This window comes from Rhizobium sp. N122 (assembly GCF_002211295.1).
In the GTDB taxonomy this organism is placed as follows: Bacteria; Pseudomonadota; Alphaproteobacteria; order Rhizobiales; family Rhizobiaceae; genus Rhizobium.
Genome location: NZ_LOKU01000008.1, coordinates 1 through 55,783, shown reverse-complemented (window position 1 = coordinate 55,783; position 55,783 = coordinate 1). Strand labels below are relative to the sequence as shown.

Annotated in this window: 54 protein-coding genes; 19 read left to right on the top strand and 35 right to left on the bottom strand. The window is 61.1% G+C overall.

Annotation, left to right across the window (positions count from 1 at the left end; all coding sequences use genetic code 11):
* Positions 1 to 36: 36 nt before the first annotated feature.
* Positions 37 to 813, top strand: a complete 777-nt coding sequence (locus ATY75_RS07600) for an SDR family oxidoreductase (RefSeq protein WP_088937061.1) — start codon at positions 37 to 39, stop codon at positions 811 to 813.
* A 20-nt stretch (positions 814 to 833) separates the two neighbouring features.
* On the opposite strand, the gene ATY75_RS07595 is transcribed toward ATY75_RS07600, so the two are convergent.
* From ATY75_RS07595 to ilvA, 4 genes are all read right to left on the bottom strand, one after another.
* Complete coding sequence (locus ATY75_RS07595; protein ID WP_088937060.1) at positions 834 to 2,042, bottom strand: MFS transporter; 1,209 nt, start codon at positions 2,040 to 2,042, stop codon at positions 834 to 836.
* 179 nt (positions 2,043 to 2,221) lie between these two features.
* A complete protein-coding gene (locus ATY75_RS07590) occupies positions 2,222 to 3,493 on the bottom strand; it encodes a GGDEF domain-containing protein (RefSeq protein WP_088937059.1) in 1,272 nt (423 codons plus the stop codon).
* Between the two features lie 255 nt (positions 3,494 to 3,748).
* Positions 3,749 to 4,075: an HlyU family transcriptional regulator gene (locus tag ATY75_RS07585; protein ID WP_064838180.1), complete on the bottom strand. Its 327-nt coding sequence runs from the start codon at positions 4,073 to 4,075 to the stop codon at positions 3,749 to 3,751.
* 37 nt (positions 4,076 to 4,112) lie between these two features.
* The gene (ilvA, locus tag ATY75_RS07580) at positions 4,113 to 5,363 is read right to left on the bottom strand and encodes a threonine ammonia-lyase (RefSeq protein WP_088937058.1); all 1,251 of its coding nucleotides are present in this window, start codon (positions 5,361 to 5,363) and stop codon (positions 4,113 to 4,115) included.
* A gap of 218 nt (positions 5,364 to 5,581) precedes the next feature.
* Between ilvA and ATY75_RS07575 the strand changes: the two genes are divergently transcribed.
* A complete protein-coding gene (locus ATY75_RS07575) occupies positions 5,582 to 5,938 on the top strand; it encodes a VanZ family protein (RefSeq protein WP_088937057.1) in 357 nt (118 codons plus the stop codon).
* Here the strand turns inward: ATY75_RS07575 and ATY75_RS35435 are convergent.
* From ATY75_RS35435 to ATY75_RS07565, 3 genes are all read right to left on the bottom strand, one after another.
* The gene (locus tag ATY75_RS35435; protein WP_257784959.1) at positions 5,935 to 6,066 is read right to left on the bottom strand and encodes a hypothetical protein; all 132 of its coding nucleotides are present in this window, start codon (positions 6,064 to 6,066) and stop codon (positions 5,935 to 5,937) included. The two genes, ATY75_RS07575 and ATY75_RS35435, sit on opposite strands and share 4 nt — an antisense overlap.
* Positions 6,067 to 6,459: 393 nt before the next feature.
* Positions 6,460 to 6,678 (bottom strand): hypothetical protein, encoded by a 219-nt coding sequence (locus tag ATY75_RS07570; RefSeq protein ID WP_049734210.1) that lies wholly within the window; start codon positions 6,676 to 6,678, stop codon positions 6,460 to 6,462.
* 26 nt (positions 6,679 to 6,704) lie between these two features.
* The gene (locus ATY75_RS07565) at positions 6,705 to 8,636 is read right to left on the bottom strand and encodes a hypothetical protein (protein WP_088937056.1); all 1,932 of its coding nucleotides are present in this window, start codon (positions 8,634 to 8,636) and stop codon (positions 6,705 to 6,707) included.
* An 890-nt stretch (positions 8,637 to 9,526) separates the two neighbouring features.
* Between ATY75_RS07565 and ATY75_RS07560 the strand changes: the two genes are divergently transcribed.
* The 5 genes from ATY75_RS07560 to ATY75_RS07540 all read left to right on the top strand — a co-directional run bounded on the left by ATY75_RS07560 (position 9,527) and on the right by ATY75_RS07540 (position 17,140).
* Positions 9,527 to 10,303: a competence/damage-inducible protein A gene (locus ATY75_RS07560; RefSeq protein WP_088937055.1), complete on the top strand. Its 777-nt coding sequence runs from the start codon at positions 9,527 to 9,529 to the stop codon at positions 10,301 to 10,303.
* A gap of 107 nt (positions 10,304 to 10,410) precedes the next feature.
* The gene (locus ATY75_RS07555; protein WP_088937054.1) at positions 10,411 to 11,253 is read left to right on the top strand and encodes a universal stress protein; all 843 of its coding nucleotides are present in this window, start codon (positions 10,411 to 10,413) and stop codon (positions 11,251 to 11,253) included.
* A gap of 204 nt (positions 11,254 to 11,457) precedes the next feature.
* Entirely contained in the window at positions 11,458 to 11,952 is a 495-nt protein-coding gene (gene gpt, locus ATY75_RS07550; RefSeq protein ID WP_049734206.1) for a xanthine phosphoribosyltransferase, read from the top strand.
* A gap of 194 nt (positions 11,953 to 12,146) precedes the next feature.
* Positions 12,147 to 12,734, top strand: a complete 588-nt coding sequence (locus tag ATY75_RS07545; protein WP_088937053.1) for a hypothetical protein — start codon at positions 12,147 to 12,149, stop codon at positions 12,732 to 12,734.
* A gap of 590 nt (positions 12,735 to 13,324) precedes the next feature.
* On the top strand, positions 13,325 to 17,140 hold the full coding sequence (locus ATY75_RS07540) for a vitamin B12-dependent ribonucleotide reductase (protein WP_088937052.1): 3,816 nt from the start codon (positions 13,325 to 13,327) through the stop codon (positions 17,138 to 17,140).
* Positions 17,141 to 17,833: 693 nt separating this feature from the next.
* On the opposite strand, the gene ATY75_RS07535 is transcribed toward ATY75_RS07540, so the two are convergent.
* From ATY75_RS07535 to ATY75_RS07520, 4 genes are all read right to left on the bottom strand, one after another.
* A complete protein-coding gene (locus ATY75_RS07535; protein WP_088937051.1) occupies positions 17,834 to 18,193 on the bottom strand; it encodes a hypothetical protein in 360 nt (119 codons plus the stop codon).
* A gap of 30 nt (positions 18,194 to 18,223) precedes the next feature.
* Positions 18,224 to 18,763: a hypothetical protein gene (locus ATY75_RS07530; RefSeq protein ID WP_245317543.1), complete on the bottom strand. Its 540-nt coding sequence runs from the start codon at positions 18,761 to 18,763 to the stop codon at positions 18,224 to 18,226.
* A 92-nt stretch (positions 18,764 to 18,855) separates the two neighbouring features.
* Positions 18,856 to 19,791 (bottom strand): pirin family protein, encoded by a 936-nt coding sequence (locus ATY75_RS07525; protein WP_088937049.1) that lies wholly within the window; start codon positions 19,789 to 19,791, stop codon positions 18,856 to 18,858.
* Positions 19,792 to 19,879: 88 nt separating this feature from the next.
* Positions 19,880 to 20,539: a hydrolase gene (locus tag ATY75_RS07520; protein WP_088937048.1), complete on the bottom strand. Its 660-nt coding sequence runs from the start codon at positions 20,537 to 20,539 to the stop codon at positions 19,880 to 19,882.
* Positions 20,540 to 20,674: 135 nt separating this feature from the next.
* Here ATY75_RS07520 and ATY75_RS07515 point away from each other — a divergent pair, with 135 nt between their 5' ends.
* Complete coding sequence (locus ATY75_RS07515; RefSeq protein WP_088937047.1) at positions 20,675 to 21,547, top strand: LysR family transcriptional regulator; 873 nt, start codon at positions 20,675 to 20,677, stop codon at positions 21,545 to 21,547.
* Positions 21,548 to 21,710: 163 nt separating this feature from the next.
* A complete protein-coding gene (locus ATY75_RS07510) occupies positions 21,711 to 22,451 on the top strand; it encodes a 3-oxoacyl-ACP reductase family protein (protein ID WP_088937046.1) in 741 nt (246 codons plus the stop codon).
* A 610-nt stretch (positions 22,452 to 23,061) separates the two neighbouring features.
* Here the strand turns inward: ATY75_RS07510 and ATY75_RS07505 are convergent.
* Positions 23,062 to 24,330, bottom strand: coding sequence for a patatin-like phospholipase family protein (locus ATY75_RS07505; RefSeq protein ID WP_088937045.1), 1,269 nt, complete (start codon positions 24,328 to 24,330; stop codon positions 23,062 to 23,064).
* 212 nt (positions 24,331 to 24,542) lie between these two features.
* Here ATY75_RS07505 and ATY75_RS07500 point away from each other — a divergent pair, with 212 nt between their 5' ends.
* Entirely contained in the window at positions 24,543 to 25,451 is a 909-nt protein-coding gene (locus tag ATY75_RS07500; protein ID WP_088937044.1) for a hypothetical protein, read from the top strand.
* Between the two features lie 115 nt (positions 25,452 to 25,566).
* Here the strand turns inward: ATY75_RS07500 and ATY75_RS07495 are convergent, their stop codons facing one another.
* Positions 25,567 to 26,895, bottom strand: coding sequence for a hypothetical protein (locus tag ATY75_RS07495; protein ID WP_088937043.1), 1,329 nt, complete (start codon positions 26,893 to 26,895; stop codon positions 25,567 to 25,569).
* A gap of 338 nt (positions 26,896 to 27,233) precedes the next feature.
* Here ATY75_RS07495 and ATY75_RS07490 point away from each other — a divergent pair, with 338 nt between their 5' ends.
* A complete protein-coding gene (locus tag ATY75_RS07490) occupies positions 27,234 to 27,704 on the top strand; it encodes an MEKHLA domain-containing protein (protein WP_088937042.1) in 471 nt (156 codons plus the stop codon).
* Positions 27,705 to 27,759: 55 nt separating this feature from the next.
* Here the strand turns inward: ATY75_RS07490 and maiA are convergent, their stop codons facing one another.
* From maiA to hppD, 4 genes are read right to left on the bottom strand one after another with little or no spacing between them, the layout of a single operon-like run.
* Complete coding sequence (maiA, locus tag ATY75_RS07485; RefSeq protein ID WP_088937041.1) at positions 27,760 to 28,392, bottom strand: maleylacetoacetate isomerase; 633 nt, start codon at positions 28,390 to 28,392, stop codon at positions 27,760 to 27,762.
* Positions 28,389 to 29,414, bottom strand: a complete 1,026-nt coding sequence (locus ATY75_RS07480; RefSeq protein WP_088937040.1) for a fumarylacetoacetate hydrolase family protein — start codon at positions 29,412 to 29,414, stop codon at positions 28,389 to 28,391. The genes maiA and ATY75_RS07480 overlap by 4 nt, the downstream gene beginning before the upstream one ends.
* Before the next feature lie 19 nt (positions 29,415 to 29,433).
* On the bottom strand, positions 29,434 to 30,795 hold the full coding sequence (hmgA, locus tag ATY75_RS07475) for a homogentisate 1,2-dioxygenase (RefSeq protein ID WP_064838160.1): 1,362 nt from the start codon (positions 30,793 to 30,795) through the stop codon (positions 29,434 to 29,436).
* Between the two features lie 59 nt (positions 30,796 to 30,854).
* Positions 30,855 to 31,964 carry a 4-hydroxyphenylpyruvate dioxygenase gene (gene hppD / locus ATY75_RS07470; protein WP_088937039.1) on the bottom strand — a complete coding sequence of 370 codons (1,110 nt, stop codon included), beginning with the start codon at positions 31,962 to 31,964 and terminating at the stop codon, positions 30,855 to 30,857.
* Between the two features lie 129 nt (positions 31,965 to 32,093).
* Between hppD and ATY75_RS07465 the strand changes: the two genes are divergently transcribed.
* Positions 32,094 to 32,594, top strand: coding sequence for an Lrp/AsnC family transcriptional regulator (locus ATY75_RS07465; RefSeq protein WP_049733185.1), 501 nt, complete (start codon positions 32,094 to 32,096; stop codon positions 32,592 to 32,594).
* A 42-nt stretch (positions 32,595 to 32,636) separates the two neighbouring features.
* Here ATY75_RS07465 and ATY75_RS07460 read toward each other — a convergent pair whose 3' ends face one another.
* Entirely contained in the window at positions 32,637 to 33,098 is a 462-nt protein-coding gene (locus ATY75_RS07460) for an Lrp/AsnC family transcriptional regulator (RefSeq protein WP_064838158.1), read from the bottom strand.
* Positions 33,016 to 33,195 carry a hypothetical protein gene (locus tag ATY75_RS34535; protein ID WP_190241330.1) on the bottom strand — a complete coding sequence of 60 codons (180 nt, stop codon included), beginning with the start codon at positions 33,193 to 33,195 and terminating at the stop codon, positions 33,016 to 33,018. Before ATY75_RS34535 ends, ATY75_RS07460 begins: the two co-directional genes overlap by 83 nt.
* Before the next feature lie 28 nt (positions 33,196 to 33,223).
* Here ATY75_RS34535 and ATY75_RS07455 point away from each other — a divergent pair, with 28 nt between their 5' ends.
* Complete coding sequence (locus ATY75_RS07455; protein WP_088937038.1) at positions 33,224 to 34,015, top strand: phenylalanine 4-monooxygenase; 792 nt, start codon at positions 33,224 to 33,226, stop codon at positions 34,013 to 34,015.
* Between the two features lie 42 nt (positions 34,016 to 34,057).
* Here ATY75_RS07455 and ATY75_RS07450 read toward each other — a convergent pair whose 3' ends face one another.
* The 7 genes from ATY75_RS07450 to ATY75_RS07425 all read right to left on the bottom strand — a co-directional run bounded on the left by ATY75_RS07450 (position 34,058) and on the right by ATY75_RS07425 (position 38,664).
* Positions 34,058 to 35,050 (bottom strand): L,D-transpeptidase, encoded by a 993-nt coding sequence (locus tag ATY75_RS07450; protein WP_088937037.1) that lies wholly within the window; start codon positions 35,048 to 35,050, stop codon positions 34,058 to 34,060.
* A gap of 85 nt (positions 35,051 to 35,135) precedes the next feature.
* On the bottom strand, positions 35,136 to 36,020 hold the full coding sequence (locus tag ATY75_RS07445; protein WP_088937036.1) for a hypothetical protein: 885 nt from the start codon (positions 36,018 to 36,020) through the stop codon (positions 35,136 to 35,138).
* A 100-nt stretch (positions 36,021 to 36,120) separates the two neighbouring features.
* Positions 36,121 to 36,435 (bottom strand): hypothetical protein, encoded by a 315-nt coding sequence (locus ATY75_RS07440; protein ID WP_088937035.1) that lies wholly within the window; start codon positions 36,433 to 36,435, stop codon positions 36,121 to 36,123.
* A gap of 92 nt (positions 36,436 to 36,527) precedes the next feature.
* Positions 36,528 to 37,109: a BA14K family protein gene (locus ATY75_RS07435; protein WP_088937034.1), complete on the bottom strand. Its 582-nt coding sequence runs from the start codon at positions 37,107 to 37,109 to the stop codon at positions 36,528 to 36,530.
* On the bottom strand, positions 37,106 to 37,273 hold the full coding sequence (locus ATY75_RS34530; RefSeq protein WP_190241326.1) for a hypothetical protein: 168 nt from the start codon (positions 37,271 to 37,273) through the stop codon (positions 37,106 to 37,108). Before ATY75_RS34530 ends, ATY75_RS07435 begins: the two co-directional genes overlap by 4 nt.
* A gap of 46 nt (positions 37,274 to 37,319) precedes the next feature.
* Positions 37,320 to 38,156 (bottom strand): DUF1236 domain-containing protein, encoded by an 837-nt coding sequence (locus ATY75_RS07430; RefSeq protein ID WP_088937033.1) that lies wholly within the window; start codon positions 38,154 to 38,156, stop codon positions 37,320 to 37,322.
* Positions 38,157 to 38,265: 109 nt separating this feature from the next.
* Positions 38,266 to 38,664, bottom strand: coding sequence for a DUF1236 domain-containing protein (locus ATY75_RS07425; RefSeq protein WP_049733177.1), 399 nt, complete (start codon positions 38,662 to 38,664; stop codon positions 38,266 to 38,268).
* Between the two features lie 200 nt (positions 38,665 to 38,864).
* Here ATY75_RS07425 and ATY75_RS07420 point away from each other — a divergent pair, with 200 nt between their 5' ends.
* Entirely contained in the window at positions 38,865 to 39,161 is a 297-nt protein-coding gene (locus tag ATY75_RS07420) for a hypothetical protein (RefSeq protein WP_088937032.1), read from the top strand.
* Here ATY75_RS07420 and ATY75_RS07415 read toward each other — a convergent pair.
* From ATY75_RS07415 to ATY75_RS07405, 3 genes are all read right to left on the bottom strand, one after another.
* A complete protein-coding gene (locus ATY75_RS07415; RefSeq protein ID WP_088937031.1) occupies positions 39,150 to 41,915 on the bottom strand; it encodes an EAL domain-containing protein in 2,766 nt (921 codons plus the stop codon). The genes ATY75_RS07420 and ATY75_RS07415 overlap by 12 nt on opposite strands.
* A complete protein-coding gene (locus tag ATY75_RS07410; protein WP_088937030.1) occupies positions 41,912 to 42,892 on the bottom strand; it encodes a FecR domain-containing protein in 981 nt (326 codons plus the stop codon). The genes ATY75_RS07415 and ATY75_RS07410 overlap by 4 nt, the downstream gene beginning before the upstream one ends.
* Before the next feature lie 117 nt (positions 42,893 to 43,009).
* Positions 43,010 to 43,861 (bottom strand): methyltransferase domain-containing protein, encoded by an 852-nt coding sequence (locus ATY75_RS07405; protein WP_088937029.1) that lies wholly within the window; start codon positions 43,859 to 43,861, stop codon positions 43,010 to 43,012.
* 162 nt (positions 43,862 to 44,023) lie between these two features.
* Between ATY75_RS07405 and ATY75_RS34525 the strand changes: the two genes are divergently transcribed.
* The 3 genes from ATY75_RS34525 to ATY75_RS07395 all read left to right on the top strand — a co-directional run bounded on the left by ATY75_RS34525 (position 44,024) and on the right by ATY75_RS07395 (position 46,278).
* A complete protein-coding gene (locus ATY75_RS34525) occupies positions 44,024 to 44,200 on the top strand; it encodes a hypothetical protein (protein ID WP_190241325.1) in 177 nt (58 codons plus the stop codon).
* 63 nt (positions 44,201 to 44,263) lie between these two features.
* Positions 44,264 to 45,652: a sensor histidine kinase gene (locus tag ATY75_RS07400; RefSeq protein WP_088937028.1), complete on the top strand. Its 1,389-nt coding sequence runs from the start codon at positions 44,264 to 44,266 to the stop codon at positions 45,650 to 45,652.
* A 2-nt stretch (positions 45,653 to 45,654) separates the two neighbouring features.
* The gene (locus ATY75_RS07395) at positions 45,655 to 46,278 is read left to right on the top strand and encodes a response regulator transcription factor (RefSeq protein WP_088937027.1); all 624 of its coding nucleotides are present in this window, start codon (positions 45,655 to 45,657) and stop codon (positions 46,276 to 46,278) included.
* 26 nt (positions 46,279 to 46,304) lie between these two features.
* Here ATY75_RS07395 and ATY75_RS07390 read toward each other — a convergent pair whose 3' ends face one another.
* Positions 46,305 to 46,832 (bottom strand): hypothetical protein, encoded by a 528-nt coding sequence (locus tag ATY75_RS07390; RefSeq protein WP_064838144.1) that lies wholly within the window; start codon positions 46,830 to 46,832, stop codon positions 46,305 to 46,307.
* A gap of 310 nt (positions 46,833 to 47,142) precedes the next feature.
* Here ATY75_RS07390 and ATY75_RS07385 point away from each other — a divergent pair, with 310 nt between their 5' ends.
* The gene (locus ATY75_RS07385; RefSeq protein WP_064838143.1) at positions 47,143 to 47,640 is read left to right on the top strand and encodes a hypothetical protein; all 498 of its coding nucleotides are present in this window, start codon (positions 47,143 to 47,145) and stop codon (positions 47,638 to 47,640) included.
* A 9-nt stretch (positions 47,641 to 47,649) separates the two neighbouring features.
* Positions 47,650 to 48,441, top strand: coding sequence for an exodeoxyribonuclease III (gene xth, locus ATY75_RS07380; protein WP_088937026.1), 792 nt, complete (start codon positions 47,650 to 47,652; stop codon positions 48,439 to 48,441).
* Between the two features lie 30 nt (positions 48,442 to 48,471).
* On the opposite strand, the gene ATY75_RS07375 is transcribed toward xth, so the two are convergent.
* The 5 genes from ATY75_RS07375 to ATY75_RS07355 all read right to left on the bottom strand — a co-directional run.
* Positions 48,472 to 50,556 carry an FAD-binding protein gene (locus ATY75_RS07375; protein ID WP_088937025.1) on the bottom strand — a complete coding sequence of 695 codons (2,085 nt, stop codon included), beginning with the start codon at positions 50,554 to 50,556 and terminating at the stop codon, positions 48,472 to 48,474.
* A gap of 5 nt (positions 50,557 to 50,561) precedes the next feature.
* Positions 50,562 to 51,731 (bottom strand): Gfo/Idh/MocA family oxidoreductase, encoded by a 1,170-nt coding sequence (locus tag ATY75_RS07370; protein ID WP_088937024.1) that lies wholly within the window; start codon positions 51,729 to 51,731, stop codon positions 50,562 to 50,564.
* Positions 51,732 to 51,742: 11 nt separating this feature from the next.
* The gene (locus ATY75_RS07365) at positions 51,743 to 53,398 is read right to left on the bottom strand and encodes a GMC family oxidoreductase N-terminal domain-containing protein (RefSeq protein ID WP_088937023.1); all 1,656 of its coding nucleotides are present in this window, start codon (positions 53,396 to 53,398) and stop codon (positions 51,743 to 51,745) included.
* A gap of 1 nt (position 53,399) precedes the next feature.
* Positions 53,400 to 54,947, bottom strand: a complete 1,548-nt coding sequence (locus ATY75_RS07360) for a GMC family oxidoreductase (protein WP_088937022.1) — start codon at positions 54,945 to 54,947, stop codon at positions 53,400 to 53,402.
* Between the two features lie 15 nt (positions 54,948 to 54,962).
* Positions 54,963 to 55,783: ATP-binding cassette domain-containing protein (locus tag ATY75_RS07355; protein WP_143535272.1), on the bottom strand; the 821-nt coding region annotated here is incomplete at its 5' end.

Here is a 55,783-nt window from a genome sequence, read left to right as displayed (position 1 = left end):
TCCAGATCGTTGCCAATTCCAAGAGGAGCATGAATCATGCGTCTACAAAACAAGGTCGCGCTGATCACCGGCGGCAACAGCGGCATCGGTCTTGCGACCGCCAAGGTCTTTATCGACGAAGGTGCGAAGGTGGTGATCACCGGCCGCAATCCGGAAACGCTCGCGGCCGCCGAGAAGGCGCTTGGTGCCGGCGTCGTTGCGCTGAAGGTCGATGTCACCGATGCCGCCGCCACCGAGAAGGCCTTTGCGGAAGCCGCCGCAAAGGTCGGCAAGTTCGACATCGTCTTTGCCAATGCCGGCATCGGCGGTGCGACACCGCTCGGAGAGACGTCGCCCGAGCAATTCAATCAGATCATCAGCACCAATCTCACGGCGGTTTTCTTCACCGTGCAGGCTGCCCTGCCGCATCTCAACGATAGCGCTTCGGTGATCCTCAACGGTTCGGTGCACGCCGTGCTCGGCGCTCCCGGCTGGTCGGCCTATGCGGCCACCAAGGCGGCGGTCCGGGCGCTGACGCGCAATATGGCCTCCGAACTGGCGCCGCGCGGCATTCGGGTCAATCAGGTGACTCCCGGCGGCACGAAGACGCCGATCTGGTCACCGATGGCCCAGACGGAAGACGCGATGTCGGCGCTCGAGGCCCGCATCGGCGGCATGAGCCCGCTCGGCCGCATGAGCGAAGCCGAGGAAATTGCCAAGGCCGCGCTTTATCTGGCCTCGGATGACTCCTCCAATGTCACCGGCATCGAGATCACCGTTGACGGCGGCATGACGAGCGCCCCATCCGGCGCCAAGATCTTCCGCGCCGCGTAAACCAGCAAGGCCGGGCAAAGTCATCTTGCCCGGCCTCGGTCAGGGTTCCTGACGCGCTGGACAATACGAAACAGGACGATCGCCAAATTGGCGACGCCAAGCAGCAGCAAGACATGCAGCATGGCCTGGATGCCGGAGGAAACGATCAGGTTGCCGGCGATCAGTGGAAAGCCGAAGACGCCGATGAAATAGGACAGCGAGAACAAAAGAAGCGATTGCGGCATGAGGCCTGTGGGCGCCTCATTTGCGGCAAGGCCGTTGATGACCGAATAGGTCAGCCCATAGCCCAGCCCCAGTATTGCCGCGGCGCCGAGATAGGCCAGCTGATTTGACGTCACCACCAGGAACAGCAGGATGGAAACGAGCGTCAGGCTGGTCAGCACCAGAAGCGAATAGAACGGATCTTTCTTGACCACATAGGCCGCCACGAACAGCCGGCTCAGGATGGCAGCGGACATGAAGCCGATGAAGAACAGCGAATAATCGAAGCCATGCGCCTTGGCGTAGCTGGTCTGAAAGCTGGAAAGCCCGCCGAAAATCGCGCCGCCGATGCCGACCATGGCGATGGAATAGATCGCCCGCGAACCGATCACCTGACGTGCTGCGGCAAAGGAGATCTTGTTGACATGCGGCAGGATCTTGCCGGCATTGGTCAGCCTGACGTGCAGCAGGAAATAAAGGGCGCCGCCGGCGAGACTGGACAGGAACGCAAAGGCGAAGGCCGTCTCGATCGGCAGGGACCAGCCGGTGACAATGCGGCCGATGATCGGTCCGGCGCCGATGCCAGACATCATCGATCCTGAAAGCAGGGCAAAGAACCTGATCCGGTGCTCGGGCTCGGTGATCGCTGCGACCAGGATGGGGCCGAGCGCGTAGAACGTGCCCCAGCCGATGCCGAGGACGAAACCGACGGTCATCAGGCTGAGCCCGGCTGCCGGGACCGTGGCAAAGCCCAGCCCCGATGCCGCGAGAAACAGGCCGGAAATCGCCACTGCGCGCGCAGAGCCGATGGCATCGGCAATGTGGCCGGAGAGGATGACCAGAATAACGGTGCTGATGGTTGCCGCCGAGATGATCAGGCCGGCAAGCGCCTCGTTGCCGCCGCGCTGGCCGACCAGCACCGGGATCAGAAAGGTCACGCCATAGGCGATCGAAAGAAGAAATCCTCCGATACACAAGACGGCGAACTCGCCGCCATCGACCTTCGTTCGTGCAACTGCATCACTCATGTCTCCACGCCCTCGCAGGAAATCTGATCCGTTGCGGCAATGGAGATCACGTTTGCGCTATGCTAACAAGTCGTTTTTATTGTTACTATAACCTATTGAAAATGCATTCTGTTGGTGGTGTCTGTTTGTGTACATGCAACATCACAAACACCGGCAGCCGACCCATTGCTTTGATCGGGTCAACCGAGTTTCACCACGCCGGAGCGGCCAACGACGCAGTTGCGGCCGCTCTTCTTGGCAGCATAGAGCCTGCCGTCGGCGGCCGTCAGCACCGCAGTGAAATCAGCGCCGTCCTCGTCGGCTGTGGCAACACCGATGCTGACCGTGACCGGCCTGTCGTCCGGCGTCTTGACGCTGGTGGCGATCGTCCAGCGCAGGCGCTCTGCCAGCAGCAGACCTTCCTCGTGGGCGGTACCCGGACAAACGGCAACGAATTCCTCGCCGCCGAAGCGGAAGACGCGGTCGCTGGAACGCAAGGTCGTGCCCAACCGGGCGGCGATCGCCTTCAGCACCTCATCGCCCTGGAGATGGCCATAGCCGTCATTGACATCCTTGAAGTGATCGGCGTCGATAATCAGGATGGTGGCAAACACCCCCTGCCTCAGCGCCTCGTTCAGCATCAGCGGTGCTTCAAGTTCCATGCGCGTGCGATCGTAAACGCCGGTGAGCATATCGCGGCCGGTGCGCTCCAGCAGATCGTTGTAGCGCTCGCGGAAGGTCAGGTCGCCGAAGACGTCGCTGATGGAGCGCGCCGACATGGCCGCGCCGCCGCGGCGAATGCGATATTCGTAGATCGCAAACATTGCCGCATAGAGGCAGACGGCAAGCATTTTCGCTTTCCAACCTGCCCAGAATGCGGCGATCGGCACATCCAGGAAATAATTCAGCGCCGCAAAGAAGCCGATCTGGTCGAAGGTCAGCAGCACGAAGCCGGAAATCAGGAAGCGCAGGACGACACGCCGGCGGAAGAAATCGCCCAGTTTTTCGTAAAGCAGAATGATGCCGAGCGAATCGACATAAAGCAGCGCCGTGCCCCAGACCATCAGCCAGCCCATTTCCTGAAGGAAAGCCACATCCGGCGTGTGGCTGGGCGACATCTGCAGCGGCAGGTGCAGTTGCAGCACCCACGCAATGCCGACGGTCAGCAGGTTGCCGAGGAACAGGCCGTAAATCGGCTGGCGAACCGTCGCGGCATCCTCCTGCAGGTAAAGCATCAGGATCATCATCAGCTTGCCGGAGAAGAAGACCGACGAGCCGGGCGACACATCGCCGAACGGCAGCGTGATATAGAAGACCGCCGCCAGATAGGTCTCCATGAAATGCATGACGCCGAGCGCCGTCAGGAAAACCCCGAGACCAAGCCGATGACGGAAATGCAGAAGGGTGACCATCAGCGCGAAATAAGCGATGGCTTCGACGGCAAAGAGCGCGAGGTTGAGCGTCTCCATCAGAGCACCCCGGCTTCAGGCCGGTGCCCTGAACCGAACGCGGGCGCAATGGCCGCGACGGCGGATCCTTTGGTCGATCGTCCGAAAAAGTCAAACACGAGGGCGGCCCTGCACATGCTGCAGGCAATAGCTTTGACTGCAATCCTTTAAGATTGCGTGAGCGATATCCCGATCACCGGCGGCGGCGTCGCGTCACAGGATTGAAAAACAAGAATAATTGTGATCCGGCATCCGATGCAGATGCGGCCAATCCCGGCCTCAGACCTGACGAAGCTTCTCGCCGTCACCGAAGAGTGACGAACCATGCTGATCGATGATCTGCTGCGCCTTGCGCACCGTGCATTCGAGCGCATCGTCGGAGGACGAGAACAGATCGGCGCGGATGAAATTGCGCACCAGCACCTCGTCGCCGACCTTCTTTTCGATGCGGCCGGCAAGCCGATACTGGCTGCCTTCCCTACGCGGCTCCGCATAGATTGTGCAGTCGTTGTAAAGCTGCGGCTCGCCGGAAGGGCCTGCCGCCTCCGAGGCGGCTTTGCCGCCGCCGGAGAACATCGAAAAGAGATTTGAAAGGAACGAAGCCATGCTCCGCCTTTAGCACGGCGATATCGCTGTCGCCAAGTCAAATGATCAGGTTGGCGAGGATCTCGTTTTCGGTGATATCCTCGTAACCCATGCCGGCCGCTTCGAAATTTCCGATCAGCCTAGCGAAGTTCTCCGGCGCCTTGGTTTCGATGCCGATCAGGATCGAGCCGAAATTGCGCGCCGATTTCTTCAGATATTCGAAGCGGGCAATATCATCGTCGGGCCCGAGCAGATTGAGGAAATCCCTAAGCGCCCCCGGGCGCTGGGCAAGCCGCAGGATGAAATACTTCTTCAGCCCTGCGTAACGCATGGCTCGTTCCTTTACGTCAGGCAGGCGCTCGAAATCGAAATTGCCGCCGGAGACGACGGCGACAACGGTCTTGCCGCGGATCGCCTCGGCGTCCATCGCGGCGATCGCCGTCAGCGACAGGGCGCCGGCCGGCTCCAGCACGACGCCCTCGACATTCAGCATTTCCTGGATGGTGACGCAGATGGCGTTCTCCGGCATCAACTGCACTTGGCTTGCCGGAAAATCGCGAAGGGCGGCGAAATTCAGGTCGCCGATGCGGGCGACGGCGGCGCCGTCGACGAAGTTGTCGACCTTGGCGAGCGTCGTTACCTCACCTGCCTCGATGCTGCGTCTGAGGCTCGGCGCGCCGGCGGGCTCGGTAAAGACGAAGGCCGATTTCGCCACGGTGCCGTCGAGATAGCCGGTAATGCCGGCGGCAAGGCCGCCGCCGCCGACCGGCAGGACGACCATATCGGGCACCGTTCCCTCAGGCAGTTGCTGCATGATCTCGGCGGCGACGGTCGCCTGCCCTTCGATGATGTCGGCATGGTCGAAGGGCGGCACCATGACGCCACCGACCGCTTCGACATGGTCGCGCGCAGCCTGGTAGCACTGGTCGAAGAAATCGCCGAACAGCCGGATGGTGATGAATTCGGCACCGAACATGCGGGTCTTGTCGATTTTCTGCTGCGGTGTCGTCACCGGCATGAAGACGACGCCCGGCACGCCGAAATGGCGGCAGACATAGGCAAAGCCCTGGGCATGATTGCCGGCCGAGGCGCAGACGAAGGTCTTGCCGGAAGCGCCCTGCCCGATCGCCTTGCGGAAGAAATTGAAGGCGCCGCGAATCTTGTAGGAACGCACCGGCGACAGATCCTCGCGCTTCAGCCAGATATCGGCACCGTAGCGAGCGGAAAGATGGTCATTGAGCTGCAGCGGCGTCGCCGGGAAAAGGCTGCGCATTGCCGCTTCGGCGCTTTCGACTTCAAGTCTCGTCACGAGCGTGGTCCATTCCTAAAGATTAGCCGCCGCCGCTATGGCACAGGCCGGCCGGCAAAAGAAAGCCCGCTCCGGCCATTTCCGGTTCGCTGACCGAGCCGCTCGCATCCTGATCCCTGGTCCAGCCTCAGGAAGCCTTTCTTAAGCCAATCACGAACTCGGCGGCAGATGAACTGATTTTAACTGTCAATGCAAAGGCCTGCCAATTATATGGAACGATGATGATCTTCAAATTCGCAAAACCTGTGGCCTGGCTGCTGCTCGCCTTCATTCTCTTCGTCACGGTTTCGCCGATCGGGCTGAGGCCGGAGACCGTCACGACTGTCGATACCGACCGCGCAGCCGCCTATATTCTTGTCGGCCTCGCCTTTGCGCTCGCCTATCCGAAACAGTGGAAATTGGTGGCCGTGCTGCTGATCGCTGGCGCCGTCGCCATCGAATATCTGCAGTACTTCTCGCCGACGCGCCATCCGCGCCTGCATGACGCCGGCATCAAGGCAATGGGCGCCGCCCTCGGGCTGCTGGCCGGCTGGGTGATCAACAGGTGGCGCGAGACGGTGATTGTCTCAGGTTAGAAACCGCGAAACTCCATGGCCCAGAAGAACAGCGGTATCGCAGCCGTCGCGGTTCCCAGAACAAGCGCGACACTGGTCTTGAAGATCCGGATGCGCCGAACCTTAGCTCCAGTCCAATCGTAAACCATCGCCTTACTCCCACAAGACAACACTTACTAAACCGCCGCGGCGCAATCCTTGCACCGATATTGCCCTTGTCAAGCGATGACGCGCTTATATCCCCGATATACGTGCATATTCAAACGGTATTATGAAGCTGTGTGGGCAAGAGGACACGAACCCGCTAACCCAGCCGATAGTATCGCTGAGACCGCTACACCTTGTCGGTACGGGAATAACGACGATTAATCGTAGAGCACCGCATTTATGCTCGACGGGGAGCAGGTCTATTTCCCGCTCGCCGTCTCGCACTTCTGCAAAGATTCTTAAGATCTGAATCCAAATAAATCACAGATAATCAAGAGTGCTACAGCTTCCGTCACGCGCCTGAAAGACGCAACGGCGCTATAACGTCATCACGTCTAGCCGTCATAATGACCGGAGAATGCCGCTTCCGCGGACTTGACGGTGACAGCCACATTCACGCCTTTTGTCACCGTCGCGCCGGTGGCGCGAAGATCGGTGACCACTTTCAAGCCGCCCGCCTTGGGGACCGGGAGCGGCAGTACGGTGCCGGCGTCCAGATCGGCGACCCAGAGCCCGTCTTGACCTTCAACACTAATAACAACAACTGTAGCCATGTTTTGCCCCTTCTAACGATTGATGTTTAAAATCCAGCTTTCTTCAGGCCTTCACGATAAAGATCTTTATGCCACTGCTCTTTACTTGGAACTGCAGACAACCATTTGTCCACATCGAAGTCCGGATTGCCTTCACGAAACCTTCGTACGAATATCCGCGCCTTGTCCTGATGACCCAACATGGCCCAACTTGCAGCGGACAACCTATCCGCTAAATTAGGATCGGCCATCTGCCCGATATAGTCCAGCGACGCTTCAAATTCGCCGAGGGCATAATTTGCTCCTGCAGCAGTCCAGAAATAGGTATCGGGACCGAGCGGGTTCAGCTCGATTGCCCGCTCGATCTTTCGCAAGGCCATGGCGGGCAGCGAACAATGAACCAAAGTGTCGGCATAATCGGCGATTACGTCGGCGTAGTGCGGCGCAAGGCTTTCCGCCACTTCCATGGCTTCGGCGCTTTCATCGAACGCGCCCTGCAGCAGCTTGGCGACACCGAGCTCGCGATAGCCATCGGCGAAGTCCGAACGCGTCCCGGTGGCTTGTTTTGCGAAGGTCTCCGCCAATTGTAAAAGATCGATATCCCCCCGCGCCGTCAGCAACCATTCCTTGGAGTAGGTCCGCGCCATCGAGCTCAGCGCCGGGGTGAAATCGGGGCTTACGCTGAGCGCGGCTTTCATTTCCTTGCGAACGCGCCGCAGGTTGGGAAGCGTCAGCCGCGCCAAGTGCCGCCTGCCGACAAGATATCTGTGGTAGGCGACGGGATTCAGGTCTTCGCGCAATGCCTCATGGCGCTCGATTTCGCTGGACACGGACAGAGCGATCTGCCGGGCAACCACTCTCCTGTCTCTGGCAAGATCCATCCGATCGAGGCTGAACCGTTCGGCCCAGACAATCTGATTCTGATCGAAAAAGATCAGCTGGGCGAACAGCGTCACTTCATCGCCGATATTGCTGATCCGGGTGTCGAGGATATAATTGACGCGATGCCGCTCAAAGAAGACCTTCTGCGTCTCCACCTGATGGCCGATCTGAACCGCCGAATACGGGGCTATGACCTCCAGGCTGTTGAAGACGCAAAATCCGATCGTGATATCCTCCACCAAAGAGGCGGCCAGAAAACCGGCTTGCGGCCGAACGGATTGATTCTTCGGAGGAAGCAGCACCAGGCGGGGAACGGCAATCCGCATGTCCTCGGGCTCCAGGGGAAGAGCAGCCTCGAGTTTCGCCGTTGACGACACGGATGGCGGACGCGGGGATCTCGCGTCACCCTCACTGGATTCCCTGCGCGCAGCGATACCTCTCGCCGTCGAATTGCGCCGCTGTTCAAAATAGCTGCGAAGGGATTCAACCTCCCCTTCCGCCTTAAAGATCCGTATGAGCAGCTGCAGCGTTTCCGGATCCTTCGGCTCGGTCCGAAAGAGGATAACCGCAGCCTTCCTCAGGAGCTCGGATTCCTTTGGCGACGGGGTAAGCTGGGACGCCGCTCTCACACTATTGGCAAGAAGCTCGTTATGGAAATTTTCACGTTCGGCGAGCCAGCGCTGAAACTGACGGCTATGGTTGTGAACCGGCTCCAGAAAAGGCTGATTCATCAGCGCCACCAACTGTCCGAGCCGGGAGAACGGCTCCACCTCGTCCTCCTCGCCGGCGAGCAGAATGTCGGAAGACAAAGCCGCCCGGTCGAGGATGAGCATGTTGCCCTGAGACGAAAGGATGTTTACGCCGAGATCGTCCTGACGGGACTTAACTCTGGAAATCACCTTCCGCAAAGTCGACAGTGCAACATCCCTGTCGGCTTCGCCCCATAGGAAGCGGGCCACGGTCGTTCGATCTGCCGAAGCTTGGTCGGTTGTAAATAAATAGGCGAGAAGCAGCAGGCCTTTCTCAGGAAACGCAACAGCATTTCCCTCCCCGTCAATGAGTTGCAGCCTCCCGAAGGTCTTCAGAACAAAAGCCATTTCGCCCTTTAAGTCACCACATGTCCCAATGTTCACGATAGAAAGTGCAATGCACGTATTGCAACAGTAAAAATCGCAAACGCTACCCCTGCCAGCACTTTGTCCCAATGTCCGGCGAAATTCAACAAGCTTGTGTCGCAAGGGTTGTGTTCAGTTTTCTACGCCGGCTGGCATGAAATTTTGCAATCGACTGTCGCGACTTTGCAGGGCGACAACGGAAATTTGAAACTTCCTGGCGCGCAGTTGCTTGCCGAAGTTTGGGATCGGCGCGCCGGACGGCCCCGCTCTACTCCAAGATTCAGCTGGACATTCGAAGCGACGAAGCGATTGAGGGCTTCTGGACTTTGAAACCGAATTGCACCTGGACACCGAATATCGGTTGAGAATGCCGCCTCTCTTTGTTAGCAGAAAGAACCACGCGGACGTGGTGGAATCGGTAGACACAAGGGACTTAAACAAAATTGAGTGCACTGGCGGAAACGCCTGATGTAGAACTGCTCAAAGTCGGGGAAACCTGTCAGATGGCAATCCCGAGCCAAGCCCCGCAAGGGGAAGGTGTAGAGACTAGACGGGCAGCACCTAAGGCAGACGCTAGGGTGAAGGTATAGTCCAGACCACAAACGCCGGAAGGCGGCGGCGAAAGCCGTAGCGGTAAGAAAATCCCTCGGCCTAGGCTATGCGGGTTCGACCCCCGCCGTCCGCACCATATGCCGATTCAGATCAGGCCACCGATGAGAAGATGGGCGTCACCGCAGGCCTGTGGGGTTTCGTTGCGAGGGAAAACCGTCGAACCGGTACAGCTCCCATCCGAATTCGTCTTTCACCAGCAATGTTTGCAAAGCGGCCGAAGGGCGCTACCTATTGACCAGCCTCACATCACGGAACATCCCATGAGCCACGCCACCGTCGTCACCGCCGCCATGCTCGCCATCGGCGACGAACTTCTTTCCGGCCGCACCAAGGACAAGAATATCGGCCACCTCGCCGACCTGCTCACTCTTTCCGGCATCGACCTCAAGGAGGTGCGCATCGTCGCCGACGACGAGGAGGCGATCGTCGAGGCGCTGAACGCGCTTCGCGCTCGATATGATTACGTCTTCACGTCGGGCGGCATCGGGCCCACACATGACGACATCACCGCCGATGCCATTTCCAAGGCGTTCGGCGTGCCCTGCGACTATGACGAAGAAGCGATGAGGCTGCTGGCCGATATGTACCGGCGCCGCGAGATGGAATTCACCGAAGCGCGCCAGCGCATGGCGCGCATGCCGCGCGGATCCGTGCATATCGCCAATCCGGTGTCGACGGCGCCGGGCTTCATCATCGGCAATGTCTATGTGATGGCCGGCGTGCCGCAGGTTTTCCAGGCGATGGTCGACAATGTGCTGCCGACGCTTCGAACCGGCACGCCGGTGCTGTCGCTCGCCATCGCCTGCCCTTACGGCGAAGGCGAGATCGGCACTCCCCTGACGGCGATCCAGAAAGCCCACCCGGACACCAGCATCGGTTCCTACCCCCGCTATATCGGCCAGAAATTCTCGACCGAGATCGTCGTGCGCGGCCGCGCGCAGGCAACAATCGATGCGGCCGGCGCCGAGGTGCAAGCCATGATCGAGGCCATCCGCCAGAGGAAGGACATCGACGAAAACCATTCCGCCGAGGCTTGAGGACAAGACCGGAACCGGGGACCAGGCTTGATCCCCCTCAAGGAACGGAAGAACGGTCCGGTGCATTCCTTCCTCGCGCACGCCATTTCAGCGCAAGGAGAATTGATATGTCTTACAAAACCATTCTCGCCATTCTCGATACAGCAGACAATAGCGCCGCCGTTACCGATTTCGCCTTTGCCATTGCCGCCGAAAGCGGCGCTCATGTGATCGGCCTGCATGCCGAAAACATCTCCGCCGTGCCGCTGGTGGCGCCGATGGAAATCCCCGATCCGGTCGCCGTGCAGGCGCTGCAGGATATGGCGCATAGCGAAACGATCGCGGTGGAGCGAATTTTTCGCGCCAAGGCCGAGGCCTCAGGCGGCTCCTCGGAGTGGCGCAGCTTTGCCACCTCCATCGGCTACGGCTCCGCACAGCTGATCGAAAGCGCCCGCAGCGCCGATCTCTTGATCGCCTCGCAGGCCGATCCGGCCAAAGCCTCCGACAGCCATGTCGACGTCGACAGCTTCCTCTTCGAAACCGGCCGGCCGGTGCTGATCATCCCCTACATCATCCGCCAGCCGAAGCCGATCAAGCGCGTGCTGATCGCCTGGAACGGCTCGAAGGAAGCGGCGCGCGCAACCTTCGACGCGCTGCCGATCCTCAAAGCCGCCGAGGAGGTCGAGATCTTTTCGGTCGACCCGGTCGACACGGCGCTGCAATCGCCGCTGACCGCAGGCGCCGCGATCGCCGCAGCGCTTGCCCGCCACGGCGTGAAGACGACACTGGCGACGGCCCGAAGCGTGGATAAGAACACCTCGCATGTCATCGAAAACCGGCTGTCGGACGACAGCATCGATCTTCTCGTCATGGGCGCCTATACGCATTCCTGGCTCTGGCAGATGATTTTCGGCGGCACGACCAAGAGTTTGCTGCAATCGATGACGGCGCTGACGCTGTTGTCGCGCTGACCCACGCCGCGATCATTGGCGCTCTTGCCTTTTGACGGCAAATTCCGTTAATTGCGGCGACCGATGACGGCTTCGAGCCTCGGCCACAGCTCGCGAACTCGCGTAGCGCAGCTCGTGCGATTTCCTGTTTGGTCGATCGCCGCCTCAAGCCCGTCCGGTCGCCGCAAAACGGCGTGTTGTTTTTTCATGCCGCGGAGCAGCCCGATGTCCCTTCCCGATAAAGCCTTTCCCGTCTCTTGGGATCAGTTCCACCGCGATGCGCGCGCGCTTGCCTGGCGGCTTGCCGGCCTTGACCAGACGTTCAAGGCGATCGTCTGCATCACCCGCGGCGGCCTCGTTCCGGCCGCGATCATTTCGCGCGAACTGAACATCCGGCTGATCGAGACCGTCTGCGTCGCCTCCTACCATGATTATGTCAACCAGGGCGACATGACCCTGCTCAAGGGGATAGCGCCCGAGCTTGCCGAAAACGGCGGCGAAGGGGTGCTCGTCGTCGACGACCTGACGGATACCGGCAAGACCGCCGTACAGGTGCGCACCATGCTGCCGCGGGCGCATTTCGCCTGCGTCTATGCCAAGCCGAAGGGTGTTCCGACGGTCGATACCTTCATCACCGAGGTGAGCCAGGATACCTGGATCTACTTCCCTTGGGACATGGGCTTCACCTACCAGGAGCCGATCGCCAAGGGACCGCGCTGAGCGCACAGATCGCAGCGCGCACCCATCGTATTTACCACTTGAAATTGTTCCAGTTTTTGTCAGCAAGGTTTCCTGAATCCGCTATCGGGATATGCACATCTATTTTAACTTATTCGCATAAACTCGGCAGCTGCGAATCGCATCAAACTGCGCTTAAAGCGTGCAGGAAAACGATGCGATAGAAGGAAACGACGATGGCGCGGTGGGGATATGTTGCGGTGGTTGCCGTCGGGCTGGCGGCATATCTGCCCCCGCTCGCGCCTGCTCGCGCCGAGCCTGCCTATATTCCGCTGGTGCGCGACTATGTCGAGACGCGGATCCGGCCGATGGTGGAAACGCCGCTGGTGCTGAAAGCCATCGCCGAGCAGAATGCCAAATTCACCGATGTCAGCGAAATCGACCTGCGGGTGCTCGATGAGACCTACCGGTCGGAGGTCGATCGGCACCATCTGCAGATGGTCCAACTGCTGCTCGACAAATCCGTGTCGAATTATCTGAAAACCAGGCAGGACGCCTCGCAGGGGGCGATCGTCGAATTTTTCGTCACCGACAGTCATGGGCTGAATGTGGGGCAAAGCACCATCACCGCCGACTACTGGCAGGGCGACGAAGAGAAATACCTCAGAACCTTCGCCGACGGCTCCCGAGAGATCTTCGTCGACCGGGCGGAACGCAACCAATCCACCCAGATGCTGGAAACGCAGGCGAGCTTCGTGGTCATCGACGAAGAGGACAGGCCGATCGGCGTCGCCACCGTCACCATCGCCATCGATGCGCTTTGAACAGGGCCGATTTCCGCACCGAATCGGCATGCCGATTTGCACCGAAAATGCCATACCAAGATTTGCCGCCGGACGCTTTTTTGCCGTTCAAGCCTTTTCCTTAGCCGGCAGCGCCTGCAAGCCATTGTAATTTCAGGGCTCCCCGGCTTTCCCCAATCTCCACAGGCGCATCCACAAGATGTTGTGGTTAGCAATCAATTAACGGCCAGCCCTTGACGGAATCACCCGTTTCAAACTTACTGTCCCTGATGTTGCGGCGGCGACAGGACCGGAGGTAACGAGCCCGGTTCCCTATTGAAAATTAGGACGCGGAATCAGGGCGATGTACCGGGAACGGTGTCAGGCCTGACAGGATCTCTGCGCGATTTTCAGCCTCCAAAAAAAGTGACGTCGGGACTGGCGATAATAAGCTGTTAATACTATATTTAGCGTTTGCAGCCACCATCACCACAAGATACAGGAAGAACATCTCCGGATGACACCCCTGTGACAATACGGAAACGAGACTGGCTGCACGACGACAATGTGCCGCCGGATAGAAATTTTGCGCCCCGGTCGCGGGGACCGGGCGCCAACACGAGGTCAAGACCATGCGCATCGAACGTCGTTTCACGAAGGCCGGGCAAGGCGCCTATGCGGATATCGAATTCCGCAAGGCGACGAGCGAGATCAAGAACCCCGACGGTTCGATCGTGTTCCGCCTCGAGAATATCGACGTTCCCGCGCAATTCTCCCAGGTCGCGACCGACGTCCTGGCGCAGAAGTATTTCCGCAAGGCCGGCGTCCCCACCCGGCTGAAGAAAGTCGAGGAAAACGACGTTCCCTCCTTCCTGTGGCGCTCCGTTCCCGACGATGCGGCGCTGAAGACCCTGCCCAAGGATGAGCAGACCGGCTCCGAAATCGATGCGCGCCAGGTCTTCGACCGTCTTGCCGGCACCTGGACCTATTGGGGCTGGAAGGGCGGCTATTTCTCTTCGGAAGAAGATGCGTCCGCCTTCAAGGACGAGCTTGCCTATATGCTCGCCACCCAGCGCGTCGCGCCGAACTCGCCGCAGTGGTTCAACACCGGCCTGCACTGGGCCTACGGCATCGACGGCCCCGGCCAGGGCCATTTCTATGTCGACCCCTTCACCGGCAAGCTGACCAAGTCCAAGTCTGCCTATGAACATCCGCAGCCGCATGCCTGCTTCATCCAGTCGGTCGAAGACGATCTCGTCAACGAAGGCGGCATCATGGACCTGTGGGTACGTGAGGCGCGCCTGTTCAAATACGGCTCCGGCACCGGTTCCAACTTCTCGATGCTGCGCGGCGAAGGCGAAAAGCTTTCCGGCGGCGGCCGCTCCTCCGGCCTGATGAGCTTCCTGAAGATCGGCGACCGCGCCGCCGGCGCCATCAAATCGGGCGGCACGACGCGCCGCGCCGCCAAGATGGTGGTCGTCGATATCGACCATCCCGATATCGAGGAATACATCAACTGGAAGGTCAAGGAAGAGCAGAAGGTTGCGGCCCTCGTCACCGGCTCGAAGATTGTCGCCCGGCATCTGAAGACGATCATGAAGGCCTGCTTCAATTGCGAAGGCGGCGACAACGGCGATTGCTTCGATCCGGCCAAGAACCCTGCCCTGAAGCGCGAAATCCGCGCCGCCAAGAAGGACCAGGTGCCGGAAAATTACGTCCAGCGCGTCATCCAGTTCGCCCGCCAGGGCTACAAGGATCTCGAATTCAAGACCTACGACACGGATTGGGATTCGGAAGCCTATCTCACGGTCTCCGGCCAGAACTCCAACAACTCCGTCTCGATCAAGGACGACTTCCTGCGCGCCGTCGAAAATGACGGCGAATGGAAGCTGACCGCCCGCAAGGACGGCCGGGTGATGAAGACGCTGAAGGCGCGCGATCTCTGGGAAACGATTTCCTACGCCGCCTGGGCCTCGGCCGATCCGGGCATCCACTTCAACACGACGATGAACGACTGGCACACCTCGCCGGCCGGCGGCCCGATCCGCGGCTCGAACCCGTGCTCGGAATACATGTTCCTCGACGACACCGCCTGCAACCTTGCCTCGCTGAACCTCCTGCAGTTCAAGGACAAGGCCACCAAGCGCATCAATATCGCCGATTACGAACACGCCGTTCGCCTGTGGACCGTCGTACTCGAAGTCTCGGTCATGATGGCGCAGTTCCCGTCGAAGCGCATTGCCGAACTCTCCTATGAATACCGCACGCTCGGCCTCGGCTACGCCAATATCGGCGGCCTGCTGATGTCGTCGGGCATTCCCTATGACTCCACCGAGGCCCGCGCCATTGCCGGTTCGCTGACCGCGATCATGACCGGCATCTGCTATGCGACCTCGGCCGAAATGGCTGCCGAACTCGGGCCCTTCCCGAACTTCGCGCCGAACCGCGAAAGCATGCTCAGGGTCATTCGCAACCATCGCCGCGCCGCTTACGGCGAAACCTCAGGCTATGAGGCGCTGTCGATCGACCCGGTCGCGCTGATCCATTCGGAAAACCCGGATCAGGATCTTGCAGCCCATGCCAAATCGGCCTGGGACAAGGCGCTTGAGCTTGGCGAACAGCATGGCTACCGCAATGCCCAGGTCTCGGTCATCGCGCCCACCGGCACGATCGGTCTCGTCATGGATTGCGACACGACCGGCATCGAGCCCGACTTCGCCCTCGTCAAGTTCAAGAAGCTCGCCGGCGGCGGCTACTTCAAGATCATCAACCGCGCCGTACCGGACGCGCTGCGCACGCTCGGCTATTCCGAGAGCCAGATCGCCGAAATCGAGGCCTATGCCGTCGGCCACGGCAACCTGAACCAGGCGCCGGCGATCAACCCGTCGACGCTGAGGGCCAAGGGCTTGACCGACGAGAAGGTGGAAGCGGTCAACGCCGCGCTGAAGAGCGCCTTCGACATCAAGTTCGTCTTCAACCAGTGGACGCTCGGCGCCGACTTCCTGAAGGAGACGCTGAAGGTTTCCGACGAACAGCTCGCCGATATGAGCTTCAGCCTGCTCGACCATATGGGCTTCTCGAAGAAGGACATCGAAGCCGCCAACATCCATGTCTGCGGCGCGATGACGCTGGAAGGCGCGCCCTTCCTGAAGGCCGAGCATCTGCCGGTCTTCGATTGCGCCAATCCCTGCGGCAAGATCGGCAAACGCTACCTCTCGGTGGAAAGCCATATCCGCATGATGGCGGCCGCCCAGCCCTTCATCTCCGGTGCGATTTCCAAGACGATCAACATGCCGAACGAGGCGACCGTCGAGGATTGCAAGAACGCCTATCTGCTCTCCTGGAAGCTCGGCCTCAAGGCCAACGCGCTCTATCGCGACGGCTCGAAGCTGTCGCAGCCGCTCAACGCCTCGCTGATCGAAGACGAGGACGACGAGGATGCGCTGGAGGAACTGCTGCAGGCGCCTGTCGCCGCCCAGGCCGTCACCATCACCGAAAAGATCATCGAGCGGGTGATCGAACGCGTTTCGCGCGAACGCGAGAAGCTGCCGAACCGCCGCCAGGGCTATACCCAGAAGGCCGCCGTCGGCGGGCACAAGGTCTATCTCCGCACCGGCGAATTCGGCGACGGCCGCCTCGGCGAGATCTTCATCGACATGCACAAGGAAGGCGCTGCCTTCCGCGCGATGATGAACAATTTCGCCATCGCCATCTCGCTCGGCCTGCAATATGGCGTGCCGCTCGAGGAATATGTCGAGGCCTTCACCTTCACCAAGTTCGAGCCGGCCGGCATGGTCATCGGCAACGACGCGATCAAGAACGCCACGTCGATCCTCGACTACGTCTTCCGCGAGCTTGCCGTCTCCTATCTCGGCCGTCATGACCTCGCCCATGTCGATACGTCGGACTTCTCCAACACCGCACTCGGCAAGGGCATCCAGGAAGGCAAGACCAACCTGTTGTCAACCGGCTGGACCCGCGGCTACAAGCCGACGCTCGTCTCTGGCACCGGCGGCGAACGCCAGGCGGGCGAACCCAAGGGTGCAGCAACGGCAGCCCCTGCCCGCGCCGCGTCCACCGGCACGGTGACCGCCTTTGCCGGCAGCGCCGCGCGCAAGCTGGAACCGACGGTCGCCATCTCCACCTCCGAAATCGTCGCCTTCAAGCGCGATTACGAGGAGCGCGCCAAGGAATTGGCCGAGGAAATCGCCGAAGAGGTGATGGAAGAAATCACCAGCGACGCCACCGCCCTCTTCTCCGACAAGGCGGCAGCGGACGCGGCAACGGCCAAGACCGAAGCCAAGAAGGTGGAAGCCGAGCGCCGCCAGCGCTCGATCATGCAGGGCTATACCGGCAACATGTGCTCGGAATGCCAGAACTTCACGATGGTGCGGAACGGGACTTGCGAGAAGTGCGACACGTGCGGTGCGACGAGCGGGTGCAGCTGAGCGGCTGCATACACAGCTCATGTCACGTCCATTGAAACAATCTTCGGGAGCCGTTTGGCGGGATTGTTCCAACTAAAGCGCCTATTGGACAGAAACAAAAAACATCTTTCAGGCGGACCACGCCGCCTGAAAGTTGTAGTCAGAGGAGCAGAACACGAAACAAACGCGCGGGTTGGAATCAATTAGAAGTTCACGCGTACGAGCGAGGTCGAAGTGACGAACGTGCATATCGAACGATCGAAGCATTTCTGGAAGCGATGATCGCCGAACTCGAAATCCCCGAGCACCGGTACGAGCAAGCAGATCGCAACTTCAAGTCGTTCGGTGGCTGGGGACACGGTGAAGGAGCTCAGTTCGACACCTCGACCCGCAGGTTTACTGCCAGGAGTCCTTCAGGCTTGGCCCCGCTATCCGGCCGCTCACGGGCAACTAAGAGTACGATGTCGATTCGGTTGGCGAACTCCACCATCTCATCAAGGATCATCTGTCACGGTTCGATCTGAAGCGACTGCTCGGCGCAAAGGTCAAGATGTAGCACGACGTCAAGAACATGACGAAGCCCGTGCGCGAAGGGAACCGTTGCTGGATCCTCGATTATGCCGGTTGCGCTTAGTTCCACATGGACAAGCTCGCGGGCAATGACTCCAACTGAGGTTTCATGAGGCGGAACGTCACTGCTGGGCGGGCAACCGCCTACCGACGCTTCTCACTTTCTCTCTCCGGGTAAATGTCAATGTCAGCCGACCAGTAGCGCTTGGCAATGTTCTGGCTGTTGCGGATGACGTGGTATGCGATATCGGGGTTGCCTCCCTCGAAAGTGTCCGGATCCGCCCCGCACATCAGGCAGTACATGCGTTGATGAACGACGGCAGCGAAATACTCGAGTGCCGGCGCCGCCCCTTCTTTTCCGATAGCTGACATGCCTTCGGCAGCCAGATTTCTGGCTTCTTGCAGAGCGGCTAGGATTGCGATCGATAACGCCTTATCAGCCTGCTCAATGATGTCGGCGATCTGCGTTTCGGCAGGATCCTTGCCGGAATTGTCTTGTGACATGGCTTCCCTTCGACGATTTCCGGTGCCGATTTAGTCACCCTCGGGCACCTTGGTGAAGTACGAGAGGTAATTTCTAGTGCTTTCGATGAACGCACGATCTGTATCGGAGCCGCCATCGAGCTCGACGACGCGGGCTTCGACCGCAGCCCGCAGCCGGCCGTCGATCTCCGGGTCCGCGGCACGTACATGTTCCACCAGGGCACGAACGACCGTTCCGAGCACAAACGTCTGCGCGGAGATGGCCAACTGCCGCCGTTCGCTCTGGTCTCTCTCGATATCCTCGTCGTGTTCTTTTTTCTTGCGGGTCGATGCTAGCCGGACCTGATCCATTTCCCATCGGCGGGCGACGTTGCGGCCGGCATAGAGGATTTTCCAAGCGACGTCAGGGTCTCCTCCCCTATAGGTCCGCACATCGGCACGGCATAGGCGCATGAAGAGGTGGCGAAGTGCAGCGTCGCTGAAGTATTCGTGCGGCGAGGTGTGGAAGCCAGCTGACTGTAGCTCGGCCCCGCCTGCGCGCACGGCTTGATCCACCGCTTCATCGATAGCGAGGAACAGTGCCTCATCCACCCCGCCCAGTCCGTCGTTCTCTTCTGCACGAATTCCTCCCGTACCTGGCTACTCCCGCCGCGACATGGTTCGCCTGGAAAGGCGACTTGCGGTCAGTCCGGAAGAGGAATGAACTCGGAGCGATCGTCAATCGGGAGGTCAAAGCGACCCTGGCCCCACTTTCCGGCCCGCCACTCCGACTTCGCCTCTTCGATACGTTCCATCGACGAAGCAACGAAATTCCACCAAATGTATCTGGGTCCGGAGAACGTGGCGCCGCCGAGGATCATGATGCGCGCGCCCTGCTCGCCTGCCGCCACCATGATCCGATCTCCGGGACGGAACACCATCATCTGCATGGTGCCGAATTCCTGCCCGGCCACGGAGATCGAACCTTCGACGATGTAGATCGCCCGGTCTTCATGGTCGTCGGGCATTGGCAGACGCGCCGACGGCTCCAGCTTGACGTCGGCGTAGAAGGTCTCCGAAAACATTCTGGCGGGGGCATGCTCGCCGTAGGCGTTGCCCAAGATCAGTCGCGCCGAGACGCCCTTGTCCTCGATCATCGGGAGCGCAGTCTGGCCATGATGCTCGAATGAGGGCGTCACATCCTCATGACTTTCAGGCAGGGCCAGCCATGTCTGGATTCCAAACAAGCTGTTCGGACCGGTTCGTGCCGCGGCGCTCGTGCGCTCCGAATGCGATACGCCCCTGCCCGCGACCATCCAGTTCAACTCACCCGGCTTTATGATCTGGTCCGCGCCGGTGCTGTCCCGATGATGAAAGTCGCCGCGGTAGAGATAGGTGACTGTGCCGAGACCGATGTGCGGATGGGGCCGAACGTCGACGCCCTGCCCGGTTAGGAATTCGGCAGGGCCCGCCTGATCGAAGAAGATGAACGGACCGACCATCTGTCGGTTCGGCGCGGGCAGAGCGCGCCGGACTTCGAAGCCTCCCAGGTCGCGGGCTCGTGGGACGATCAGCGTTTCGATTGCGTCCGTTCCGACCTTGTCAGGGCATCCGGGTTCGATCGCGGGGTTCCAGCTCATCTACTACATCCTCCTTGTGGCCTGATCTCCGTTCGTAGAGGGAGAGCAAGCTGCGACAGAGCGCATCCCACTCTCCCTTTACGTCGGATTATACTCCTGCGCCAGCCTTTGGCGCCGGCGTGTTGAGCAACTGCTGCTCCCACAGATATGCAATCCCGCTACCGCCTGAATGCTGGACGATGACGTCCGTTAACTTTGCCGCCTGCTCGGCACGGGCCCAGTCCCGCTGCCATTCGGCTGCAAGCGCCAGCCAAGTCATCATGTTGACGCCGGCTCCGATCATGCGTTGGATCGCGATTTGGTGCGCCTCAACCGAAACTGCGCCCGAGGCGTCTGTAATCACGGTGACGTCCCAGCCCTCGCCGGCTGCCTGAATTGCCGGCATGGCGACGCATACCTCCGTCCAGAGGCCTGCGATGATCAGTTGCTTGCGGCCGGTCGCTTTCACGACGTCGACAACCTTCGGGTCTTGCCAGGTGTTGATCAACGTCCGGTCGATGATTTCCTGGCCGGGGAAAACGTCGGCGATCTGTGGGAACAGGTTGCCGCCGCGCTCCGCGATCACCGTGGTGAGAATCGTCGGGACGTCAAAGGCCTTAGCCGCCTTCGCCAGACCGACCGTGTTGTTGACCACCATGGTGGGCTCGTGGCTGTTCACGTTCGCGATCTGGTAGGGTTGATGGTCGATGAGGACGAGCACCGAATCCTCGGGGCGGAGAAGGGAGTTGAGGCCGTTGCGAAAGGTCATGGAATATCCTTGGTTGGCGGTTCGTCGAAACAGATGTGAACGCTCCGTTCGGAGGCACGAAGACCTTGTCATTGCCACCAATGATGCGGTAGCCCTCGGAGAAAGCGAGCTGTGTTGCAGAATGGGGAACGCCGGATGGAAATAGAGGATCTCAGAACCTTCGTGGAAGTTGCCGACGCGGGTGGCGTGACACCTGCCGCGCAGCGCCTTGGCATCTCCAAATCGATGGTCAGCAGGCGCATCGCTCGGCTAGAGGCCGAGCTTGGTGCACAGCTTCTCTCACGAACGACGCGAGGAATCGCGCTCACTGAGGACGGCGCCACTTTTCGAGATTATGCCGCTAGGATCTCGGCCGAGATCGATGCGGCGCGCGAGACGATCCTGCCCGCCGGCGAGCTCCGCGGCAGACTGCGAGTTGCAGCACCTCTCTCGTTTGGTCCGACGCACTTCGCCCCGGTGCTGGCTCAAATGGCGCGTCGACACCCGCAACTGCATGTCTACTCGTGCTACACCGACCGCTTCGTCGATCTGATTACGGAAGGTTTCGACTGCGCCATTCGGGTCGGATACCTCCCGGATTCCAACCTCGTCGCGAGACGCGTCGGGCCGCTCTATGGAAAGTTCGTAGCAAGCCCGGCCTATGTAGCGGCGAACGGGGCACCCGAGACGCCAGACGAGCTTCTCAATCATCAGGCTCTTATGCAGGGGACGGAAGTCTGGCAGGTCGCGGATGGCGACCAAGTCCTTAACATTAGGCCGCAAGGACGCTTCAAGGCCGACAACGGCGTAGCGCTCCTAGCGGCCGCGCTGGAAGGGATCGGCATTGCCAGACTTCCAGACGGCCTCACTGATCAGCATGTCGCCACTGGTACGCTCGTCGAGGTGATGACGCGTTACCGACCGCCCACCGCCGGCATCTTCGTCGTCAGACCTCCCGCACAGCACCCCTCCCGAAAAGTTCGTGTGCTGACGGAGATGCTGATCGAGTGCTTCGATTCCGGCTCGTAAAGAAGAGACGTTGGGGCGCTGTTCCGCTTCGCGCAACATGCTGTCGCAATCCCCGTCACTTCAAGAGGCGCACCCGGCGCATCAGATAAGCCGAACAACCTGTCAGGAGGCTCCGCAAATCTGCGGCGTCTTGACCCGACGGGGATGAAAGGAATCGACCCACATGATTGATTTGAGTGGAAAGCGCGCCCTTGTAACTGGCGGCTCTCGTGGCATCGGCGCGGCTATCGCTGTGGCTCTTGCCGACAGCGGAGCCGACGTGGCGTTCACCTACCATCGCTCGACCGAGAAAGCCGAGGCGGTTGCCAGGTCCATTGAAAGCCATGGCCGCCGCGCCGCCGCCATCCAGGCTGACAGTGCCGACCCGCAGGCCATCGCTCGTGCGGTTGAAGAAGCCATGGCGAAGCTGGGCGGGCTGGACATCCTTGTCAACAGCGCAGCCATTGGCCATGCGGGGAATATCGCCGATTTGAACCTGGAAGAATATCAAGCGGTCATGGACGTCAACGTTCGTGCGCCGGTGCTGTTCGCAAAGGCTGTAATTCCGCATCTGCGCGATGGCGGTCGTATCGTCACGATCGGCTCCGCACTCGGCGAGCGCGTTCCTTTCCCTGGGATAACACCGTACGCGATGTCGAAGGCGGCTTTGACCTCGTTTACCCGCGGGCTATCCCGCGAACTAGGGCCAAACGGCATCACCGTAAACCTCGTTCAGCCTGGTGCGACGGATACGGATTCGAACCCCGCCGACGGCGCGGCTGCCGATTTCCAGCGAAGCCTGACGTCGCTGGGACGCTACGGCGAACCGAGGGAGATAGCGAATGCCGTGGTATTCCTGGCAAGCCCCGCCGCTGGCGTGATCACGGGTGCGACCCTTACTGCGGACGGCGGCGCGATCGCCTGATAATGGTTGTCCTGCGAGCCGGCGAACGTGCAAGCGTGCCGGCTCACGTAAGCGGAGGCACGGGTTATGCTCGCGTGGAAACGCAGCGCCTAAACGCGGCTGGCAGGACATCAACAATAACGAGCGCATTCAAGATCAGCGCGCACGTCCGTGAACATTTTTCCCTTCGGGCCGAGTTCGCTGGCAGCCTATAGCTACCTATGATCCGTCATTACGGTGCCCCTAGCTCCCTACGCTGTGATTTCGACAGGAGTGCCGTCCCGGCATCGTGATCACCTCGTAGAATCCGTCGCCAGTCCATTGCGGGCCAGCTTGCAGACATCCATCTGATTTGCAGCGTTCAGCGAGGGCGGCGACAGCGTCCCCGTTCCCCAGCGAGATCACGATGTGATGCCATCCTGGCAGCTCAACCCTGTTAAACAATGCCGTCAGCAGTTTCTTCACCCTTCCGGTGTCGAAGAGTTCAATCGCGACTACGTCTCGCTCTTCAATTTAGGCAAGGAAATTCGGATAAACATTGGCCTTTTGCGTCGTCAATTGCGCCCCCTTGGAATCCGGCTTTTTCGTGGGACAACAATCAACCAAATCTTTAGCCGCCGCCCGACTCCGTTCAAAAGGGCAGGAAGTCGAACAAGCGCTTGCTGGCGCTCGCCGCCCGGGAGGGTTTGACGCTCCCGACAGGCAGCGGCGGGCCGGACGATGGCGCCAGCGGCGATTGATAGAACCGACTGAGCATCGCGTCGCAGACATAGTGACCCCAATTCGTCAGATACTCGGTCTCCTTGGCGCCCAGGAAATGAAGATAGGTGCCGACGTCGGAGGGAATAACCGACGACGGCGGCAGCGCGTAAGACGCATAGGGCGCGAGTTCGGCGTCCCTGCTGTCGATCGACCAGTAGACGCCGTGCGTTCTTGCGCGCAGAGCCGATTTCGAGGGAGCATCGAGGCCGAGCAGTTCGGCCTGTTTTGCCGCCTTGAAGCCGCCGATCAGGTCTCGCCGCCTCAGCGCCCTCACCTGATTGTCGGTGGTGTCGAGAACGCGCTTGAGCTGGCTGAGATAATTCCAGTATCCGCGGGTGGAGGAGCGCCAAGGCGCGCCGGCATCGCTGACAAGCAGGCAATCGCAGCGTTTCAGCGCCGGCTCGATGCCGTGATTGTCGTAAACACCGCCGTCGCTCAAGATTGCCCGACCTGGCGCAACGGGTTCGCCGACGGTGTCGTCGAGTTTTTCCCTCTTCCAGGAAAACTGCGACAGATCCAATCGCAGCGGGGACAGCACGGGCGGGAATGCCGCCGACGCGGCAACCGCGGTTGCGAGCGACAATGCCGGGTGAAACGACACGCCGATCCGGTAATCCGCGATATAGCGATTGGACATGCGGAAGAGCGAACCGGTGCTGAGATTGCTGGCGCAGAAGACGAACCAGGGCGATTCCGGCAGGTCTTTCAAGCTTGGCGACTTTCCGTCGAACAGATGTCGCTCGTAGAGTTTCGCGGCCTCCTCCGCCGCGCTCGACAAGGGATTGAACACGCCCTTCAGGAAGCTTGGCCCGTCCGAAAAGACTTGGCTGAAGGCCAGAATGCGATCGACATATTCCGTCTTGAAGTTGACGGCGACATCGTTCTCAAAGACCAGCCGCGGCCACACATAGGCCAGCAGGCCGGAGGCGATCGATCCGCCCGAGACCGAGGAGATCATATCGAGCTTCGCCGGAAGACCGGCCTCATTCAGCCTCGCCAGCGATCCCGCATGGAAGAGCATGGCTCGATAACCGCCGCCCGAAAGGCAGAGGCCGAGCTGGTAGCGCTCGGCCGGCTTCTCGGGTTCGTCAGATCCAGACAGGACGGTGTTTTCCTGAGGATGCTCGTCTTCTGACATGCTCTGTCGTATCACGTTAAGAAGGATGGCGACATTCGCTGTATATCAGATCGAGACCCGCGCGAAAAAATGTCATAGCGGATCTAGCACGAGATCGGCGTCCGTCCTCTTTCACGTCGATCCACAGGCCAAGCCCTCTGCAGGGTTGCAGGATCAGTCTTGCAAAACATCCTTCGCGATGTTCAATAACACCAGCGAAAGTGGGGGAATCGATGCGTCACATCGTGGCTGGGTTGTTGTTTCTATGCGCGTTTCCTCTGTCTGCGGCAGAGATCACGCGAGAGCCGCTGGAAGGTGACACGGACTTGATCTCAGTCACGGGCGTCTTGAACGACGGTGACGAAATCGTCTTCAGAAACCTGGCCGCCGCCTCCAGCAAGGCCCTTGTGTTTCTGAACAGCGAGGGCGGGGATCTCAAAGCCGGAATCGAGATCGGGCGGGCCATCCGCCTTCGAGGCTTTGCCACGGCTACCCCGCCGGGGACCTTGTGCGCGTCAGCCTGCGCCCTCACCTGGCTTGCCGGGTCGCAGCGGTTTCTGCAGCCCGAATCCAATATCGGCTTCCATGCCGCCTATCGCGTGGTGGACGGCAAGGCCAGCGAGAGCGGCGTCGCCAATGCCCTGGTCGGAGCCTACCTCAACCAGCTGGGATTATCCGACACCGCCATCGCCTACGTGACGTCGGCACCGCCTGAAGGCATCGCATGGCTGACGGCCGCCAAGGCACAGGCCGTGGGCATTACCTATGACGCGGTTGACGAGGACGGACCTGATCCAGCGTCCGAGGCGGGCAAGACGTTTCCGCACGATCCCATGCGCACGGTGACGGCCTTTTACTCCGCGCTCGCAGCAGCCGATGGTGAAACCGCCTCGGCGCTGGTCATTCCGGAAAAGCGTGGCCAGGGGCCTTTCAATGAAGCATCAATCCACGCCTTCTTCGGCGCGATGTCGCAGCCGCTCAAACTCACAGGCACGGCGCTGCGCGGCAATGATGATGTCCGGGTTTCCTACGAATACGTCACCAATGAGGGCCGTCGCTGCAAGGGTCGCGCCGACGTCCAGACCACCTACGTGTTTGGCAAGACCCTGGTTTCCAGGATCAAGGCGCTCGACGGCTGCTAGCGCATCGGCCCGAAAATCGGAACGATTTTCGGGAAAGCAGGATGTGTACATTGAAAGTGTTAGAGATGCCGCTTGCCCAGACAACTGCCGCACCCTATCGGCGGACCGGCGGTATCTACTTGCCATACCTCGTGGAGTTGGCATCGCATTTGTGCCACGCCCAGTCCATTCCGGCTTCGCCTTCATGGCCGTAGCACCAGTCAACGCGATCAAGCAGCGGACCGAGCGCGTCGCGCCGTTTGCAGGCCCGCTCCGTCTCGATGCCGTAACGATCGGTGCTGCCGCGGCAGATGTCGTCCAGTCCTATCCATTGATCTATCAAACGATCCGGCGCCTTGGCTTCCTTGTCCGTGGCGAGCACCTTTCCGGTCTCGGACTCGATCTGCAGAGAGGCCGTGTTCCAGACGAAGGAGAACTCCGCCATCCCCGAGGACGTCTTACCCGTGTTCTTGTTTCGGGCAAACCACTCGACAATTCCTGACATTTCGCATTTTCCGGCACAGCTCGCAGTCACGGAGCCGGGCTTGACGCTGTAGACTCGCTCCGGCCAGCGTTGCGCGAAGGCCGCCTTGTCCTTCAGGATGACGTCTTTGTCGACCGAGGTTCCGAAGAAGGAAACCTGATCGGCATAGACGTCCTTCATGAAGGCAAGCGCCGAGGTGCTGTCTTTCGACCATTCGTCGTTATATCGATTGGCGAAATCAACCGCGTCCGTGGTCAGGTCGCCGGGCGTGGATGCGGCAGCCTCCTCGGAAGCGCTGGGGTCCGACGGCATGTCGGCGGGTGTTGCGCTCACCTGCGCGGCGTCCGATGGCGGCGAAGCGCTTTCCTGTGGCAAGGGCATGTTCTCGGGCGTGTTGATGTTCCAGTCTCGCATTTCCGCAGCGGTGAGATACCTGATGTCGGTGCTGTCAATCGACAGGCTAAGCTGCAGCAGATTGGGGCTTACTCCCATGTCGGTAAGATAGCCGATGATCTCGCCGGTCACCCCTTGAACGGTCGAGACTGCCAATTTGCTGTCCGTGGCGCCATCGCCGGATAGGGAAGCCCGATGCACGCCGATGGAGCCCGGCTCGGCAAACCTTTCAACGCCACCGACGAAGGCGAAGGCGCAAGCCGATGCACATTCCTTGGCTCTGATCTGGATTGTTCTTGCATTCAGCGCGCGGATAGCGCGGCCGAACTTGATTGCAGTGTTAACGTTTCCCCCGGGTGAGTCAAAGGTGATGTAGTCCGGTCGGTACTGCCTGTATTCGTCGACAAGCTTCGTCGGATCGTCGGAGAATTCAAACACGCCCTTTATCCCCAGACCACGCTCTCCCGGGGCGCCGTCCAAACGTTGGTAGGAAATTTCCGCGTGCGCCTCTCCGAACAAGGCGACGAACGCCAGCAGCAGCGATATCAACCAGACGGATTTCCGCATTCTTCCCGAGCCCTCGAGCACCTGTATTTCTCCTGTCGTCATTCGCAGCATAGCTTGCGCCTGGTATAGCCGGATGACGAAATCACCTGCCCCGTGAATCCCTGCTGCCCGCGCCCAGCCGACGCCATTACGATCAGAAGAACAATAGCTTCGCAGAGAATATTGATGGCGACCCCGGCAGCTTAGTATCAAATGCACAACGGGCGATCCTCTGGCAAGCGTCACAATCAGAAGTGTTGCGACAAGGTAAATGCTGGCACCCGCTGGGAAGCGTCTCGTTTCGCAAAAGCATCATGGACCTGTGCGGTGAATATCGGCTATGTCGCCTGCACCAAAGCATTTGACCAGCGAGGCCTTTCGTGACTTCTCCCTACGACAATCACGCCCTCGACCTGAGCAGCGATCCCGATTTTTTCTCCCTCCTGACCGGCAGCCATCTGCGCATCCTCGGCCGTCGTCTTGTCCAGGACGGACAAGGGCCGGGATGGCTTTACCACGATGCGCCTTTCGTGGTCCTCGCGCACAATACCCTGCCCGATCCGCGCTTCATCTACGCGAACCGCACGGCGCAGAACTGCTTCGAATATAGCTGGGATGAATTCATCTCGCTGCCGTCGCGGCTTTCGGCCGAGCAGCCGGACCGCGCCGAGCGTCAGCGGTTGCTGGATAGCGTGATCCGCGATGGGTTTGTCGAGAATGGTCGCGGCGTCAGGATCGCAAAATCCGGGCGCCGTTTCTGGATCGAGAACGTGACCGTCTGGCAGCTTATCGATGAAATGGGCAAGCGGCTGGGCCAGGCTGCAACGTTCCCTTCGTGGCGGGACGCGTAGTCTCTCCGTCCAGTTGTCGGGCCGCAGCCTGAAGCTTTGTACCCGAGCGGTGACGTCACGGTTTTACGCGATCGGGATGCGCCGCCTGGAAGGCCGGCAGTTCGGCGCAGCGGGCGTCGATTTCGACGATGCGTTTGAGATGCGTGAGATCAACGCCCCAGCGGCGGGCGTTGTAGACTTGCGGGACAAGGCAGAGGTCGGCCATCGTCGGCGCATTGCCGAAGCTGAAGGCTCCGCCGGCTTCGCCGCTCATCGCCTCCAGTTTGCCAAGCCCGTCGGCGATGAAATGCTTCATCCACGCCTCGCGGGCCTCGGCCTTCTCGGTCACTTCAATCAGATGCGCCACGACATGCAGGTTGCAGATCGGGTGGATGTCCATGGCGACCGCATAGGCCAACGCGCGTACATGCTGACTGTCGGTGATGTCCGATGGTAGCAATCGACATTCCGGGCGCAGCTCGGCCAGGTATTCGATGATGGCCAGCGACTGGGTCAGAACTTGCCCGTCTATCACCAGGGTCGGCACCAGCCCCTGCGGGTTGAGCGCGAGATAGTCCGGCTTCCTGTGGGCTGCCTCCAGTAGATTGACCGGTACGGTCCTGTAGTCGATCTCCAGCAGGTTGAGCGCGATGCGGACACGATAGCTCGCCGACGATCGCCAGTAGTCGTAAAGAACGACCTCGCTCATTGCGCCCCCTCTCCTCCATAACGTCCGACGGTCTGCTCGATCGCCCCGAAGATCGAATGGCCGGCGCGGTCCTTCATCTCGATGCGGACCTGATCGCCGAACCGCATGAAGGGCGTCTTCGGCGCGCCGGTTTCGATCGTCTCGATCATCCGGATTTCGGCGATGCAGGAATAGCCGTCGCCGCCGTCTTCGACCGGCCGGCCCGGGCCGCCGTCCCGCTTGTTGGACACCGTTCCCGAGCCGATGATCGTTCCGGCCGCGAGATGGCGGGTCTTGGCGGCATGGGCGATCAGCTGGCCGAAATCGAAGGTCATGTCGATACCGGCATTGGCCTTGCCGAAAGGCTTGCCGTTCATGCTGACGAGCAGCGGCAGATGCAGCTTGCCGCCATGCCAGGCGTCGCTGAGCTCATCCGGCGTCACAGCAACCGGCGAAAAGGCCGAGGCCGGCTTGGACTGGAAGAAACCGAATCCCTTGGCCAGCTCGTCGGGGATCAGACCGCGCAGCGAAACGTCGTTGACGAGCATCACCAGGCGGATGGCATCGCGGGCGGTCTCAGGGCTTGCCCCCATGGCGACGTCACCGGTGATGACGGCGACCTCGCCCTCCATATCGATGCCATAGGCCTCGTCGGCCGCGACGATCGGATCGCGCGGCGCAAGGAAGACATCCGAGCCGCCCTGATACATCAGCGGGTCGGTCCAGAAGCTTGCCGGCATCTCCGCGCCGCGGGCCTTGCGCACCAATTCGACATGGTTGACGTAAGCGGAACCATCGGCCCATTGATAGGCCCGCGGCAAAGGTGACGTAACGTCATGCTCGTGAAAACGGCGCGTCGGCTGGGCGCCGGTCTCGATGCCTTCGGCAATCATCCGGAGCCTCGGCGCCACATGCTCCCAGTCGTCGAGGGCTGCCTGCAGCGTGCGGGCGATATGGCCGACTTCGAAGCAGCGGGTCAGGTCGCGAGACACGACGACGAGGCGGCCGTCCCTGGTGGAGTCCTTCAAGGTCGCAAGTTTCATGTGCCAAAATCCGATGCTATTACTTGATACCGGGGGTTCCGTCGAACTTGCGTTCCAACCCGTCCCAGCACTCGAGGTAATCCTCCTGCAGCGTTTCCAGCTCGGCGGCGTATTTCGTCAGTTGCTGCGGATATCGGGTCTCGAACATGAAGGCCATGGTATGATCGAGCTTCACCGGTTTGAGCTCGGCATTGGCTGCCTTTTCGAAGGCGAGCGCGTCCGGTCCGTGCGGCAGCATCATATTGTGCAGGCTGATGCCGCCGGGCACGAAGCCCTCCTCCTTGGCGTCGTACTGGCCATGGATCAGGCCCATGAACTCGCTCATGATGTTGCGGTGATACCAGGGCGGACGGAATGAATGCTCGGCGACCAGCCAGCGCGGCGGAAAGATCACGAAGTCGACGTTCGCCGTGCCGGCATCTTCGGTCGGGGCGGTGAGCACCGAAAAGATCGACGGATCGGGATGATCGAAGAGAATGGCGCCGACCGGAGAAAATGTCCTGAGATCGTATTTGAACGGGGCATAATTGCCGTGCCAGGCCACGACATCGAGCGGCGAATGGCCGATCTCGGTGACATAGAATTTGCCGCACCACTTCACATGCACGCGGCAAGGCTTTTCCTTGTCCTCGTAGGCGGCGACAGGCGTCTTGAAATCGCGCGGGTTTGCCAGGCAGTTGGCGCCGATCGGTCCACGTTCCGGCAGCGTGAATTTGGCGCCGTAGTTCTCACAGATGTAACCGCGCCAGACCGGCTGCTCGCCGATCCTGAGGACCTTGAACATCATGCCGCGGGGGATGAGGCATATTTCCAGCGGCTCCACATCCATGATGCCCATTTCGGTGAACACCCTGAGGGCGCCGAGCTGCGGCACGATCAGCAGTTCGCCATCGGCGTTGAAGAAGTAATCGTCGATCATGTCCTCATTGAACACATAGGCATGGGCCGACATGCCGACCTGGGTCACGGCATCGCCTGCCGTCGTGATCGTCCGTACCCCTTCCAGAAAATTCAGTCTTTCGGTGGGCGCCGGGATCGGACCCCAGCGAAGCTGGCCGAGCGGCAGCGAATGTTCATCGAGGCAGGGTGCGGTCTTCCAGAGCGGATAGGAAGCGTTGGAGAAGCGGCGGGTGTGGCGCACGCTCGGGCGGATGCGGTAAAGCCAGGATCTTTCGTTCGTGCCGCGCGGGGCGGTGAACGGCGAGCCGGACAGCTGCTCGGCATAGAGGCCGTAATTGCATTTCTGCGGGCTGTTCTGGCCTTGCGGCAAAGCGCCGGGAAGCGACTCGGTTTCGAAGTCGTTGCCGAAACCCGGCATATATTTCAGTGTGTCCGTCGCCGCGGCTTCACCGCCGGACGTCTGGATCGATGTCTGGTCCATGCTCAACTCCTCCCATCACTCTCGCTGCGCCGCGCGTCGTTTCAGACGTGCGAGAGAGTTTACTCCGCCGCCGTCCCGATGACACCACGCTTGATCTGATCGGCCTCGATCGACTCGAACAGCGCCCTGAAGTTGCCTTCGCCGAAACCCTCGTCGCCCTTGCGCTGGATGAATTCGAAGAAGATCGGGCCGATCACGGTTTTGGAGAAGATCTGCAGCAGGATTTTCGTCATGCCGCCATTCACCACGCCTTCGCCGTCGATGAGGATGCCATGCTTCTTCATCCGGTCGATCGGTTCGCTATGGCCGTTTACCCGTTCATAGGACATGTCGTAATAGGTCTCCGGCGGACCCGGCATGAAGCGCAGGCCGTTATCGGCAAGCCGGTCAGTGGCCCCATAAATATCCTCGGTGCCAACAGCGATGTGCTGGATGCCCTCGCCCCGGTACTTCTTCAGATATTCCTCGATCTGGCTGGTGTCGTCCTTCGATTCATTCAGCGGAATGCGGATCTTGCCGCAGGGCGAGGTGATGGCGCGGCTGACCAGACCGGTGATGCGGCCGTCAATATCGAAGAAGTGGATCTGCTTGAAATTGAACAGCTCGCGGTAGAAATCCCACCACTTGTCCATATTGCCGCGGAAGACATTGTGCGTGAGGTGGTCGAGATAGTAGAAGCCGATGCCCTCAGGACGCGGATTGCGCTCACCAAGCCAATCGAACTCGGCATCGTAGGCCGACCCCTTGGCGCCATAAGTCTCGACGAAATAGAGTAGCGAGCCGCCGATACCGACAATTGCCGGAACATCAAGCATCTTGTCATCACCTTCATAGGCAACGGCGCCTTTCGACACGGCATGGTCGAAAGCGTACCTGGCGTCGACGACACGCCAGGCCATCGATGCGGCGCAGGGACCGTGCTTTTCGACGAAGCGGGCGGCATGGCTGCCGGGCTCGGCATTCACGACATAGTTGATGTCGCCCTGGCGCCAGACGGTGATGTCTTTCGTCTTGTGCCTGGCAACGGCAACATAGCCCATGCGTGTGAAGAGTTCACTGAGCTTCTCGGGTTCTGGATGCGCGAACTCGACGAATTCGAAGCCGTCGGTGCCGGCCGGGTTGTCGGCGGTGATTTCGGATGGCGGCGCATCATGCGGGAAAGGACCCATTTTCTCCTCCTGACGAGATGGAGTTTAACTGCGCAAAGTGTGACCCAAAACGCGTGCAAAATCCTTGCATTCTTCATGCTGTTGGAAGATATTATGCACGGTTCGTGAGTGTTTTGGAGATTTTACGCAATGGATGAACAGATCGACAAATTGGATTTGCGCCTGCTGCAGGAGCTGCAAAAGGATGGCAGGCTTACGAATAACGAGCTGGGCGATCGGATTGCGCTTTCACCGTCGCAATGCTCGCGCCGGCGCACACGGCTGGAGGCCGAGGGCTATATCCGCAGCTACCGAGCCTATCTCGACCGGGAAAAGCTGGGTCTGGATATGCTGGTGGTCATTTCGGTGACGCTTGCGACCCACAACAGAGATAATGCCCAGCGTTTCTCCCAGCTGATCAACGGACTGCCGGAGGTTCTCGAAGCCTATGCTTTGACCGGTGAAATGGACTACCATCTGAAGGTGGCCACCCGCGGGCTCGCCGACCTCTCCAAATTCGTCAACGACGTTCTGTTGCCGCACGAGTCTGTGCAGCACGTGAAGACCTCGATCGTGCTCGACACGCTGAAGACCTTCGAAGGCTTTCCGGTGCGCATGCCGGGCAGCTGGCACGGCGACAGCGCGCGATGACCCTCAATCGTCACCGACCGGAGACTTGCTTGGCGACAAACGTCAAAGCGGCAGTTCGGTCGAGAATTTGAGCTCGCGCAACACGAAGCTCGATACCACCGTGCGCACATGCGGGTTGCGCATGAGATAACGGGTCATGAAGGCTTCGTAGCTTTCCACGTCCCGCGCCCGGATCTTCAGCATGTAATCGAAAGCGCCCGACAAGGCGTAGCACTCCATGATCTCCGGCCGCTCCAGCACCACCGACGCGAAAGAGGCGACCGCCTCTTCGTGATGATCCTCCAGCGTGACATGGGCGATCACGCAGAGCTTGAGGTCGAGTTTGCCGGGGTCGAGCAGCGTCACGCGCTTGCGGATGACGCCGTCGGCTTCCAGTTCCTGGATCTTCCGCCAGGCCGAGCTTTGCGACATGCCGGCCTTCTCAGCCAGATCTGCCAGTGAAAGGCTGCCGTCGGCCTGGATGAGTTGCAGAAGGGTGCGTCGAAAGTTCCCAGTTTCTTTCATTTTCGCCCTTTTGATCGAGAATATTTTTCATCACTATGGCGAGAAGCGGCACAAAAGAAAAGAAAATCCGCCCGCCACGGAGCATAATCGCAGACATAGCGCCATTCCTGGGAGGATCAGTGCCGATGACCAAAGAAAGCAGCTACACCGCGAAACTGCCCGGCCCGGACGGCCTCTACGACTACAGCCCCGAGGAAGATGCGATCTGGGGCGAACTCTACCGGCGTCAGATGAAGATATTGGCCGGCACGGCCTGCCAGGAATACCTGGATGGCGTCGATCTGCTGGGGCTCAAGCCGGAGAAAGTGCCTCAGCTTCTCGATGTGGACAGACGCCTGCACGAAACTACCGGCTTCGGCGTCGAAGGCGTGCCGGCGCTGATCCCGCCCTCGCGCTTTTACGAGCTTCTGTCGCAAGGCAAATTCCCGCTGGCAACCTTTCTGCGCCGCCGCGAGCATATCGACTATATCGAGGAGCCGGACCTGTTCCACGAGGTCTTCGGCCACTGCCCGCTCCTGACCAACCAGAGCTATGCCAATTTCGTCAGGCATTTCGGCGAAGCCGCCGCCCGCCTCGGCAAAGGCTATTCCTGGCATCTGTTCCGGATATTCTGGTTCACCGTCGAATTCGGCCTGATCAACACGCCGCAAGGCCGCCGCTGCTTCGGCGCCGGCATCGTCTCGTCGCCGAGCGAAGCCAAGGCGGGAACCGAAGGCACGGCGTGCGAATTCCGGCCGTTCGATCTGATGAGCGTTCTCAGGACCCCCTACCGCATCGATATCCTCCAGCCGATCTACTATGTCATCGATAGCTTTGCCGATCTGGAAGCGATCGTGGAGCAGGATATCGGCGGCATGATCCTCAAGGCGAAAACGCTGGGGGACTTCGCTCCGGCTTTCGAAGCCAAGGCCTCGTAGCCGCTACCCGACGGGAAACGGTCGGTGTGCGAAATGCCGCTCTCACTTCGGAGCGGCGGGACTCCGATCGACGAAATCGACCAGGACACCCGGCTTGACCATGCCGGCCAGCTCTTCAGCGTCCCAGTTCGTCAGGCGCACGCAGCCATGCGAGCCGACCTTGTCGATGAGCTTCGGCTCCGGCGTGCCATGGATGCCATAGGTCGGCTCGGTCAGGTCGATCCAGACGGTGCCGACCGGGCCATTCGGGCCTTTCGGAATGGTAAGGACCTTGTCGTTCTTTCCCTGCTTGAAGTTCAGCTCCGGGTCATAGCGGTAGACCGGCATCCTGGCGACACCCTTGACCTTGTGTTTTCCCGAGGGCGACGGATTGTCTTTACTGCCGATCGTCGCGGGATAGACGGCCAGCAGCGCTCCGTCCTCGGCATAGGCCAGAACCTGCCCCGTCTTCCTGTCAGCCTCGATCCTCTTGACCTTGCCTTCCCTTGGGGGGCCGGGGTTCACCACCCACACCGTATCGCCTGGAGCAAACGGCGAAGCCGGGTTGAGCGCGTTGACGAGATCGATGCCCATGTGAAACCGCTCGGAGAGCTTTTCGGCAACGCTGGTATATCCCAAGCTCTGCATCTTGGCCTTCTCGCCATAATCCTCGGGTATCTTGTCGACGAGGCCCTTGGCATCGTCGGCCGAAACGACGTAGCTTTCGACGATCGGGGCATCGCCTTCCAGGCGGGACACCACCTCGGCATCCGGCCTGCCATCGACAGGAAGCTCGTTCATCGCCTCGAAACCGGCCACCGCCTTGCTGACGTTCTCGCCGGCGAGCCCGTCGATGACGCCGGGAGACGCGCCGGCACGGTCGAGCAGGACCTGAAGGCGGACGATTGCCGGGTCGGGATCTTCGGACGAGCGCTTTTCTGCTTTGATTGATGCAATCGAAGCGGCGTTGATTGCATCGGCTTTGAGCTCAGCCGCGGCGGCATCGCCAACGGAGACGAATAGAGCGAGCAGCGACATCGGCAGGGCTGTTTTCATAGACGACAAATGGCCATTGCCGAAACTTGTTCCATTGAGCACGATACTCGGACTTTAGACTTAGTCGCTTCAGCCCCTCTCCAGATCACAGCGCCTTCGCGCGCCTCCTGGCTTCGCGCGATCTTGCCGCGCGGCGCGCCGGCCTCAGTTCCTCGATCGTCGGCAGCCACCACCGGGCATTCTCAACCGAAGGGGTTTTCGCGGGCCACGTGCGGACGAGTTCTTCGAGTGTCGGCGCCCGCCAATATCCCCAGACGTGATCTTCGGTCACGCCGGGATAGAAGTCCGCCACGATATCCGGCTCGGCCAGTTCGCCGGTGATCTCAGTAAAGACGACGATGCCATAGGAGACGGCGACCGGTCTGCCGATCGGCGGCAGATCGTCGCCGGGCAGCGGATAGCGATGACGCTTTCGTTCCGCCGAGCGCAGCCTGCTGCGCATCTCCTGTTCGGTCCCCTTTCGCTCCTCGGCGCGGCGCCGTCTCTCCTCCGGCTCGTTTCGGCGCGCCGCCGCTTCGATAGCGGGCCATCTGTGTCTGAGGTCCTCATAGGATCGGAAGGGAACGTGCCATAGCCTGAGATCACCGTCCCATCGGGAAAACGGCACTTCACGCAGTTCGTCGATGACGGTTTTCGAGTATGGCGTGCGGATTCGAAAGCCTGCCTTGCCGAGTTGAAGATAGGGACTGTCGATCGGCTCGAAGACGAAGGCGTCGCGTCCCTTCGCATCCGCATGGGCGTCGGCTTCGGCCTCCAGCTCGGCAAGCCATCTCCCGATGCGGCGGGGCGCCGTGCGTCCGGGAACGAACCAGGCCTTGCGAACGTCGCTCCAGCGGGCACGGGGGAAACGCTTTCGGAACTGCTCGACGGTCATCCTGTCGTAAGGAAAGGAAACGTCGGCGCCCGGCTTGGGGTCGTCATCGCCGGACAACACTTCGTCACGATCGGTCGGGGATTTCGTTTCGCTCATGGAAGGAGAACGCTTGCGCGAAGGGATCGGTTTCCGGTGGGGCGGCCGATAGCGCCCAATTTGCACGCGGAAGAACAGAATAACCGCCGGCAATTCCTCTTCAGTGAATTGTCTTCAATCGCGTTTCGTCATGCGAGATATCATGCAGCGTCGCCATCAGCTTTTCGAATTCGCTCAAGACGCGATTGAATTCGGCGTCGGGCATGCCGATGATCTCCGCTATCGTCGAGGAAACGGAGGCAATGAGCCTGTCGATCCAGACGCAGCGATCGGCCGGCACATGGCCGAGAACCTCATGCCGATGCGTCTGCAGCTCGCGCAGAATACGGACGATAAGGGCGCCTCGGTCCGCCCTGCTCAGGGATCGGAGCCTTGCCTGCGCCCTCTGGATTTCCGTTACCAGCGTCGTCGCCATTCCCCTGATCTCCGCCCTCAATACAACCGATATCACAACCGTAGCGTTTGCAACACGGACTTAGGTCCGACATCGGTTCGCCGCGGCGACGATCAATTGCTCGTCGCCACGATCACCGGCGCGTCGCAGCTGCGCCGGGGGCCGTCCCACGGCTGATATGTATTGTCCTCAGGCCGATACGACCTGTAACGAGCGGCGCACCAGGCCGCCGCCTGCGGGTTCACTTTTATGCCCCCGCCTTCGTCGGCCGCGGCGACATCAGGCTGGTGCGGCGAAGAGCAGGCGCGGATCTCTCCGCTGTAGGATCGATAGCTGTTGGTCGCAGGATCGAAGGAGCGGTAACGCTGTGCGCACCAGGCAACGTGTTCGGCCGGAAATTCTGGTTGCGGTGCCAGGCGTTCGGTTGACGGGCCAGCCGGTTGCGGCTTCGCGCTTGCCGTCATGACGGCCGGCGCCTCGGTGACATAGCTGGAATAGAGGGGCGCGATCCGCTGATAACGCTGCTGCCGAGGATCGACTTTGACCGGCCCCGTCGTCCAGAGATCCGGCTCTGCAACATCTTGCAAGGCCTGGGTTTCGGTATCCGCCACGACGTGCGAGGCAACGGATGCGGCAGCTATGCAGGCACCCACCGAGCTGACGATGCCGAAGGCGACGGAGGCGAGGCCGTTCATTGCCCCGCCCCCTGCTGTTGCGCCTGTGGAACCCAGACGCGGCCGGCCGTGTCGCCGTGCCGGCCGCCGGTGGCGACAAGCACGGCGAGGATACCGGCGATCGCCAGCAGAATGGCGACGAGCGGCAGGGCCAGACCAGCGGATTTCTGTTCGGAATAGATCATGTTCCTCTCCTCGTCCCGGCGGCGCAAGGCCGCCGGGCGCCGGCTGCTATGCCGTGATGATGTAGACGATCGTGAACGCCGAAGGATCGACGATGACGATCCGGCCGTCGGCGAGGATGAAGAAACGATAGGCCTTATATTGCGGAACGATCTCCACGATCCGCGGCGGCAGCGGCTCCAACCTGATCTTCTTCGGAATGGTCGTGCCAACCGAGACCGTGAAGTCCACGTCCCGTACCGGCTCGACGTGAACCTCCTTCACGACAGTGCGGATTTCCGTCTGCTGCTCGACGGAGATGTTGACGTTGGTCGTGTTGTTCGTCTCGGTCTTGGTGGTGTTTTTGGTGTTGGCTTCGGTGTTGTTGTCGACGTTCGTCTTGCTGTTCGACTGGGTTTCGGTCGAGCCGCCGGAGGACGTCGCGGCATCGGATTTTTGAGTTTCGCCGGAGCCGGTCGAGGTGTCGGTCGACGTCCCCTCCTTGCTGCCGGCAGGCTTCTGGCCTTCCGTCGCGGACTGCCCCGATTTCTGCGCCGTCGAGCTGTCCGAGCTTCCGGACTGCGTCTTAGCGCCTGGCTGAGTCTTGGAGTCCGGCTCGCTTGCCGTCTGACCGGATCCGTCGGTTGTTCCCGAAGATGCACCCGACGAGCTTCCATCGGAGCCCGAAGGCTGCTGCGTGCCCTGGCCGGTCGATGCGTCTGCGCCGCCCGAAGCAGCACCGCCCGCATCCGGCTGCTGGGCCGGACCGTCGCTGGACTGGCCGCTCTGCGCGGTCCCCTTCTTGGGGAGGATGGGCGCATCCTGCGCCGAGGCGGACATCATGCCGACCGGAGAAACGCCGATCGAGAGTGCCGTCATCAGAACGGCGAGTGTCTTGCTCTTCATAACAATCTCACTGATTTTGGCCGCACGACGACGCTGCCGTCCATCGTGCGGCTGATCTAAACGATGATTTGTGAAGTAGACGCGGCAGAGGGCCGCGTTGGGCATCAGGTCACTTGATGACCTGGATTACCTTGCGGGACGACGGTTCGACGATGACACGTTCATCGTTGACCACCGCGTAGGCATAGGTCGGATCATCCGGGATTGGCGTTACCACGACCGTTTCCGGCAGCGGCTGCCCGACGACGACCTTCTCCTTTACGACCACGCGCGCCGAAGGTGCCGGAGCCTCGCGGACATAAGTGACCACCTTTTGCGGCGGCGGATCGATCGCGGTGCCGACGACAGCGCCGGCAACACCGCCGACAGCAGCGCCGACCGGGCCACCGACAATCGCGCCTGTGACTGCGCCGCCGGCCGCGCCATTGACGGTCGAAGACTGAGCGAATGCGACGCCGGACATGAGGGTCGCGGCAGTTGCCGCACTGACGATAAGCTTGGAGAGCATATTTTCCTCCTTCTGTTTTGAAGCGGCCCTGGTGACCGCTGCCAAACCAACCTGTTGGAGACGGGGTCGTTCCACGCCTAGGACCTCAGTCCGATTGATCCCGGCCTTTGGTCCGAGATCCATGTCAATGTCGGTCGCCGGCGCTACTTTCTGATCGAGAGGAACCGGTCGTTCCCGGTATCGGCAGGAGACTGAAGGAGATGGCACGATCCAACCGCAGGGAGGCGGGGCGCAGGCGCCTGGCGATGCGTCTGCCTGAGATGCGGAAGCTGATCATGGAAGCGCGCGACCCGTGGCAACTCCAGCTCTTCGAGGCCTACCAGATGGCGATCGAAGCGCGCGACAGCGTTCGCAAGCGGCACTTCGATCCCAAGCGGGTGCAAGAATATGACGAGACCTGTTTCGAGATCGAAAAACACGTCATCCGGGCGATCCACGAACGTTCCGTCGGACCCACGGCCCCTCAGCGCAAACCCGGCGAACCGTCAGGCCGATAGACGCTTCCGGACATTCCAGTTGGAAAGCATGCGAAGAGCCTCGTCCGGCCTGCCGAACAGATAGCCCTGCCCCGTCTCGCATCCAAGCCGTTGCAGTGCCTCGGCCTCCGTTTCGGTTTCGACGCCCTCGGCGACGACCTGCAGTTTCAAACCATGCGCCAGCGAAATGATCGCCCGCACAATCTCCAGCATGGTCGGATTTCCCCTCATTCGCCGGACGAAGGACTGGTCGATCTTGAGCTTGTCGAGAGGAAGATCGGCAAGGTAGCTCATCGAGGAATAGCCGGTGCCGAAATCGTCCAAGGCGATGACGACCCCTGTTTCGCGAAGCGCGCGCATCTTTTCGATCACGGGTCCGCCTTGGCCGAGGAAGGCGGATTCCGTCAGCTCGAGGCAGAGGCGGGAAGCAGGGAGCCGGCTGTTTGACAATGCCTCCCTCACATTGGCCTCGATGTCGGACTGCTCGAACTGAAGGGCCGAGACGTTGACGGCGACGCCGAGTTCCCCAGGCCAGGCGGCCGCTTCGATGCAAGCTTCGAAGAGCGTCCAGCGGCCGATCTCGCAGATCATGCCGGAGGATTCCGCGATCGGGATGAACTCGGCGGGAGATATCAAACCGAACTCGGGATGGTTCCAGCGGACCAGGGCTTCCGCGCCTAACAGGCGCCCGCTTGCAAATTCGATCTGTGGCTGGAACAGCAGGAAGAACTGCCGATCCCGGAGGGCATCGCGCATGTCTCGCTCCAGCCGGCGCGACCGGGCCTGGCGAACGGCCGTGGAAGGATCGAAAGAAGACCATTGCCGGCCTGCCATGGTCTTCGCAGCATCGAGCGCGGATTCTGCGGCGTTCAGGAGCGCGCCGGCGGCGGCATCTTCCGAGCTGGCTATTCCGACGTGGACCGAGATCGGCACAGCCGAACCGCGGAGTTGTAGAGGCGCCTCGAACAGATCCAACAGACCCTCTGCAAAACCCTCGATCGCCTGTGCATTCACCGCCGGGGTGGCGATGCCGAAATGGTCGCGGTCGAGCCTCGCCAGCAAATTGCCGGCGAATGCATTGCCGAGTCTCACCGCCACGGCCTTCAGGAGTTCGTCGCCGACGTCGCGCCCAAGCGTGGCGCAAAGCGAGGAGAAACGTTCGATATCCAGCACCGAGACGAGGGTGCCGCCCTCGAGGGTTGCCAGACGGGAGGCGAATTCCCGGCGATTGAGCAGCCCGGTCAGGTCGTCCAGCTCGGACAGCGCCTTCAACCGCTCTTCATAATCATACCGCGCGGTGATGTCCCGTATGATCAGGCAACCGGCAAACCGCGACCGCGCCGAGGCCGGATGCGCATGCGGCTGTTCGATCGGCGAAATCGTGACGGATGCCTCGTAATGCGTGCCCTGCGAGCCCTTGTCGGCGAAGTCGACAAGGGCCGTGTACACCTTGCCCGGTTCGGCATCGTGCTTCGCAACCAGCCTTCGCACGACGTCGACGATGGCGGCGTCGGTGCTGGTGAGAAGGGAGGCGCCGATCTCGGCTCGCAGCACCGCCTTTGCGGATGCGCTCGCTTCGACGATCCTCAGATCGCTATCGAATGCAACGACACCGTCAGAACTGTCGGCGATGATCCGTCTCATCAGGCGCCTGGTGTTGCGGGCCTCGGTATTGGCGATGGCGACCAGCATTCGGCCGAGGTCGACACGTTCGTTCAGAGCGAGCATCCATGCGAGCAACAGCGTCAACCACGGCACCGCGGTTGCGACAAGGATCCCGTAGCGCCACTGCAGCAGGAATGCGCTGATCTCGCCGATGGCGACGATGGTCAGTCCCACCGCCATCATCGTGACAATCCCGGTCGAACGGCTGCGGATGACGCCGACGATCAGCAAGACCGCAAACAAGAGTTCCAGCGGAGCCTGATCGAACACCCGGAGGAAGCGCTTCTGCAGCAGCGTTTCCGCTGCAAGCACGTGAATAAGCGGGCCGGCGATCGCGCCGTAAACGGGAACGGCGAATATGTCCTTCAGCTCGGCCGCGGATGCTCCCACCACGACCGAGCGGTCTTTGATCGCCTCGGCCGGCACGATCCCGCTCAGCACGTCGGACAACGAGAATGTCGGGACGGTGTCGGGCCTGATCGAATAGTCCACAGCCAAGGAACCGGAACTGCCGTCGATCCTGCCAAGAGCTGCTGCGGCCGATTGGGTGGGGTTGCCATCGAGTTGGCTACCCAGACCGAAACGGCGGACGATCCCGTCCGGATCCAACGCGACATTGGCGAATGCGGGCCAGGCATTCTCAAGGAACTGCGGGATCGGCCTCGTCACCGCCGTTTCAGACGATGACGCCGTCTCCTGCTGCCGGAACACCGGCAGAAGAACCCCTCCTCCGGATCTCGCGAGCGCCGCTGCGAGAAGCTCATCCTCTTCACTGTTGGAGATTGCGCTGAAATCGACGTCGAGAAAGATGTCCTTGGCGCCTGAGGCAATCAGCTTGTCGAGCAGTGTCGCGTAGATGCTCCGTGGCCAGGGCCATGTCCCGACAGCGTCGAGGGAATGCTTATCGATCGCAACGAAGACAATGTTGCCGGTGGCGGTGCGCGGCGCCCATTCGAAGCGCTTGGCGAAAAGGCTGTTGTCGATCCCCTGCACGAAGCCGAGGCTGGCCACGGGCAGCACGAGCATGACGGCGATCAGCACAAGCCGAACCGTGATCGTGCTGATGCCGTTGGAGAGATAATCCCCAGCCGCCTTGGCCCTACCCCTCACTTGTCCTTGCCTTTTCCGCCGGAATTTCCGTTACCATTGCCACCGCTGTTGTTGTCACCCTTGCCGCTGTTGCCGTTGCCGTGGCCGTTACCATGCCCATTGTTACCGCTGTCATCGGAATGGCCGTTGCCATTGCCGTTGTTGCCGTTTCCTCCGGAATTGCCGTTGCCGTTTCCGCCGCCGTTGCCGTTGCCACCGGAATTGCCGTTGCTACTGCCGCGATTGCCGTTACCGCTGTTGCTGCCGGAATTGCCGTTGCTCTTGCCGTTGCTAGCGCTGTCATCCTCGCTCGCGCCGGAACTGGTGTTCTTGCTCGTCGCCGAAGAACTGCTCTTGGTCTCTGCGGTGGCGCCGGCGAGTTTCGTGGTGCCCACGGCCGGAATCTGGGCGACCGAGGCTGCAACCGAGGTGATCTCGGGCTTGGATAGCCGGCCCGCCACCGTCATACCGGCCGTCCTGTCGACGGTCGCGCTCTGCCCCGGCGCCACGTTCGACCGCTGGCCGCTGGCGAAGGAAGTGACCTGGACCAGGCCGCGATCCACGGCGACGGATGCTTTCGCCCTGTTGACCGTCACATGAAAGATCGTCCCTTTCACCACTGCCGCGAGGTAGGGCGTCTGTACCGTCGTATGCGGTTGGCTTCGCTTCTCGATTTCAAGGTCCAGCGAACCGACCTGCTGGAAGACCTGCGTCTTCATGGCAGCGGATTCGTTGGTGGAGATGGCGGCAAGCGTGTTTGGCTGGAAGGTGATGCTCTCCACACCCCTGGCAAGCTGAAGGCGCCCACGCGGGCCGGTGGAAACCCATGCCCGGTTGGGAACCACCTCGCCGTCGCGCAGGTCCTGCCAGTTCGTCCTGTCGACGGTAAACTTCACTTGATCTGTCGCCTTGACGACCCGCCAGTCATCGGCAGCAGCAAAGACGGCTGTCGGCAGCACGATCAATGCTGCGATCAGAATTCGAAATATTATCGACATGAATGCTATTCCCTCGGCCTTGGGACGAGTGAAGCATGTTCCAATTAAGAATGATTATAAAACCGGATGATGATTGTAGGAATTGTATGATTGATCCGTCGGTACACGGCCGAGGGACTACGAAGCGCGGCCGGTGACGACCAAGGCGCTCATGCCGCCGCTGGGGCAAGCGCCGTGCCGTGCTTCCACCCGCCCGGCCACCTCTTCGACGATCTCGGACACGCGCTCCGGCGCCCGCCATTCGATCTCTCCCCGCAGCGGCGTGCCCCGGCAGAAGGCCACCGCAACATCGTGCGCGGTGGCCGCGACGGAGGTCAATTCGAGCCGGTCGCAGGTCACGGCCTTAAACCCTGCCGATGACATCTGGGCCTTGATCTGGCCGGGATCGAAATAGGAATAGGGCAAGCGCCTGAGAAAATCCGGCGGATCGGATGGGAAGAGGTTTGCCAGACATTCGTCGACGCAGCTTGCGAAGCTGTTGGCCGACAGTGAATCCCAGGTCGAGAACAGAAAACGGCCTTTGCGGCGCAGCACTCTTTCAGCCTCGCCATAGGCCTTCACCTTGTCGGGAAAGAACATTGCGCCGAACTGGCAGATGACGAGATCGAACATTTCGGGGGCGAAGGGAAGGTTCTGCGCATCGGCATGCATCCAGTGAGTCCGCGACATCGTCACCGATGGTGCACCGATGTCGATCATTGCCTGGCTGAGATCGGTGGCGACGATCTCCGTCGGCGGATCGAGCGTCGCGCGCAGCGAGCGTGTCAAGGCGCCTGTCCCCGCAGCAAGCTCCAGAACGCTGCCGGGTTTCAACCGGTCGGCGGCGATGGCCATCTCCGCCGCATAGGGCTCGAAGAGGATCGGCACCAGAAGGGCCTGGTAAAGCTCGGCGACGCCCTGATCGAATGGCGCGGGAGACGTGGCAAATGCAGCGTTGTCGCCGCTTTCGATGTCGGCAGAAATCGTCACTCACAAACCTCCACCCTTAAGTCGCTCAGGTCTGAAATATGACGGCTTCCGCCGATGTCCACGGGGATAAGACCTTGGTCCCTACCTCCCCGACTGAAGTCCCCGGCGTGGAACGCGCACCGAACCGGCTCCGTTTCGAAGGATACCGAAGGAGATCCTGATATGGCCCAGACTAACAGATCCCGTGTCAATGACGCCTGCAACCTGTGCGTCATCGCCCTTGTCGTCGTTCTGGCCGGCCTTCTCTATATCTTCGGGGCAGCCATGTCAGGCGATACACTGCAGTTGACCAAAAGCATAGGAGGGGCCGAAATCTTCGATACCAGGGATGTGCCCTGAAGCTGTCTGGAAAAATTCTGAGGAAGCGATAGGTTAGTCGGCAAGTCTCTTACCGGTATCACAATGAATTGGCTTCGCCGTTGGAATGCCCGCTCACTCGCCTCCCAGTTCTTTATCGCGGGTGGGTTGATCTCGATTGCCGCCATGTTCCTGGTGGGCATTCTCGTCACCCACCTCATCGAGGAGGCGGTCATCCACAATTCCGGTGCTGCGACGGCGCTCTATGTCGACAGCGTTGTCGCGCCGCTGCTTCCCGACATGCAAACGGCATCATTCCTGGACGAAGGCAGCGCTCAGGCTCTAGACGAGACGCTCGGTCAGGGCGCGCTCGGCAGAAGGCTCGTTTCCTTCAAGCTCTGGCGAAACGACGGCACCATCCTTTATTCGAACGAGAAGGAGATGGTGGGCAGGAGGTTTGCGGTCAGCGACAAGCTCCGGACAGCCTTCGCGGGATCTCTCGTCGCCCGCTACGAAATCGCCGACGATCCGGAAAGCGACAAGGAGCGCGCACTCGGCAAACCGCTGATGGAAATTTACAACCCCGTGCTCCAGCCATGGTCCGGACAGGCGGTCGCCGTCATCGAATTCTACGAGACGGCGGAAGGATTGGGCGACAGTCTGGCCCATGCCAGGCTCCGGAGCTGGGCCGCAGTCGCCGCTCTGACGGCAATCTTTTTCCTTGTTCTCGCCGTCCTGGTGTTCCGGGTCAGCCGCACGATAGAGGCGCAGCGCAAGGATCTCAAAGAACGGGTCAACGATCTGTCAGCGCTGCTGGCGGAAAACCGCGGGCTGCAGCGGCGGCTGCAGCGCGCCTCCCAGCGCGTGGCGGCGCTGAACGAAACCTATCTGCGCAGCATCGGCGCCGATCTGCACGACGGCCCGGCCCAGCACATAGCTTATGCCTCACTGCGGCTGGACAGCGATATGTTGATCAACGCGTCGACCCTGCCCGAAGCGCGGGAAAAGGAACTCGCTTGGATACGCTCGAGCCTTGCCGAGGCGATGACCGAGATCCGCAATATCTGCAGCGGACTGGTGCTGCCGCAAATCGAGAAGTCCTCGATCAGCGAGATCGTAACCCGGGTGGTCGAAGCGCATCAGAACAAGACCGAAACCCGCGTCGAAACAATCATCGACGATGATGGCCCCGAACTCGCTCCTGCTGTAAAGATCTGCATTTATCGCTTCGTGCAGGAAGCCTTGAACAATGCCTATCGCCATGGCGGCGGTATTCAGCAGGCCGTAAGAGCGGTCTCGCACAATGGTCATGTTCATGTCGAGGTCAGCGACCGCGGCGATGGCTTCGACCCGAACGAGGTGCGGCCGGCCAGCCTCGGGTTGGTGGGGCTTCGCGAACGCATCGACAGCCTGGGAGGATCCTTCGAGATCAATACGGGCGAAGGAGGGACGACGGTGACCATGACCTTCGAGCCCATGGAAGTGGGAGACTAGACATGACATCAATCACCATCGGCGTCGTGGACGACCATCCGCTTTTTCGCGAGGGCGTCACGCGCAGCCTGTCGGAGATCCGCGACTTCGCCGTCGTTGGGGAAGGCGCCAGCAGCGACGACGCAGCGATGATTGCTGCAAATAACCGTCCCGACATCATGCTGCTCGACGTCTCCATGCCCGGCGGCGGACTGTCGGCGATCGGCGCCGTGCTGACGCGCAGCCCGACAACGAAAGTGCTGATGTTGACGGTATCCGAGGAGGTGGACACGCTGCTGACAGCCCTGCAACGGGGCGCAATGGGCTATGTTCTCAAAGGCGTCGGCTCGCGTGGTCTCGCCGAAGCCATCCAGACGGTGCTGAGCGGATCACGATATATCTCGCCGACGATGTCGACGAAGGTCATGGAGAATTCGCTGAATGGCGGCGCCCCTGACAAGAACGGCCTGACGCCACGGGAACGCGAAGTGATGGATCTGGTCGCCCAAGGCTTGTCAAACAAACATATTGGCTTGCGTCTCAACCTGCAGGAAAAGACGGTGAAGCATCATATGACCCAGATTCTGAGCAAGCTCGGCGTTTCGAACAGGACTGAAGCGGCTCTCCAATGGCGCGAACAGCGCTAGATGTTTAGTCGCGTGGCTTTCTCACTTTAACGAAGGTAGCGGCCTAGCCGGCGGGCATCGTTCGCCGTCGCTTGCCGGCTTATGATCGTCCTGCCTTTTCCGTCCTTCATCACGTAGCGGCCGCGCCGCAAGGTTTCGGTAATGCCGTTCGCATGGCGGACGTCGATCGAGCCATCGGACGCTTCCGTCGCTCTTGCCGCCGATCCTTGTCCTCCAGTCGCAGAGGAAGAGGAGCCGGCACTATTGCCGGAGTTTCCACCGCCGCTATTGCCGGAACCGCTATTGCCGTTGCCGCCACTATTGCCGTTGCCACTCCCTCCCCCGTTGCCGTTCCCGCCGCCGTTGCCGTTGCCGCCGCCGTTGCCATTTCCTCCCCCGTTGCCGTTTCCATTGCCGCCGCCGTTGCCGTTATTGCCGTCCTTTGCCTCGGCGCTTTCGACGGTCAGAACGGGGAGGTATCCTTGGAGATTGAATGTCGCCGGCGATGCGGCAGCGACGAGGGCAACGGCCGCGCTGCCGCCCAATCTCAGAAAATCGCGTTTCGAGAGTGTCATGCCATAGCCTCGTCCGTTCTTCCCTGTCTCCACGCAATATAGACGCGCGGCAATTTTCGCCGTTTCGTCGACCAAATGCAACCGGACCTAGGTACTAGATCGAGCAGGACTTTGGTCCTGCCTGCCGGATTGCCGAGACCTTGAAGGCGCAAAAGTTCGAAGGACTATCGCGGGCGCTGGATTGCTCAGCGAGCCATTCGCGATGTTTGCTTCCTCGTCAATAGGTGGCCGCACAAGGAGGATGCATTTTTCTGGAACTTCTTTCCTTGTCGCCGCTTTTGATTGTCGAAGAGCAAGAGAGGAAACGCCGATGGTAAACCCGAACGAATCCCCCGCAGTCCAATCCCTGCGAAAGGAACAGGCTGAGCAGCAACGGAGGGCCCGAAAGGGTGAACTCGACAGGGGTATCGAGGGCACCTTCCCGGCCTCCGACCCTGTGTCGGCCACCCACACCTCGATTCCTGCCGGCCGCAGCGACGTCGAGGCGGCCGAACGCGTCAAGCGGGAGCCCGATCCCACCCGGCTCGATGAAGCGTTTCCACTCGTCGACCAAGCCCTGCGCTCGACCGGAGAAACCGGCGGCTCCTCCGAAGGCTTCGATGCCGATCGCGGCGAAAGGCGGACGCTCCAGAAAGACGCCGGCCGCGTAGCGGAAACCGCTTCGGAGCTGGCTTCCGGAACCGCCCGCCTGGCAAAGGCGGAAGCACGCAGCTTTGTCCAGGACTTCGAAGACCGGATACGCCGGCAGCCGCTCACAGCGGTCGCGATCGTCGCCGGCATCGCCTTCGTCTTCGGAGCGACGCGTTAAGTAGCCGGCGTGAAGGTCGCAACCTACAACGTCAACGGGATCAACGGACGACTGGCCATCCTGTTGCGCTGGCTGAAGGAGGACGCCCCCGATATTGTCTGCCTTCAGGAACTGAAGACGGACGATGCAAGGTTTCCGCGAGAGGAAATCGAGCGAACCGGCTACGGCGCCGTCTGGCACGGGCAGAAATCCTGGAACGGCGTCGCCATCCTGGCGAAGGACAAAACACCGATCCTGACGCGGCGCGGTCTTCCCGGCGATCCCGATGACAGCCACAGCCGCTATATCGAAGCCGTTATCGACGGCATGGTGATCGGATGCCTGTATCTGCCGAACGGCAATCCGTTCCCGAGCGTCAAGTTCGAGTACAAGCTCCGCTGGTTCCGTCGCCTGCACGACTACGCCGCCGAACTCCTCGAACTCGAAGTGCCGGCGATCCTCGCCGGCGACTTCAACGTCATGCCGACGGAGATCGATGTCTACAAGCCGGAACGCTGGCTCGACGACGCGCTTTTCCGGCCGGAGGTTCGCAAGGCCTATGCCCGTCTCGTCGCCCAGGGCTGGACTGACGCCATCCGGCATCTGCATCCGCAGGAACGCATCTATACCTTCTGGAAATACTGGCGCAACAGCTTCGAGCGCGACGCCGGGCTGCGGATCGACCACCTTCTGCTCAGCCCGGCCGCCGCGCCATGGCTTCGATCGGCGACGGTCCGGAGAAAACCGCGAGGCTGGGAACATACGAGCGACCACGCACCTGTCCTGATCGAGCTGGATGTTCCCGGCGCAGACGCCATGTGAGCCTCGGCGAGGCCGATTACCGGCACCGCCTCATTCGTCGACGGGAAGATGGTATATCCGGCCCGTCAGCCAGGCCGGCCAGTCTCGCTCGAAGAATGACCTGGCGGTTTCGTCCAAGCTGCGGTTTGCGCGTTTGGAAAGCCTGATCTCATCGCCCTCGAGCCGAACGACGATCTGCTCGTCCCGATCCTCTTCGCGTTCCCTTCGGAAGCGATATTCCTCGAGTGGGCCCGTACGCGCATGCGGAAGGGATTCGCCTTCCGGATCGCATATCGCCCGCGCCCCGCGGCTGCCACCGCCATTGCCAATGAAGAAGTCGAGGGCGCTCAGCACCGCTTCGGAGGCCAACGCCATGTGCCGCCATTGCACACCGCGGACCGCCTCGGCGGCGCGGCCGTAAGCGAGGCCGCCAGCGCGAATGTCGGCATTCAGCCTCCGCGCCTCGATCAGGGCCTGGGCGACGCTCTCCTGATTGCAGATAATGCCGGCCTTCTCGCTCATTCGTGCCTGCACTTGAGAGCGGACCGATTTGACCGTGAGCGGGCTCCCGGTGCGAAGGGTGGTTAGCATCTCGGCGATACCTGGCTCTGCGATAGCGGACATATCGCCTGCAGCCGCCCGCTTCGCCTTGCCGCTTGCGCCGATATGCTCGGCCGCCCGCGTGCCGAAGACCTGCCCGGCATTGAGCGCTGCGCCGCCGGGCCGCGTGACACCGTGTGTGCCCGCCGCTTCGCCGACGGCGTAACAGCCGGCAAGGCTGCTGCGGCCCCAGGTGTCGACCAGGATGCCGCCGTTCATATGCTGGTTATTGACGGCGAATTCCAAAGGATCGGCGGCGATGTCGATCTTGTAGCGGCGGTAGAGTTCGATCGACAGCGGATTCATGTGCTTCAACCGGTCGATCGGCATCTCCTGGCCGGCGCCGGCCTTACCGAGATAGAGGCGAGCGTCATCATCCAGCCTCTCCAGGCTGAACGGCAGATCGCCCGGCACCGGCAGCGGATTGCGATTGAAGTCCATGAAGACACGCCGGCCGGCGGCGGTTTCGCAAGAGATGGCGAGGTCTACCAGGCTCGAGCGGAAATCGAGCATGCGCGTCGCATGAAACGGCCATTGATAGCCCTTGCGGAAGACGTTCGACGCCAATTCCCGTGTGCTGCGATAATATTGCGCCAGAAAGTGATGTTCGACGCCATCGGCATCAACCGAGTAGATATGCGGGATCGCCTGGACGTAAGTGCCCGACAGATTCCACGGGAAGCCTTCCCTGCGCGTTCCGATGCCGAACTGGCTTTCGGTGAGGTTAACGAGTTCGACACCTGCCTCGAGCGCCAGTCCGAGCGAGCCGAAGCAGCCGTGGGGGTAGACACTGTCACGGTAGAGCTCGCCCGGGCCGCCAGCGGCCAGCACGATCACGTCACTGACGAAGAGGGCGATGCCCAGCGGGTTCGCCTCCGCGCGGTCGCTGGCGCGCATAGTGAGCATGCCGACGACGCGGCGTCCCGACCCCTCGCCTTCGGTGAGGATTTTCACCGCAGTGGTCTGGTTGTAGAACGGCACGCCGAGCCGGATCGCCTCCTCGGCCAGCACCTTGACCATCAGGCGCGAGGTGCGCGGGCCGCAGCTGGTGGCGCGGCCGACCTCGTCATGGTCGGTCTGATATCGCAGCGTTCCCCCGAGCGGATCCTGCGGCAGCGGCAGCCCGAGAAACTGCAGCGATGCCATCATCCGCGACGAGCCGACGGCCTCGACATAGGCTGTGTCCTCGTCCATGGCGCCGCCGCTGCGGATGGCGCGGGCCATCGCCTTGTAATTGTCGCCCTGATCGGCCGTATTGGCGGTGTGCAGGGTCTGCTTGTCGGATCCGGAGCAGGCCGAGGTTCCGCCCCAGGCGCTTTGGCTGATGATGACGATGTCGTCGCCGCGCCGCTTCATTTCCACGGCCGCACGCAGACCTGCGGCACCCGATCCGACGACGACGCAGCCGGCTCGATAGACCGGCACCTCGATGCCGGCGAGCCGGATCGCTTCCGATGAGGCGATCTCGGACGGAAGCTTGGGCATATCGACATCGGTCAATGCGTCGAGAATTTCCTGCGGAACAGCTGTGCTCATAGACGTCAGCCCAGCGGGATGTCGACCCAGCGCTTCTGCCGAGAGGACTCCATGCATGCGTCGACGATCTGGCAGATGTGGTGGCCCGTATCGAAGGTCGGCCACATCGGCTTGTTTGCAACGATCGAGCGGATCACCTCGGCCACCTCGATGATCTTGCTTTCGTTATAGCCGATACCGAAATTCGGCAGCGGCAGGAAAGCGCGGAAGGTGGCATTTTCCGGGCCGACGTCGATCTCCCGGAAGCCACGCCGCCCCGTGCGGTCGTCGTTGGAGTAGAAGCGCAGCCGGTTTATCTCGTCATAGGTATAGGCGATGCTGCCTTTCGTTCCATAGACTTCATAGGTCTGCATGAACTTGCGGCCGGTGGCGACACGGCTGAAATCGACGATCCCGCCGGCGCCATTGGCAAAGCGGCACAACAGGTTGGTGGCGTCGGGGTTGGTGATATCGGCCCAGGACTCGTTGCCTGACAGTTTCACCTGCTCGCCATAGGCAAGACCCTCGACGACGGGCCGGCGCGGCGTGACGATCAGATTGTCGGCGATCAGCGAACTGACGCGGCCGACCAGGAAATCCATGAAGCTGAAGATATGCGAGCCCGTGTCCCCAACGATCCCCGTCGGCGCCAGCTTGCCGTCGGCGCGCCACATGAAGGGTGCCGTCGGATCGCCGTACATGTCGACGTGCTGGCAGCCGCGGAACAGCTTGATCTCGCCGATTTCGCCTGAATCGATGATGTCTTTCGCCATGTCGTGGACGGGATTGCGGGGAAAGGCATGACCGACACGGGTGATCACACCTTTCTCTCTGGCGATCTCGGCCAGCTCCCGCGCTTCATCGGCAGTGTTGGCCAGTGGCTTCTCGCAATAGACATGCTTGCCGGCCAGCAAGGCCGCCTTGGCAACGGGGTAGTGGAGATGGTCGGGCAGGCAGATATCGATCAGATCGACCTCGGGATCGGCGACCGCCAGCTTCCAATCCTGATAGATCCTGGCGCCCGGCGCTCTGTTGCCGATATCCTGCGCTACCTCAGGGTTGCTATCGACCAGCGCCACGATCTTCGCCGTTCCGTCCGAGACGCCGAAGAAATGCGGAAAGGTCTGATAGGCCATCGTGTGGACCTTCCCCATCCAGCCCGAGGCGCCAAGCACTGCAACTCTCACTTCAGACATCGTCGTTCTCCTTAGCGGATTTCTGCGCGGGCTCGTGGCCTGGTATCGTTGCGCTCATAGGCGAAAATGGCGGAGGGCAGCGCCGGCAGACCCCGAATAAGGTCAGATCCCTTTTCGCCGACCATGATCGTCGGCGCGTTGGTATTGCAGGACGGTACGCGCGGCATGACGGAGGAATCGCAGACCCTCAGGCCCTCCAGCCCATGGACCTTGAGATCCAGCCCGACCACCGCGTCCGGTCTGGTTCCCATCTTGCAGGTGCCCACCGGGTGATGATCGGTCTTGGCGTTAGCGCAGCCGTAGTCGAACAGTTGCTCGTCAGTCGTGACCTTCGGGCCAGGAAGCCTTTCAGCCATGACATAGGGCTTCAGGGCCGCCTGCTGCATTATTTCGCGGGCGAGCTTGAGTCCCTCCAGCGACATCTGCCTGTCGTGCGGATCGGACCAGTAATTGGGATCGATCAGAGGCGCGGCGCCCGGGTCGGACGACGATAGCCGCACCGTCCCCCGCGAGCGCGGATGCAGATAGGCAGAATTGAGCGTCACGCCCGCATTCTTCAGCCGCTCGACACCGGCTTCGATGCCCGATCCCAGACCTAGGTGAAACTGGATATCGGGAGACCGGGCATGAGGATCGGCATACCAGAAGCCGCCGGTCTCGAAGAGCGACGATGCCACCGGGCCGGTGCGGAACAGGACATATTGAATGCCGGCCCAAAGCGTGCGGTGCAGCTTCGCGACTCCGTCGTAGGTGTGATCGCCGGTGCATTCGGCGATGACGAAAAGATCGAGGTGATCCTGAAGATTGCCGCCGACACCCGGCAGATCGTGATTCACCTTGAGGCCCACCGATTTGAGGTGATCGGCCGGCCCGATGCCGGACTGCAGAAGCAACTTCGGCGATCCGATCGCGCCTGACGAGACCAGGACTTCGCGCTCGGCGCGCACGATCTCGGAACCGTGCGCCGTTGCGATCTCGACGCCGACAGCACGGCGTCCTTCCAGCACGATGCGCGCGACGCGCGTCCCGGTTCGGACCGTCAGGTTTTTCCGGCCCTTGATCGGCGAGAGATAGGCGAGCGATGCCGAGGACCGGCGGCGGTTGCGCTGGGTCAGCTGGTAAAACCCGACACCGGCTTGCTGGCGGCCGTTGAAATCGTGGTTATAGGGAATGCCGAGTTCCTGCCCTGCGCGGATATAGGCGTCGCAGATCGGCAGCGCTGCCGCCGGCATCGACACGCCCAGCGGGCCGCCATAGGCATGGTAGTCGTCGGCGAAGCGCTGATTGTCCTCCGCCCGTTTGAAATAGGGCAGTATCGAGCGATAGTCCCAGCCCTCGCAGCCGTCGTCGCTGGCCCAGAGATCATAGTCGGCCGCGTTTCCGCGCGTGTAGAGCTGGGCGTTGATCGACGAGCCGCCGCCGATGACCTTCGCCTGGGTGTAACGAAGCACCCTACCCTTCATGTGCTTCTGGGGGACGGTTTCCCATCCCCAGCTCGCCACGCCCTTGGTCATCTTGGCGAAGCCGGCCGGCATGTGAAAAAGAGGATTCCAGTCGCCGCCGCCCGCTTCGAGAAGCAGCACCTTGACATCGGGATCTTCGCTGAGCCGGCTTGCCAGGACGCAGCCTGCAGGACCGGCACCGGTGATGATATAATCGAATCCCATTTTACTGTCCTATTTGAGAGCCGGCACGCGCCAACGGATCTGCTTTTGCCTGCAAGTCCTTCGATGCGATGTGATCTGCAACTCTCAGCGCCTGACCGGCGACGGTCAGCGCCGGATTGACCGCAGCCGAGGTGGGCAGGAAGCCGGCGTCGACGACGAAGAGGTTTTCGTGATCATAGGACCGGCAATAGGGATCGAGCGGCGCCGTCGCAGGGTCGCTGCCGATCCGGATCGTCCCGCATTGATGGGACGGTGTGCGCTTGTCGAAGGGCCGCGACAGCACGATCGGAAACCCGATCGACCGCAGGATGGCTTTCAGCTTGGCGACGAGCGCCAGATGGGCGTCCCAGTTGGTTCTCTGCCATTTGAGAATGATCCGATCGCCGTCGACCATGACGCGGCTTTCGGGATTGGGCACGTCTTCGCTCATGGCGTAGAAGTCGATGGCATGGCCTGTGATGAAGCGCAGTAGCCATTCCGGAGCCTGCGGCAGAGAGCCCTTCAGAACCTTCTCGGAGATACGGCCGAGGAGCTGCACGTTGCCCAGCGGCGCCCCCCCCTCTCCGTCGGAAAGGTAAAAATCGTTGAAGGCAAAGGTCTTCTGGTAGACGGCGGTGTTCCTGAACCGTGGCGAAACGCCGATCACGGCTGAGGCGTTGTGGTTCATGAAGTTGCGTCCCACCTGATCGGACGAGTTGGCGAGGCCCCTGGGGAAGCGGTCGTTCTTCGACCGCAGCAACAGCACCGACGATTGGACCGCCCCGGCCGAAAGGATGACGATGTCAGGCGAGACAGTCAGCGTCTCACCGTTCCTGACATAGGTGACCCGGTCGATCCGGCTGCCTGATCCGGTATCGAGCCGCGTCACGCGCGCATTGGTTTCGAGCCGGACGTTCTTGTGTCTCAACGCCACCGCAAGCGCGGCGGTCTCGGCGTCCATCTTGCCGTCCCGCGCGTTCGGATGGGCATCCCAAGGCGTGCGCGCCTTGGAGAGCCAAGCGTCAAGATCGAGGCCGAGCGGCAGCGAAAACGGATGCAGGCCTTTCGCCTTGAGGCGTGCCCTGACATCGGCGATCGGAGCCTCGTCGGGCACGGGCGGGAATTCGTAGGAAGTCGAGTGCTGAGGTTCGGTCGGATCGTCGCCGAGACTGCCGCGAACCTGATATATGAGCTCCGCCTTCGAGTACCACGGCTCCAACTCCTCATAAGGAAAGGGCCAGGCCGGCGACACGCCTTCCCGGTGCTCGATCACACCGAAGTCTTCTTTGCGGTAGCGCGACAAGACGGCGCCGTAGAATTTCGAATTGCCGCCGACATTGTAATAATTGCCGGGACTGAAGCCCTTGCCGTTCGCCTCGTACCAGACTTCCCTCGGGCGGAAATGCCCTCGCTGGAAGATGGCGCGCTGGTCACGGTTGACGGGAAGATCGGCAATGTGATCGCCAGCTTCGAGGATCAATATCTCAGCGCCGGTCGCGGCCAGGCCGGCGGCGACAGTGGAGCCGCCGACGCCTGAGCCGATGATGACGATGTCTGGCGAACTGCTCATCTTAGCCTCTGGCCATCATGCGATCCGCACCTGGCTCTGCGGATCGAAGAACACGGCCTTGTCGAGATTGAAGGCAAGGCGTGTGGTCTGTCCCGGGGCGATGCCGGCATCGGCGCGCAGGCGGGCGACGACGGATTTGCCGCCGAGCTTGGTGACGGCGAAGGTGTCGGAGCCGGCCGGTTCGACCACCTCGATCAGGCAATCGTCCTCGGTCAGCGAGCGCGCCTTGCGGTCGGCGCCATCCGGATCGGTCAGAGCTTCCGGGCGGATGCCGAAGATCACCTGCTTGCCGGCATAGGCGGAGAGACCATTGGCGGCGGCGACCACCGGCAATCGCAGCGGCGCGCCATTCGGCCGTTCGAGTGCGACGGCAAGCCCGGAAGCGCCATTCTCGACGGTGGCGTTGAGCAGGTTCATCGCCGGCGATCCCATGAAGTCGGCGACGAAGAGATTGGCCGGGCTGTTATAGATCTCGGCCGGCGTGCCGAACTGCTGCAGCACCCCGTCCTTCAGCACGGCGATCTTGGTCGCCAGCGTCATCGCCTCGATCTGGTCGTGGGTGACATAGACGAAGGTGGTGCCCATGCGCTGATGCAGCCGTTTGATCTCGGTGCGCATGTCGACGCGCAGCTTGGCATCGAGATTGGAGAGCGGCTCGTCGAACAGGAAGACCTGCGGATTGCGCACCAAAGCCCGGCCCATGGCAACACGCTGGCGCTGGCCGCCGGAGAGCTGGCTCGGCTTGCGGTCGAGCAGATGGCCGATCTGCAGCATGTCGGAGACCTGCTTGATCGCCTTGGCCCGCTCCTCCTTCGGCACGCCGCGGATCTCCATGC

What these genes read in the sequence shown, in the direction of transcription:
- ATY75_RS07445 (WP_088937036.1), bottom strand. Translation starts at nt 36,020, where the DNA reads ATGAGCGAAACGAAATCCCCGACCGATCGTGACGAAGTGTTGTCCGGC.
- ATY75_RS07500 (WP_088937044.1), top strand. Translation starts at nt 24,543, where the DNA reads ATGCGTCACATCGTGGCTGGGTTGTTGTTTCTATGCGCGTTTCCTCTG.
- ATY75_RS07375 (WP_088937025.1), bottom strand. Translation starts at nt 50,556, where the DNA reads ATGAGCACAGCTGTTCCGCAGGAAATTCTCGACGCATTGACCGATGTC.
- ATY75_RS07545 (WP_088937053.1), top strand. Translation starts at nt 12,147, where the DNA reads ATGGCGCGGTGGGGATATGTTGCGGTGGTTGCCGTCGGGCTGGCGGCA.
- ATY75_RS07390 (WP_064838144.1), bottom strand. Translation starts at nt 46,832, where the DNA reads ATGACACTCTCGAAACGCGATTTTCTGAGATTGGGCGGCAGCGCGGCC.
- ATY75_RS07360 (WP_088937022.1), bottom strand. Translation starts at nt 54,947, where the DNA reads ATGAGCAGTTCGCCAGACATCGTCATCATCGGCTCAGGCGTCGGCGGC.
- ATY75_RS34535 (WP_190241330.1), bottom strand. Translation starts at nt 33,195, where the DNA reads ATGTCTGCGATTATGCTCCGTGGCGGGCGGATTTTCTTTTCTTTTGTG.
- ATY75_RS34530 (WP_190241326.1), bottom strand. Translation starts at nt 37,273, where the DNA reads ATGATCTATTCCGAACAGAAATCCGCTGGTCTGGCCCTGCCGCTCGTC.
- ATY75_RS07595 (WP_088937060.1), bottom strand. Translation starts at nt 2,042, where the DNA reads ATGAGTGATGCAGTTGCACGAACGAAGGTCGATGGCGGCGAGTTCGCC.
- ATY75_RS07535 (WP_088937051.1), bottom strand. Translation starts at nt 18,193, where the DNA reads ATGTCACAAGACAATTCCGGCAAGGATCCTGCCGAAACGCAGATCGCC.
- ATY75_RS07515 (WP_088937047.1), top strand. Translation starts at nt 20,675, where the DNA reads ATGGAAATAGAGGATCTCAGAACCTTCGTGGAAGTTGCCGACGCGGGT.
- ATY75_RS07450 (WP_088937037.1), bottom strand. Translation starts at nt 35,050, where the DNA reads ATGAAAACAGCCCTGCCGATGTCGCTGCTCGCTCTATTCGTCTCCGTT.
- ATY75_RS07480 (WP_088937040.1), bottom strand. Translation starts at nt 29,414, where the DNA reads ATGAAACTTGCGACCTTGAAGGACTCCACCAGGGACGGCCGCCTCGTC.
- ATY75_RS07410 (WP_088937030.1), bottom strand. Translation starts at nt 42,892, where the DNA reads ATGTCGATAATATTTCGAATTCTGATCGCAGCATTGATCGTGCTGCCG.
- ATY75_RS07540 (WP_088937052.1), top strand. Translation starts at nt 13,325, where the DNA reads ATGCGCATCGAACGTCGTTTCACGAAGGCCGGGCAAGGCGCCTATGCG.
- ATY75_RS07435 (WP_088937034.1), bottom strand. Translation starts at nt 37,109, where the DNA reads ATGAACGGCCTCGCCTCCGTCGCCTTCGGCATCGTCAGCTCGGTGGGT.
- ATY75_RS07455 (WP_088937038.1), top strand. Translation starts at nt 33,224, where the DNA reads ATGACCAAAGAAAGCAGCTACACCGCGAAACTGCCCGGCCCGGACGGC.
- ATY75_RS07420 (WP_088937032.1), top strand. Translation starts at nt 38,865, where the DNA reads ATGGCACGATCCAACCGCAGGGAGGCGGGGCGCAGGCGCCTGGCGATG.
- hmgA (WP_064838160.1), bottom strand. Translation starts at nt 30,795, where the DNA reads ATGGACCAGACATCGATCCAGACGTCCGGCGGTGAAGCCGCGGCGACG.
- ATY75_RS07385 (WP_064838143.1), top strand. Translation starts at nt 47,143, where the DNA reads ATGGTAAACCCGAACGAATCCCCCGCAGTCCAATCCCTGCGAAAGGAA.
- ATY75_RS07395 (WP_088937027.1), top strand. Translation starts at nt 45,655, where the DNA reads ATGACATCAATCACCATCGGCGTCGTGGACGACCATCCGCTTTTTCGC.
- ATY75_RS07460 (WP_064838158.1), bottom strand. Translation starts at nt 33,098, where the DNA reads ATGAAAGAAACTGGGAACTTTCGACGCACCCTTCTGCAACTCATCCAG.
- ATY75_RS07575 (WP_088937057.1), top strand. Translation starts at nt 5,582, where the DNA reads ATGATGATCTTCAAATTCGCAAAACCTGTGGCCTGGCTGCTGCTCGCC.
- ATY75_RS07560 (WP_088937055.1), top strand. Translation starts at nt 9,527, where the DNA reads ATGAGCCACGCCACCGTCGTCACCGCCGCCATGCTCGCCATCGGCGAC.
- ATY75_RS07520 (WP_088937048.1), bottom strand. Translation starts at nt 20,539, where the DNA reads ATGACCTTTCGCAACGGCCTCAACTCCCTTCTCCGCCCCGAGGATTCG.
- ATY75_RS07440 (WP_088937035.1), bottom strand. Translation starts at nt 36,435, where the DNA reads ATGGCGACGACGCTGGTAACGGAAATCCAGAGGGCGCAGGCAAGGCTC.
- ATY75_RS07365 (WP_088937023.1), bottom strand. Translation starts at nt 53,398, where the DNA reads ATGGGATTCGATTATATCATCACCGGTGCCGGTCCTGCAGGCTGCGTC.
- ATY75_RS07600 (WP_088937061.1), top strand. Translation starts at nt 37, where the DNA reads ATGCGTCTACAAAACAAGGTCGCGCTGATCACCGGCGGCAACAGCGGC.
- gpt (WP_049734206.1), top strand. Translation starts at nt 11,458, where the DNA reads ATGTCCCTTCCCGATAAAGCCTTTCCCGTCTCTTGGGATCAGTTCCAC.
- ATY75_RS07565 (WP_088937056.1), bottom strand. Translation starts at nt 8,636, where the DNA reads ATGGCTTTTGTTCTGAAGACCTTCGGGAGGCTGCAACTCATTGACGGG.
- ATY75_RS07510 (WP_088937046.1), top strand. Translation starts at nt 21,711, where the DNA reads ATGATTGATTTGAGTGGAAAGCGCGCCCTTGTAACTGGCGGCTCTCGT.
- ATY75_RS07555 (WP_088937054.1), top strand. Translation starts at nt 10,411, where the DNA reads ATGTCTTACAAAACCATTCTCGCCATTCTCGATACAGCAGACAATAGC.
- ATY75_RS07570 (WP_049734210.1), bottom strand. Translation starts at nt 6,678, where the DNA reads ATGGCTACAGTTGTTGTTATTAGTGTTGAAGGTCAAGACGGGCTCTGG.
- ATY75_RS07430 (WP_088937033.1), bottom strand. Translation starts at nt 38,156, where the DNA reads ATGAAGAGCAAGACACTCGCCGTTCTGATGACGGCACTCTCGATCGGC.
- ATY75_RS07585 (WP_064838180.1), bottom strand. Translation starts at nt 4,075, where the DNA reads ATGGCTTCGTTCCTTTCAAATCTCTTTTCGATGTTCTCCGGCGGCGGC.
- maiA (WP_088937041.1), bottom strand. Translation starts at nt 28,392, where the DNA reads ATGAGCGAGGTCGTTCTTTACGACTACTGGCGATCGTCGGCGAGCTAT.
- hppD (WP_088937039.1), bottom strand. Translation starts at nt 31,964, where the DNA reads ATGGGTCCTTTCCCGCATGATGCGCCGCCATCCGAAATCACCGCCGAC.
- ATY75_RS07370 (WP_088937024.1), bottom strand. Translation starts at nt 51,731, where the DNA reads ATGTCTGAAGTGAGAGTTGCAGTGCTTGGCGCCTCGGGCTGGATGGGG.
- ATY75_RS07465 (WP_049733185.1), top strand. Translation starts at nt 32,094, where the DNA reads ATGGATGAACAGATCGACAAATTGGATTTGCGCCTGCTGCAGGAGCTG.
- ATY75_RS07525 (WP_088937049.1), bottom strand. Translation starts at nt 19,791, where the DNA reads ATGAGCTGGAACCCCGCGATCGAACCCGGATGCCCTGACAAGGTCGGA.
- ATY75_RS07425 (WP_049733177.1), bottom strand. Translation starts at nt 38,664, where the DNA reads ATGCTCTCCAAGCTTATCGTCAGTGCGGCAACTGCCGCGACCCTCATG.
- ATY75_RS34525 (WP_190241325.1), top strand. Translation starts at nt 44,024, where the DNA reads ATGGCCCAGACTAACAGATCCCGTGTCAATGACGCCTGCAACCTGTGC.
- ATY75_RS35435 (WP_257784959.1), bottom strand. Translation starts at nt 6,066, where the DNA reads ATGGTTTACGATTGGACTGGAGCTAAGGTTCGGCGCATCCGGATCTTC.
- ATY75_RS07400 (WP_088937028.1), top strand. Translation starts at nt 44,264, where the DNA reads ATGAATTGGCTTCGCCGTTGGAATGCCCGCTCACTCGCCTCCCAGTTC.
- ATY75_RS07505 (WP_088937045.1), bottom strand. Translation starts at nt 24,330, where the DNA reads ATGTCAGAAGACGAGCATCCTCAGGAAAACACCGTCCTGTCTGGATCT.